50 protein-coding genes and 1 rRNA gene (1 of these 51 running past the window's edge) are annotated in these 57,671 nt (G+C 34.0%); 36 read left to right on the top strand and 15 right to left on the bottom strand.

Features of this window, described 5'->3' with window-relative positions:
- On the top strand, positions 1 to 93 hold the 3' portion of the coding sequence (locus tag QLS97_RS07820; RefSeq protein WP_345956939.1) for a cation-translocating P-type ATPase. The gene continues 2,430 nt to the left of window position 1, outside the view; only the last 93 of its 2,523 coding nucleotides appear in the window; its start codon lies beyond the left edge, outside the window; its stop codon occupies positions 91 to 93.
- 9 nt (positions 94 to 102) lie between these two features.
- Here QLS97_RS07820 and QLS97_RS07815 read toward each other — a convergent pair whose 3' ends face one another.
- The 3 genes from QLS97_RS07815 to QLS97_RS07805 form a co-directional block, all read right to left on the bottom strand.
- Positions 103 to 1,497 carry a DUF5723 family protein gene (locus tag QLS97_RS07815; protein ID WP_282715671.1) on the bottom strand — a complete coding sequence of 465 codons (1,395 nt, stop codon included), beginning with the start codon at positions 1,495 to 1,497 and terminating at the stop codon, positions 103 to 105.
- Positions 1,494 to 2,048, bottom strand: a complete 555-nt coding sequence (locus QLS97_RS07810) for a hypothetical protein (protein WP_282715669.1) — start codon at positions 2,046 to 2,048, stop codon at positions 1,494 to 1,496. Before QLS97_RS07810 ends, QLS97_RS07815 begins: the two co-directional genes overlap by 4 nt.
- Before the next feature lie 101 nt (positions 2,049 to 2,149).
- Positions 2,150 to 3,013, bottom strand: a complete 864-nt coding sequence (locus tag QLS97_RS07805; protein ID WP_282715666.1) for a hydroxymethylglutaryl-CoA lyase — start codon at positions 3,011 to 3,013, stop codon at positions 2,150 to 2,152.
- Positions 3,014 to 3,211: 198 nt separating this feature from the next.
- On the opposite strand from QLS97_RS07805, the gene QLS97_RS07800 reads away from it, so the two are divergent.
- Both QLS97_RS07800 and QLS97_RS07795 read left to right on the top strand, forming a co-directional pair.
- Positions 3,212 to 3,823: a hypothetical protein gene (locus QLS97_RS07800; RefSeq protein ID WP_282715664.1), complete on the top strand. Its 612-nt coding sequence runs from the start codon at positions 3,212 to 3,214 to the stop codon at positions 3,821 to 3,823.
- A complete protein-coding gene (locus QLS97_RS07795) occupies positions 3,820 to 4,530 on the top strand; it encodes a DUF3307 domain-containing protein (RefSeq protein ID WP_282715662.1) in 711 nt (236 codons plus the stop codon). The genes QLS97_RS07800 and QLS97_RS07795 overlap by 4 nt, the downstream gene beginning before the upstream one ends.
- Here QLS97_RS07795 and QLS97_RS07790 read toward each other — a convergent pair.
- A complete protein-coding gene (locus QLS97_RS07790) occupies positions 4,516 to 5,535 on the bottom strand; it encodes a quinone-dependent dihydroorotate dehydrogenase (RefSeq protein ID WP_282715660.1) in 1,020 nt (339 codons plus the stop codon). The genes QLS97_RS07795 and QLS97_RS07790 overlap by 15 nt on opposite strands.
- Before the next feature lie 315 nt (positions 5,536 to 5,850).
- On the opposite strand from QLS97_RS07790, the gene QLS97_RS07785 reads away from it, so the two are divergent.
- The 4 genes from QLS97_RS07785 to QLS97_RS07770 all read left to right on the top strand — a co-directional run bounded on the left by QLS97_RS07785 (position 5,851) and on the right by QLS97_RS07770 (position 9,169).
- Entirely contained in the window at positions 5,851 to 6,408 is a 558-nt protein-coding gene (locus QLS97_RS07785) for a hypothetical protein (RefSeq protein WP_282715659.1), read from the top strand.
- Between the two features lie 177 nt (positions 6,409 to 6,585).
- Positions 6,586 to 7,839, top strand: a complete 1,254-nt coding sequence (gene pepT / locus QLS97_RS07780) for a peptidase T (protein WP_282715657.1) — start codon at positions 6,586 to 6,588, stop codon at positions 7,837 to 7,839.
- 4 nt (positions 7,840 to 7,843) lie between these two features.
- A complete protein-coding gene (locus tag QLS97_RS07775) occupies positions 7,844 to 8,428 on the top strand; it encodes a YdeI/OmpD-associated family protein (protein WP_282715655.1) in 585 nt (194 codons plus the stop codon).
- A 291-nt stretch (positions 8,429 to 8,719) separates the two neighbouring features.
- The gene (locus QLS97_RS07770; protein ID WP_282715653.1) at positions 8,720 to 9,169 is read left to right on the top strand and encodes a hypothetical protein; all 450 of its coding nucleotides are present in this window, start codon (positions 8,720 to 8,722) and stop codon (positions 9,167 to 9,169) included.
- Positions 9,170 to 9,245: 76 nt separating this feature from the next.
- On the opposite strand, the gene yajC is transcribed toward QLS97_RS07770, so the two are convergent.
- From yajC to QLS97_RS07755, 3 genes are all read right to left on the bottom strand, one after another.
- A complete protein-coding gene (yajC, locus tag QLS97_RS07765; RefSeq protein ID WP_099715973.1) occupies positions 9,246 to 9,518 on the bottom strand; it encodes a preprotein translocase subunit YajC in 273 nt (90 codons plus the stop codon).
- A 27-nt stretch (positions 9,519 to 9,545) separates the two neighbouring features.
- Complete coding sequence (gene nusB / locus QLS97_RS07760) at positions 9,546 to 10,457, bottom strand: transcription antitermination factor NusB (protein ID WP_282716474.1); 912 nt, start codon at positions 10,455 to 10,457, stop codon at positions 9,546 to 9,548.
- A 186-nt stretch (positions 10,458 to 10,643) separates the two neighbouring features.
- Positions 10,644 to 11,750, bottom strand: coding sequence for a Glu/Leu/Phe/Val family dehydrogenase (locus QLS97_RS07755; RefSeq protein ID WP_282715651.1), 1,107 nt, complete (start codon positions 11,748 to 11,750; stop codon positions 10,644 to 10,646).
- 201 nt (positions 11,751 to 11,951) lie between these two features.
- Between QLS97_RS07755 and QLS97_RS07750 the strand changes: the two genes are divergently transcribed.
- The 5 genes from QLS97_RS07750 (at position 11,952) to QLS97_RS07730 (ending at position 16,467) form a co-directional block, all read left to right on the top strand.
- A complete protein-coding gene (locus QLS97_RS07750) occupies positions 11,952 to 13,712 on the top strand; it encodes an ABC transporter ATP-binding protein (RefSeq protein ID WP_282715649.1) in 1,761 nt (586 codons plus the stop codon).
- Between the two features lie 71 nt (positions 13,713 to 13,783).
- On the top strand, positions 13,784 to 14,164 hold the full coding sequence (locus tag QLS97_RS07745; protein ID WP_099715976.1) for a PUR family DNA/RNA-binding protein: 381 nt from the start codon (positions 13,784 to 13,786) through the stop codon (positions 14,162 to 14,164).
- Between the two features lie 90 nt (positions 14,165 to 14,254).
- Positions 14,255 to 15,079, top strand: a complete 825-nt coding sequence (locus QLS97_RS07740; protein WP_282715647.1) for an alpha/beta hydrolase — start codon at positions 14,255 to 14,257, stop codon at positions 15,077 to 15,079.
- A gap of 4 nt (positions 15,080 to 15,083) precedes the next feature.
- Entirely contained in the window at positions 15,084 to 15,908 is an 825-nt protein-coding gene (locus tag QLS97_RS07735; protein ID WP_282715645.1) for a sulfurtransferase, read from the top strand.
- Between the two features lie 10 nt (positions 15,909 to 15,918).
- Entirely contained in the window at positions 15,919 to 16,467 is a 549-nt protein-coding gene (locus QLS97_RS07730; RefSeq protein ID WP_282715644.1) for an RBBP9/YdeN family alpha/beta hydrolase, read from the top strand.
- A gap of 4 nt (positions 16,468 to 16,471) precedes the next feature.
- Here QLS97_RS07730 and QLS97_RS07725 read toward each other — a convergent pair whose 3' ends face one another.
- A complete protein-coding gene (locus QLS97_RS07725; protein WP_282715642.1) occupies positions 16,472 to 16,807 on the bottom strand; it encodes a tRNA-binding protein in 336 nt (111 codons plus the stop codon).
- Positions 16,808 to 17,205: 398 nt separating this feature from the next.
- Here QLS97_RS07725 and QLS97_RS07720 point away from each other — a divergent pair, with 398 nt between their 5' ends.
- From QLS97_RS07720 to QLS97_RS07710, 3 genes are all read left to right on the top strand, one after another.
- A complete protein-coding gene (locus tag QLS97_RS07720) occupies positions 17,206 to 18,759 on the top strand; it encodes an FMN-binding glutamate synthase family protein (protein WP_282715640.1) in 1,554 nt (517 codons plus the stop codon).
- Between the two features lie 6 nt (positions 18,760 to 18,765).
- The gene (locus QLS97_RS07715) at positions 18,766 to 19,155 is read left to right on the top strand and encodes a GreA/GreB family elongation factor (RefSeq protein WP_282715638.1); all 390 of its coding nucleotides are present in this window, start codon (positions 18,766 to 18,768) and stop codon (positions 19,153 to 19,155) included.
- A 189-nt stretch (positions 19,156 to 19,344) separates the two neighbouring features.
- A complete protein-coding gene (locus tag QLS97_RS07710) occupies positions 19,345 to 20,223 on the top strand; it encodes an alpha/beta fold hydrolase (protein WP_282715636.1) in 879 nt (292 codons plus the stop codon).
- 93 nt (positions 20,224 to 20,316) lie between these two features.
- Here the strand turns inward: QLS97_RS07710 and QLS97_RS07705 are convergent, their stop codons facing one another.
- On the bottom strand, positions 20,317 to 21,249 hold the full coding sequence (locus QLS97_RS07705) for a peptidylprolyl isomerase (RefSeq protein WP_282715634.1): 933 nt from the start codon (positions 21,247 to 21,249) through the stop codon (positions 20,317 to 20,319).
- A 376-nt stretch (positions 21,250 to 21,625) separates the two neighbouring features.
- On the opposite strand from QLS97_RS07705, the gene trmD reads away from it, so the two are divergent.
- The 6 genes from trmD to QLS97_RS07675 all read left to right on the top strand — a co-directional run bounded on the left by trmD (position 21,626) and on the right by QLS97_RS07675 (position 29,415).
- Positions 21,626 to 22,303, top strand: coding sequence for a tRNA (guanosine(37)-N1)-methyltransferase TrmD (gene trmD, locus QLS97_RS07700; RefSeq protein WP_282715632.1), 678 nt, complete (start codon positions 21,626 to 21,628; stop codon positions 22,301 to 22,303).
- Between the two features lie 176 nt (positions 22,304 to 22,479).
- On the top strand, positions 22,480 to 22,830 hold the full coding sequence (gene rplS, locus QLS97_RS07695) for a 50S ribosomal protein L19 (protein ID WP_131916212.1): 351 nt from the start codon (positions 22,480 to 22,482) through the stop codon (positions 22,828 to 22,830).
- 266 nt (positions 22,831 to 23,096) lie between these two features.
- The gene (locus tag QLS97_RS07690; RefSeq protein WP_282715629.1) at positions 23,097 to 25,319 is read left to right on the top strand and encodes an NADP-dependent isocitrate dehydrogenase; all 2,223 of its coding nucleotides are present in this window, start codon (positions 23,097 to 23,099) and stop codon (positions 25,317 to 25,319) included.
- Positions 25,320 to 25,472: 153 nt separating this feature from the next.
- Positions 25,473 to 27,854, top strand: a complete 2,382-nt coding sequence (locus QLS97_RS07685) for a TonB-dependent receptor (RefSeq protein ID WP_282715628.1) — start codon at positions 25,473 to 25,475, stop codon at positions 27,852 to 27,854.
- 40 nt (positions 27,855 to 27,894) lie between these two features.
- A complete protein-coding gene (locus QLS97_RS07680; protein ID WP_282715626.1) occupies positions 27,895 to 28,716 on the top strand; it encodes a DUF4249 domain-containing protein in 822 nt (273 codons plus the stop codon).
- Between the two features lie 36 nt (positions 28,717 to 28,752).
- Positions 28,753 to 29,415: a thiamine diphosphokinase gene (locus QLS97_RS07675; RefSeq protein WP_282715624.1), complete on the top strand. Its 663-nt coding sequence runs from the start codon at positions 28,753 to 28,755 to the stop codon at positions 29,413 to 29,415.
- A 3-nt stretch (positions 29,416 to 29,418) separates the two neighbouring features.
- Here QLS97_RS07675 and QLS97_RS07670 read toward each other — a convergent pair whose 3' ends face one another.
- Positions 29,419 to 30,285, bottom strand: a complete 867-nt coding sequence (locus tag QLS97_RS07670; protein WP_282715622.1) for an alpha/beta fold hydrolase — start codon at positions 30,283 to 30,285, stop codon at positions 29,419 to 29,421.
- A 157-nt stretch (positions 30,286 to 30,442) separates the two neighbouring features.
- Here QLS97_RS07670 and rlmF point away from each other — a divergent pair, with 157 nt between their 5' ends.
- From rlmF to uvrB, 5 genes are all read left to right on the top strand, one after another.
- Complete coding sequence (gene rlmF / locus QLS97_RS07665) at positions 30,443 to 31,420, top strand: 23S rRNA (adenine(1618)-N(6))-methyltransferase RlmF (RefSeq protein WP_282715620.1); 978 nt, start codon at positions 30,443 to 30,445, stop codon at positions 31,418 to 31,420.
- A gap of 461 nt (positions 31,421 to 31,881) precedes the next feature.
- Entirely contained in the window at positions 31,882 to 32,490 is a 609-nt protein-coding gene (locus QLS97_RS07660; RefSeq protein WP_282715618.1) for an RNA polymerase sigma factor, read from the top strand.
- A gap of 89 nt (positions 32,491 to 32,579) precedes the next feature.
- Positions 32,580 to 33,695: a FecR family protein gene (locus QLS97_RS07655; protein ID WP_282715616.1), complete on the top strand. Its 1,116-nt coding sequence runs from the start codon at positions 32,580 to 32,582 to the stop codon at positions 33,693 to 33,695.
- A gap of 204 nt (positions 33,696 to 33,899) precedes the next feature.
- Positions 33,900 to 37,265, top strand: coding sequence for a TonB-dependent receptor (locus tag QLS97_RS07650; RefSeq protein WP_282715614.1), 3,366 nt, complete (start codon positions 33,900 to 33,902; stop codon positions 37,263 to 37,265).
- 125 nt (positions 37,266 to 37,390) lie between these two features.
- Positions 37,391 to 39,382: an excinuclease ABC subunit UvrB gene (uvrB, locus tag QLS97_RS07645; RefSeq protein WP_282715612.1), complete on the top strand. Its 1,992-nt coding sequence runs from the start codon at positions 37,391 to 37,393 to the stop codon at positions 39,380 to 39,382.
- On the opposite strand, the gene QLS97_RS07640 is transcribed toward uvrB, so the two are convergent.
- A complete protein-coding gene (locus QLS97_RS07640; RefSeq protein WP_282715610.1) occupies positions 39,379 to 39,780 on the bottom strand; it encodes an excinuclease ABC subunit B in 402 nt (133 codons plus the stop codon). The two genes, uvrB and QLS97_RS07640, sit on opposite strands and share 4 nt — an antisense overlap.
- A 56-nt stretch (positions 39,781 to 39,836) precedes the next feature.
- Between QLS97_RS07640 and QLS97_RS07635 the strand changes: the two genes are divergently transcribed.
- From QLS97_RS07635 to QLS97_RS07615, 5 genes are all read left to right on the top strand, one after another.
- Positions 39,837 to 40,658 carry an alpha/beta hydrolase gene (locus QLS97_RS07635; protein ID WP_282715608.1) on the top strand — a complete coding sequence of 274 codons (822 nt, stop codon included), beginning with the start codon at positions 39,837 to 39,839 and terminating at the stop codon, positions 40,656 to 40,658.
- A gap of 50 nt (positions 40,659 to 40,708) precedes the next feature.
- Positions 40,709 to 41,719, top strand: a complete 1,011-nt coding sequence (locus QLS97_RS07630; RefSeq protein WP_282715606.1) for a dipeptide epimerase — start codon at positions 40,709 to 40,711, stop codon at positions 41,717 to 41,719.
- A 6-nt stretch (positions 41,720 to 41,725) separates the two neighbouring features.
- A complete protein-coding gene (locus tag QLS97_RS07625) occupies positions 41,726 to 42,757 on the top strand; it encodes an aminotransferase class I/II-fold pyridoxal phosphate-dependent enzyme (protein ID WP_282715604.1) in 1,032 nt (343 codons plus the stop codon).
- A 58-nt stretch (positions 42,758 to 42,815) separates the two neighbouring features.
- The gene (locus tag QLS97_RS07620; protein ID WP_282716472.1) at positions 42,816 to 43,280 is read left to right on the top strand and encodes a DUF1456 family protein; all 465 of its coding nucleotides are present in this window, start codon (positions 42,816 to 42,818) and stop codon (positions 43,278 to 43,280) included.
- A 120-nt stretch (positions 43,281 to 43,400) separates the two neighbouring features.
- Complete coding sequence (locus QLS97_RS07615) at positions 43,401 to 43,922, top strand: hypothetical protein (protein WP_282715603.1); 522 nt, start codon at positions 43,401 to 43,403, stop codon at positions 43,920 to 43,922.
- Positions 43,923 to 43,950: 28 nt separating this feature from the next.
- On the opposite strand, the gene QLS97_RS07610 is transcribed toward QLS97_RS07615, so the two are convergent.
- Positions 43,951 to 45,519 (bottom strand): protein adenylyltransferase SelO, encoded by a 1,569-nt coding sequence (locus QLS97_RS07610; protein WP_282716471.1) that lies wholly within the window; start codon positions 45,517 to 45,519, stop codon positions 43,951 to 43,953.
- A gap of 220 nt (positions 45,520 to 45,739) precedes the next feature.
- Positions 45,740 to 46,933, bottom strand: coding sequence for an ADP-forming succinate--CoA ligase subunit beta (gene sucC, locus QLS97_RS07605; RefSeq protein ID WP_099716000.1), 1,194 nt, complete (start codon positions 46,931 to 46,933; stop codon positions 45,740 to 45,742).
- 409 nt (positions 46,934 to 47,342) lie between these two features.
- Between sucC and gltB the strand changes: the two genes are divergently transcribed.
- The 3 genes from gltB (at position 47,343) to lysA (ending at position 54,710) form a co-directional block, all read left to right on the top strand.
- Positions 47,343 to 51,860, top strand: coding sequence for a glutamate synthase large subunit (gltB, locus tag QLS97_RS07600; RefSeq protein ID WP_282715600.1), 4,518 nt, complete (start codon positions 47,343 to 47,345; stop codon positions 51,858 to 51,860).
- Positions 51,861 to 51,862: 2 nt separating this feature from the next.
- The gene (locus QLS97_RS07595) at positions 51,863 to 53,317 is read left to right on the top strand and encodes a glutamate synthase subunit beta (RefSeq protein WP_282715598.1); all 1,455 of its coding nucleotides are present in this window, start codon (positions 51,863 to 51,865) and stop codon (positions 53,315 to 53,317) included.
- Positions 53,318 to 53,489: 172 nt separating this feature from the next.
- The gene (gene lysA / locus QLS97_RS07590; RefSeq protein WP_282715596.1) at positions 53,490 to 54,710 is read left to right on the top strand and encodes a diaminopimelate decarboxylase; all 1,221 of its coding nucleotides are present in this window, start codon (positions 53,490 to 53,492) and stop codon (positions 54,708 to 54,710) included.
- Between the two features lie 57 nt (positions 54,711 to 54,767).
- Here the strand turns inward: lysA and pafA are convergent, their stop codons facing one another.
- Positions 54,768 to 56,384, bottom strand: coding sequence for an alkaline phosphatase PafA (gene pafA, locus QLS97_RS07585; protein ID WP_282715595.1), 1,617 nt, complete (start codon positions 56,382 to 56,384; stop codon positions 54,768 to 54,770).
- 201 nt (positions 56,385 to 56,585) lie between these two features.
- On the opposite strand from pafA, the gene QLS97_RS07580 reads away from it, so the two are divergent.
- Positions 56,586 to 56,801 (top strand): hypothetical protein, encoded by a 216-nt coding sequence (locus tag QLS97_RS07580; protein ID WP_282715593.1) that lies wholly within the window; start codon positions 56,586 to 56,588, stop codon positions 56,799 to 56,801.
- A gap of 3 nt (positions 56,802 to 56,804) precedes the next feature.
- A complete protein-coding gene (locus tag QLS97_RS07575; RefSeq protein WP_282715591.1) occupies positions 56,805 to 57,242 on the top strand; it encodes a hypothetical protein in 438 nt (145 codons plus the stop codon).
- Positions 57,243 to 57,560: 318 nt separating this feature from the next.
- Here the strand turns inward: QLS97_RS07575 and rrf are convergent.
- A 5S ribosomal RNA gene (rrf, locus tag QLS97_RS07570) occupies positions 57,561 to 57,670 on the bottom strand.
- Between the last annotated feature and the right edge of the window lies 1 nt (position 57,671).

Here is a 57,671-nt window from a genome sequence, read left to right as displayed (position 1 = left end):
GGATTTCAAATTTGCTTGAGTATTTTAGTGGGATTTGTCTCAGTTCTTTGGATAGAAATTTACAAACGATTTAAACGACAAAAAATCAAATAAAAACCAATATTATTTTTTACTATCCTTAAAAATAACATTAAGACCTAGCTGAAAAGACAGACTATTGGCTTTAGTGACATCCCTATATTCCAAAAGATTATCGGCAAGAACATAGAAATTCACCGGTCCAAACATACTGGACAATCCCAATCCTATATTTTTATAGGAATAGGAATCTATGGTATAGGTTGCTTTCATTTGCAAGGAATTGAAAATTTTTCTTCTGTAGTAGGTCGTAAAAGCAACTAAAGGCGTTCTTGGGGTAGACATCACAAATAATTGAGCTCCTACAGCACTTTTATAAATGGTTTCTGGATCGTAATTAAGACAATTGCAATCTTCTGCCCTTTCTTCTTCGAATGAAAATTGAATGGAAGTATTGAATTTTGTAGGCCGCCAAGTTGTATAATCAGCATACAAAGTATCCAAAGGAACAGCATCCTTAAATTCTTGATATCCATCTTCTGCTGAATTTCCAGAACTGAATTTGGGAATAACTCCTTCGTATTTATAAGTTCCTTTAAAAGTCAAACTTTCTACCTCATTAGTATGTTTTATAAAACCAAAATCAATAACACTTGCTGTTAATTGAATATTTTTCTTTGGATAATAAGTCAGACCGGCATCAAATCCCAAACCTAAATTACCTCCTAAAAAAGCTCTTTTGGTAATATCTTTTACCACATTTGGATCATAATCTTCGTCATCATATTTAGCAATCCCCGATGTGTTGAATTGCAAATTCGAATAAATCATTTGCTCATAAACCCCTTGTGTGGAAGGAATAGTATAAATATATCCTGAATTATTAGTGGAATTGACATTATAAATACTGGAATAGATCTTTCCTCGCGCTCCTAGAATAAATTTTTCATTTATCTTTTTATGAAATCCAAGATGAAAAACAGAAAGCATTTCTGCTTTTACATTCAAATCTCCTAAATTGAAAACTTTACCCAAATAATCTCTATTTCCGTCCAAAGCCAAAATTGCAATATCTTTAGGAACATAGCTCATAAAATCAAATTCTTGGTACACACCAAAAGAAACATAGGAATCCCCTTGTTCTCCAGCTATTTTAAAACCTCCATTAAATAATTCTATTTGTTCGTTTAGGGCTATTCTATCTTTTCGTGTTGTGGAAAACACTACATTTCTCAGTTTCACATTAAAATCGACTCCGTTATCTGCAAATAAATCATACGCTGAGAATCCACTCGAACCAACATTTGTAGAAATACCAGACAATAAAGGAATCCCAAAATACCAATTGTACTTCACATCAGAACCCGGATTTGTCAACAAAGACTGAGGCACCGAAGTGAAATTATATAAAATTTGTTTGTTTTGTGAAAAGCTACCTACTGTTAGAAATAGAACAAAAATCAAAATTTTTTTTCTCATTCTACTACAAAATAAGCGGTTACTCCTGAACGTAATTTTATACTCCCTACACTACTTTCGCTTAATGGTGGTCCAGCAAGCATGGTGAGTGTGAAGGTAATTTTAGTTGTCCTTTTTAATAAGTCCAAGGTAGCATTTTGAAATATTTCAGTTTTAGTAACTATATTTTCTACACCGGAGTAAGCAGGCACAATAAGATTTGTGGAATGAACAGGCTGATTATTTCTATCCAGAAATACTAGATCCATTCTGTAGCTTCTATTTATAGTATTGTTAATTTCAAAAAAAAGGTCGACTCTATTCAACTTTTCCGTGAAAAATTTTTCACTGAACACATCAACAGTTGGCGCATCAAAAATTACGTTTTGTTCAACTCCTTCAGTTACAAACTGATTTGCCTGAACATCAAAATAAGCTAAATTTGATATAAATATAGGTTCTAATTTTATATCATTAACTTGATTATAATCTAAATCACTTGCGCATGAAAATGAAAATAATATCAGAATTAGTATACTTAAGATTCTATGGATGGCCCGTAGTTTCATCATATTAGTCTATTAAAAGTAAATTAGGGAACTGTATAACTAACGTGTCAATCATAAACTTATTATTTTTTCAATATTTAAAGTTCAATTACTATTCTTTCTATTTAATGAAACTCACCAAACAACTTAGAAGCCTCATTGTAAGCACTTTCAAAACTCATAGGACTCATATCCGTTTTTTCTTTTTGAGAAGTAAAATAGGATAATAGTTTCTCTGTAGGCATGTTACCCGTCAAATCATCTGTTGCCATTGGACATCCGCCAAAACCTTGAATAGCACCATCAAAACGACGACAACCCGCTTTATAAGCTGCGTCAATTTTCTCAAACCATTTATCAGGTGTCGTATGAAGATGAGCGCCAAATTCTATTTTTGGGTATTTTGGAATTAAATTCGAAAACAAATACGAAATCACATCTGGTGTCGAACTTCCTACCGTGTCCGAAAGTGATAAGATTTTGACTCCCATTAAAGCTAATTTTTCAGTCCACTCTCCTACTATTTCAACACTCCAAGGATCTCCGTAAGGATTACCAAATCCCATAGAAAGATAGGCTACAACTTCTTTATTCGTGCTATCTGCAATTTCTAGGATTTCTTGTAACGTAATTAATGATTCAGCAATCGTCTTGTGGGTGTTCCGCATTTGGAAATTCTCAGAAATCGAAAATGGAAATCCTAAATACTGTATTTCAGAATGATTTGAAGCTAGAGTTGCTCCTTGCGTATTTGCAATAATTGCCAATAATTTACTTTTGGTTTGTGATAAATCAAGTTGTGCCAAAACTTCAGCGGTATCTTGCATTTGTGGAATCGCTTTAGGCGAAACAAAGCTTCCAAAATCTATAGTATCAAAACCTACACGCAATAAAGACTGAATATAAGTCACTTTTCTTGCCGTAGGAATAAAAGGCTTTATGCCTTGCATGGCATCACGTGGACATTCTATAATTTTTATTGGCTCCATAGAGAGCCAAAGATAGAAAAACAATTATGATTTTTAAATTATGATTTTTAAATTTTCTAAAATTGATTCTATTACATAATTTGGTAATAAATTAAAATATTACATAATTTGGTAATAATAAATATTATTACGTAATTTGGTAATATTTAGATTCTAAACTTTTAAAATTGAACTTGATTTTTTAATTATATTTGAATTATGATAAGTATAATCACAGGAGACATTATTAACTCGAGAAAACTACCTTCTACAATATGGATTGACGGTTTGAAAGAACTGTTGAATACCAAAGGTAAAAATCCGAGTGAATGGGAAATTTATCGTGGAGACGAATTTCAGATCGAAATTATAAATCCTCAAGAAGCGCTATTGACAGCTTTGCAAATTAAGGCCTATCTAAAAACACTAAAGCTCGACGCAAGAATGAGTATAGGTTTTGGCGATAAAACCTATTCAGCAGCAACAATTTCTGAAAGCAACGGAACAGCATTTGTTCGTTCGGGAGAGCTTTTTGAAACTTTAAAAAAACAAAAAACGACCTTAGCCATCAATTCCGGCAATAATGATTTAGATACCGAAATGAATTTAATGCTTCGTTTAGGATTGACCTTTATGGATAATTGGCTGGCGCAATCAGCAGAATTTGTTTTAGTATCCATAGAACACAAATCGCTTTCTCAAGAAGAAATAGGTGTAAAAATTGGTATAAATCAAGCCGCAGTAAGTCGCAGACGAAAACGAGCACAGTTTGATTTGGTGCTGGAACTAGATAATCATTTCAGAAAAAAAATTAAAACCCTCAGTGTATGATTATTTTTGTAAAACTATTATTGGCACATTTACTTGGTGATTTTTTGTTACAGCCTACATCTTGGGTTTTAGACAAAGAAAACAGAAAACACAAAAGCATTTGTCTGTATATTCATACACTTCTTCATTTTATTCTCGCTTGGATTTTAGTTGGCGGAACCGATTTTGTTTGGTTTGCAGTTGTGCTGGCGGTAACGCATGGAGGAATTGATTTTTTGAAATTACATTTTCAAAAAAATAAAACAAAACGCAATTGGTTTGTAATTGACCAACTGTTGCATCTTATTGTAATCATGGGAATTACACTACTTTACAATAACGAACGCATTGATTTTGCAGCATTTGACAACCAATTTTGGATTTTTGCAACCGGAATCCTTTTACTGACAAAACCTACATCGATACTTATAAAGAATATCATTTCAATTTGGACTCCTGAAAACAAAACAAGTAACGATTCCTTATCGAATGCTGGAAATTACATCGGAATATTAGAACGCTTATTTGTTTTTTACTTTGTCATAACTACTAATTTTGAAGCTATTGGTTTTTTATTGGCTGCAAAATCTATTTTCCGATTTGGAGATTTAAAAGAAGCCAAAGACCGAAAACTTACTGAATATGTTCTTATTGGAACATTATTAAGTTTTGGCATTGCTCTATTGACAGGACTTTTAGTAAAATATGGGATATTACAATCTTTCTAAAATCTTTTTGTTTATGGCTTTGACCAAAGCTGGACCTTCATAAATAAAACCAGTATACAACTGAATTAAACTTGCTCCTGCATCTAATTTTTCTAGTGCATCTTCCGCAGAATGAATTCCTCCTACTCCAATAATAGGGAAGGCTTTATTGCTTTTTTCAGATAAAAAACGGATTACTTCAGTAGAACGTTTTGTCAATGGTTTTCCAGATAATCCACCCATTTCTGTTTTATTTTCAGATTGTAATCCTTCGCGAGAAATCGTGGTATTAGTAGCAATAACCCCCGCAATTTTAGTTTCCTTGATAATATCAATAATATCAAGTAACTGTTCATCTGTCAAATCTGGAGCAATTTTCAGGAGAATTGGCTTTTGCTTTGGCCTTGCCAAATTCTTATTTTGCAGCGTTTGCAACAATTGAGTCAATGGCTCTTTATCTTGCAATGCTCGAAGATTTGGCGTGTTTGGGGAACTTACATTCACTACAAAATAATCAACATAATCATACAATGCATCAAAACAAATTTCATAATCCGAAGTCGCTTCTTCGTTTGGCGTCAATTTATTTTTACCAATGTTACCGCCTATTAAAACGCCTTTATTTTGTTTCAAACGTTCCACCGCTTCCTGAACTCCACCGTTATTGAAACCCATTCTATTGATAATTGCGCTGTCTTCTTTCAGACGAAACAATCGTTTTTTAGGATTTCCTTCCTGACCTTTTGGAGTTAGCGTTCCTATTTCGATAAAACCAAAACCAAAATTAGACAATTCTTTATACAACTTAGCGTCCTTATCAAACCCGGCAGCTAAACCTACAGGATTTTTAAATTTTAAACCAAAAACTTCAGTCTCTAATCTTGAATCTTTTACTTCGTAAAGCAATCTAAAAAGACTAGTAAAACCTGGTATTTTAGACAAAAATCGAATCAATGAAAAAGTAAAATAATGAACTTTTTCTGGATCAAACAAAAATAGAAATGGACGAATGAGTACTTTATACATGGTTGTAGTGTTGTTGATGCAAAAATAGAACTATCTAATCGATAATTAAATATTTCGAAAAAAAAATATATAGCAACATTTGATTTGGCTATAGCCAAAGAAGAAATAATATAAATAAACAGTAGTTAAATAAAGCACAAAACCTCCTGAACAACAAAATTCAATTCTTTAATTATCAATGATTTAAAATCAAAAGTTGCCGTTTTAAATTCTTCAACAAAAAATAAGAAATGATTTTTTAAATGGTTTTTCTTATCTTGTAATAAAATAAATTAGGGTAAAATATAAATTTTTATCAACTTAAAACACATAGCCATGAATATAAAACTATTTTTCACTGTAGTATTGCTTTCTAGTTTTCAACTTTTCTTTGCCCAAGACATTAAATCTGACACCATAAAGTTAGCCACAAAAATGACTATAACTACGGTAACAACAATTAAAGACACCCTAAAAGTGGCTCCAGTAGTTGCTGCGAAATTAGCGACCAAAGTAGAGAAAGAAGCATTAAAAAAAGAAGCTAAAGCTCTTAAGGATAAAATAAAATCAGAAAAAAAAGCACTAAGAGAAGCTAATAAAATTGAAAAAGAGCAAAAAGCTTTTCAAAAAAAACAAAAAGCTTTTGACAAACGACAAGACAAAATTCTTTCGAGTGAAAAATCAATTAGTAAGATAAAAACAAAAATTTCAAATGAAGAAAGAAATTTAATCAAACTCAAAGAAAAATTTGAACAGAAAAAATCAAAAGGAAAGCTTAGTTCTACTGAAATTGAAAAAGAAAATATCAAAATCAGTAAGCTACAAATAAAAGTAAATAAGCTGGAAGGAGATCTAGATAAAGCAGAAGAAAAGTTGCATAAAATGAGAGATTAAATTTAACCACCTTCGGGTGGTTTTTTTATATAAAAAGGTTTATTTTACCCCAAAAAAAGTATTGTTTATTGAGGTTCAAACAATGCAATTATTATTTTTAATTTGCAAGATTTAGTTGCTGCTTAACTTCAAAATGCTCCTGAAAAAATGTTTATATTTGCATCAAAACAAATTAAAATGCAACATATAATTGACCGTTTCATCAGTTACGTAACTATTGATACTGAATCTGACCACAAATCAGAAAGTACGCCAAGTACAGCAAAACAATGGAATTTAGCCAATAAACTGGTTGAAGAACTTAAAACAATTGGATTGCAGGACGTGACAATTGATGAGAAAGCATATATCATGGCTACTCTACCAAGTAATGTAACTCATGAAGTTCCTGTAATTGGATTTATTTCTCACTTTGACACTTCCCCTGATTTTACCGGAGCCAATGTAAAGCCTCAAATTGTATCGAACTATGATGGTAAAGACATTGTATTAAATGCAGATAAAAATATTGTGTTATCACCAAGTTATTTCAAAGATTTATTGCTTTACAAAGGGCAAACTTTAATAACTACTGACGGAACTACACTGTTAGGCGCCGATGACAAAGCCGGAATTACCGAGATTGTTACTGCAATGGAATTCCTTGTTAACAATCCTGAAATCAAACATGGAAAAATCAGAATTGGTTTTACACCTGATGAAGAAATTGGCCGTGGCGCACATCATTTTGATGTAGAGAAATTTGGAGCGGATTGGGCGTATACAATGGATGGTAGCCAAATAGGCGAATTAGAATATGAAAATTTCAATGCAGCTGGCGCCAAAATCACTTTCAAAGGTAAAAGCGTGCATCCTGGCTATGCCAAAGGAAAAATGATCAATTCTATGTTGATTGCCAATGCTTTTATTAACGAACTGCCCGCTGGAGAAACTCCTGAGGAAACTAAAGGATATGAAGGTTTTTTTCACGTACATCATCTGAATGGAAGTATTGAAGAAACCGTTTTGGAATTAATCATTCGCGATCATAACAAGAAAAAGTTCGAAAAACGTAAAGAACTAATCGAAAAAATTGCTCGAAAAATCAATAAGAAATTTGCTAAAAAATTTGGTGAAGATATCGTTATCACTGAGATAAAGGATCAATATTACAATATGAAAGAAAAGGTTCTGCCAGTGAAACATATTGTGGATATTGCCGAAAAAGCGATGAAAGAAATAGGAATTAAACCGCTTATAAAACCTATTCGTGGTGGAACTGACGGTTCTCAATTATCATATAAAGGATTGCCTTGCCCAAATATTTTTGCTGGCGGACACAATTTTCATGGGAAATATGAATATGTTCCTGTAGAAAGTATGCAAAAAGCAGTTGAAGTAATTGTAAAAATAGCGGAATTGACAGCTACAGAAGATTCATCTAAAAAATAAGCTATTGGAATCCTCAAAAACGACTCATTCTTGGGAGAAAAACAACAGTTGGTCAGAAGAATTAGAACTTCTAAAATCAATTATTGTCAAAACGGAACTCGTGGAAACAACAAAATGGGGCGGTATTGTTTATGTCTTGAATAGTAAAAACGTACTCGGAATTGGAGGATTCAAAAATTACTTTACAATTTGGTTTTTCAATGGCGTTTTATTGCAAGATAAAAAAAAGGCGTTAGTCAATGCGCAAGAAGGCGTTACCAAATCGTTGCGACAATGGCGTTTTTCATCGAAAGAGGAAGTCAACGAAGCGGCAGTTTTAGAGTATATTAATGAAGCAATTGCCAATGAAAAACAAGGAAAGAATAGCAAACCACAGAAAAAAGAACCTATTGTTTCTGAACTTCTTCAAAAGGAATTAAATGCTGATGCCAATTTAGCAGAAGCTTTTCTAAAATTCTCTCCTTACAAACAATATGAATTCTTAGAATATATTGAAACTGCAAAGCGAGAGGAAACCAAGCGTTCCCGGATCGAAAAAATTAAACCAATGATAAAAGAAAGCATTGGTTTAAATGATAAATACCGATAAAATTAAGTCCCAATTCTGAAGCTCAGAGTTGGGGCTTTTTTATTCAAAACTACATTAGAAAAACATAGTGTTATTCCCTAAATCAACTATGCAATCTCTTTCTTTAAAAAAAGAAAATACTTCTTCCCATGGTTGCAATTTTCTGTAAATCAGAATAAATTATCAAAATCATTCTGAAAAACTTAACATTGACCAGTGCATTAAATCACTATATTTACTTACAAGCACTTAATAATTTAGTAACACTGAACAACTATTCGTTAAATTGAATAAAAGCTAATTCTATAAATTATGATACAAAAGAAAGAAGCGGAGACAGATCCAGTATCTCCAGCAAAACCTGAAATTGATAAGCCAATTAGAGCTCCTAGAACAAAAGTTATTAAACCTGTAACAGAACCCGTTGAAATTATAGCTCCTGTAATTGAAGAAATCATAACAGAAACTATAGAAATTTCGACTATTGGTCTAGAAGACAATGATGATAGTGACGTTTCAAATCAGAAAAAAAGTAAAAATAAGATTAAAACCAAAGTAAAGATGAAAGATAAAGACAAGAAAAAGGCTAAGAAAGCCGACGCAAAAGAGAAAGCGAAACAAAAAGCGAAAGCAAAAGCCAAAAAGGCAAAAAAAGCCAAAAAGGATAAAGCTAAGAAAGCAAAAGTTAAAGCCAAGATAAAAGCTAAAAAAGCCAAAGCAAAATCAAAAAAAGCGAAGAAGAATAAAAAGAATAAAAAATAAGACTGTTATTTTTTATCAAAAAAAAGTCCCAATCCGAATAATCGGTTGGGACTTTTTTAATTCATTAAAATGAGAATTATTTTTTGTTCAATACTGCACTCATTTCCATAGAAATAGCAGAACGCTCCATTTTCAATTTTCCTGACATCGTTTCAACAACAACAGTTGTATCCGCTAACTCAGAAACTTTTCCGTGAAGACCACTTTTTGTGATGATTTTATCACCTACTTTCAAGCTGCTTTCAAATTCTTTTTCATTTTTCGCTCTTTTCTGTTGTGGTCTGATCATGAAGAAATAGATCACCACAAACATTAATAAAAACGGTGCAAATTGAGTTAATTGTTCCATAATTTAAATTCTTTTTTTATTGATTAATTACATTAAACCACGACCAGCTTTAATGATTCTTTTGCTGGCTTCCAGTTCTTTTACTAAATTGTCTAAAATTCCGTTGATAAAAATACTACTTTTTGGCGTAGAATATTCTTTGGCAACTTCTAAATATTCGTTAAGAGTTACTTTTACGGGAATGGATGGGAATTTCAAAAATTCACAGATTGCCATTTTCAGGATAATCGTATCAATTTCGGCAATTCTTTCAGTATCCCAGTTTGGTGTTTTATCAAGGTATTCTTTGGCTAATTCCGTTTCGTTTAAAACTGTTTTTCTGAACAAATCTTTAACAAAATCCTTGTCTTCATTGTCTTTATACAATTTTGGAACTCTGAAATTATCATCTTCGCCAGATTTAATCGCTTTCAATTGCTTGATAATATGCGTATTTACTAATGGAATATCGTCAACCCAAGTTAACTTATCATCCTCTAAATATTCATATAATTTCTCGTTTGGAACAATTACATCCATGAATAAATCAACGATAAACTGTCTGTCTTCTTCAAATGTACTTACTGAGTTACTCATGTAATCCGCATACAATTTACTTGCTTTTACATCATTCAGAAGCAATAAAATATAATCGTCGTTTAAAGACCAATTATTAATTTTACGGTTTTCCAGCGCAATACTTAGTGAATTGTTTTCGGCAAGAATTTGAAAAATTTTGTTTTTGATGAACTTTTCGTTGGGTTTACGTTCTTCAGGAGTTGCAAGATGTTTCAAACTTGATTTATGTAAAAAGATAGTTTCTGTTTTACAAATTTCAATCAGGGAAGAAAGCATTATAAGGTATAAATCTTGAATATTGTCGATGCTGTAAAAAAGGAATTTTTCTTCTTTTTCCAGATTATCTGAGCCGCTTTGATGCATCGCATAAATGGATTGCATTACTTTAACGCGAATGTGTCTTCTATTTACCACCTTGTAAGAACTTTTATTAATTAGTCTGCAAAAATAAGTATTTCATTTTTTAAAATAAAATATATAATCGCTTATTTTAAAGTTTTCAATCAGCAACATTCAGTGAACGGAAATAAATTGTTCACTGAATACTGATAACTGAGCACTTTTTTTTTACTTTTTACTGTTTTCTATTTTTCTTTGATTGATGCGATTTTGAGCAATAGTCAAAGCAGCATGATGCGTTGTCATCTTGTTCGCAATAGCAAAATCAAATATTTCTAATGTTGTGTTATAAATGTTTTCTGTTTTACGCATAATTTCCGCTTTATCATAATGCGCTAATTCAGCATACACATTGATGATTCCACCTGCATTAATCAAGAAATCCGGAGCATAAAGAATCCCTCTTTCCTGTAGAATTGCACCGTGAACATTCTCATCAGCCAATTGATTATTGGCAGCACCAGCAATTACTTTTGCTTTAATTTTATAAACTGTATTGTCATTTAACGTTGCTCCCATGGCGCAAGGCGCATAAATATCAACATCTGCACTATATAAATCTTCTCCTCTGAAAATTTCTGCATGGTACTTCGCTCCCACTTCATACAATCTATCTTCATTGATATCCGAAATTGTTACTATTGCTCCTTCTTTTGTCAAATAATCAACTAAAGTTTCACCTACGTGACCAATTCCTTGAACCAATACTTTCTTGCCACTCAAAACATCAGAACCAAATTGTTGTTTTGCAGCCGCTTTCATTCCTAAATATACTCCGTAAGCCGTAACAGGTGATGGATTTCCAGAACCTCCTCTTGATTCAGAAATTCCGGTAACATAAGGTGTTACATCCCTAACGATATCCATATCTGCGGTTTCCATTCCTACATCTTCAGCAGTAATATATCTTCCGCTTAAAGAATGTACAAATTCACCAAACTTGCGCATCAACTCAGGCGTTTTTTGCGTTTTAGCATCTCCAATAATAACTGCTTTTCCTCCACCAATATTCAATCCTGTAATAGCTGCTTTATAAGTCATACCGCGAGAAAGGCGCAATACATCGTTTAATGCTTCCCATTCGTTTGCATAATTATACATTCGGGTACCACCCAAAGCAGGCCCCATAACCGAATTATGAATACCAATAATTGCTTTTAAACCTGTATCTTTGTCGTTGCAAAATACAATTTGTTCGTGATCATCAAATGATAATTGACCAAAAACGGGATCCATTTTTTGAAGTTCCTTTCCAGTTGCGAAAGCTGCATTCATAGTGTAAGTTTTTATAGTGATAAATTACGAATTCGTCAAAAAGACAGTCCAAATTTAAACAAAAAACAAATATGTATTTATTTTTTGTTTGAAAATTGTCAAATCAATAATTTAACTCACTAAATAATTTATCGCTAAAATTATCCAAAAGTAAAATTATTTTAAAAAATAAAATCATTTCAACATAGAATATCATAAAAAATGAAAGAATTACGTTATTTAAATAAATATTTCGTCAAATACAAATACAGTTTCTTACTAGGAATTATTTTTACCATTATTGCACAAATATTCATGCTTTTCACACCCAAGTTGATTAGCAAATCATTCAAGGTCATTGAGGCTTTCGCCAAAGATAAAACCGTGGCTAAATCACTTATTCACGAAGAATTAATTTCGAATATCCTATTGATTATTGCCACTACAATTATCGCTGGGTTCCTTACTTTCTTGATGAGACAAACTTTAATTGTCATGTCGCGCCACATAGAATTTGATTTAAAAAACGAAGTATTCCGTCAGTATGAGAATCTTTCTCAGAACTTCTACAAGCAAAATCGTACTGGGGATTTAATGAACCGAATCAGCGAAGACGTTTCAAAAGTAAGAATGTATGTGGGTCCGGCGGTGATGTACACCATAAATACCGTCATTCGTTTTGCAATAGTAATTGTCTATATGTATAATGTATCGCCAATATTGACTTTATACACATTACTTCCTTTACCAATTTTATCGTACGCCATTTTCAAACTGAGCTCCGAAATCAATGTAAGAAGTACTATTTTCCAACAATATTTATCTAAAGTTTCCAGTTTTTCACAAGAAATATTTTCAGGAATCCGAGTGATAAAAGCCTATTCATTGGAAAACCAACATCAAAACAATATGATTGATTTAGCCAATGAAAGCAAAAGTAAAAGCTTGAATTTAGCCAAAGTGCAATCCTTATTTGGACCTTTAATGTTGGCGCTGATAGGAATCAGTAATTTAGTCGTAATTTATTTTGGTGGTTTAATGTACATCAACGGTTCTATAAAAAGCATTGGAACTATTGCCGAATTTATTTTGTACGTGAATATGCTTACTTGGCCCGTAGCATCTTTAGGTTGGGTTTCGTCTATGGTTCAAGAGGCCGAAGCTTCTCAGAAACGACTCAATGAATTCCTTAAAATTGAACCCGAAATAAAAAATAAAAATCTGAATAAATCAGTGATTGAAGGTTCCATTTCTTTCGAAAATGTAAGCTATACATACGAAGACACTAATATCAAAGCGTTGCAAAACATCTCTTTCACCGTAAAAAAAGGAGAAACTTTAGCCATTTTAGGAAAAACAGGGTCTGGAAAATCTACCATTTTGTCCTTAATTTCCAGAATGTATGACGTAACCAATGGAAAAATAACCATTGACGGAAGCGAAATAAGTACCGTCAATCTTTTTGATTTGCGAAACAGCATCGGAATAGTTCCACAAGATGCTTTCTTGTTTTCAGACAGCATCAAGAATAATATTATGTTTGGTAAAGAGAATGCAACTGCACAAGAAGTGGAATCAGCCGCAAAAAGTGCCGTTGTTCATGATAACATCATGGGCTTTAATAAACAATACGAAACGGTTCTTGGCGAAAGAGGAATTACACTTTCAGGAGGTCAAAAACAAAGAGTTTCTATTGCCCGAGCAATTATTAAGAATCCTCCTATTTTACTTTTTGACGATTGTTTATCTGCAGTAGATACCGAAACCGAAGAAACTATATTGAACAACTTATATGAAATTTGTAAAGACAAAACAACTATAATTGTAAGTCATCGTGTGTCTTCTGCTAAAAATGCAGATAGAATTATCATCATAGAAAAGGGTGAAATTATACAACAAGGCTCTCATAATCAATTGATAAATCAAGAAGGCTATTACGCCGCTTTGTATATGAAACAACTTTCAGAAAAAGAAATGCTATAATTGTTGGATAATACATATATTTTTTAGATTTTTGGATACTACTTAACAACCATAAATTGATAGAAAGGATTATGAGAGAACATGACATGTTAGAAAAAGAAGAGATATTTTCTAAAGTTTTAAGAGCTGGGAGAAGAACCTATTTCTTTGATGTGAGAGCGACAAAAGCAGATGATTATTACATTACCATTACCGAAAGCAAAAAATTTACTGAAGAAGATGGATCATTCCATTTCAAAAAACATAAAATCTATTTATACAAAGAAGATTTTGCTGCTTTCGCAGAGATTCTTGGCGAAATGACTTCTTATGTTTTGAACCACAAAGGCGAAGAAGTAATTTCAGAAAGACACCAAAAAGATTTCAAAAAAGAATATGCATCTGAGAAATCAGATGATGAAATTATACCACAAACATCAACTTTTACTGATATTGAATTTGATGATATTTAATTTTTAGTTCCCTACTTACAAAAGCAAAAAGTCCAAAAGTCATTTGATTTTTGGACTTTTTTTGTACATTTAAAAAATAAATAATTTCAAATGAAAAACGTTTCCCTTTTCGTATTGCTATTCTTTTTTGGTGTTAGTATTTCAGCTCAAAAATTAGAATATGCAACACAAACCAATCTTCCTTATTACACAGAAGCCATATATAAATCAGATGCATATATAAAAGAACGATGCGTGCTTGATGTCTATTATCCAAAAAACAGTGCCGGATTTGCAACCGTGATTTGGTTTCATGGTGGTGGATTAACCGGCGGAAATAAAGAACTTCCTGAAGAGCTAAAAAACCAAGGGATTGCAGTTATTTCAGTCAATTATCGTTTAGGTCCAAAAGTTAGTGCCCCAAAATATATTGAGGATGCTGCAGCTGCTGTAGCTTGGGTTTTTAAAAACATCCCTGCATTTGGTGGAGATGAATCTTTGCTATTTGTATCGGGTCATTCTGCAGGTGGATATCTGGCAAGCATGATAGGTTTAGATAAAAAATGGCTGAACACTCAAGGAATCGATGCCAATAAAATAGCTGGTCTTATTCCTCTTAGCGGACAGGCAATTACTCATTTTTTAGTTCGAAAAGAACGCGGAATTGCAGACACACAGCCGGTAATAGATGAATTAGCTCCACTTTTTCATGTTCGTGCAGATGCTCCGCCTTTATTACTGATAACCGGAGACCGTGAATTAGAAATGCTAGGCCGTTATGAAGAAAACGCATATTTAATGCGCATGATGAAAATTGCGGGACACAAAAACACGAAACTATATGAATTAGACGGATTTGGTCACAACATGACAGCACCTGCTTTCCCTTTATTACTTAATGAAGTTCGCAGAATTATTAAGGAAAAGAAACACTAAAACAATGACAGAACCAATAGTAAGTGCCGCATGGCTTCAAGCTAATCTTAAAGATCCAAGCTTAATAATCCTCGATGCCAGTTTAAAAGAGAATCAATCCAATTTAAAAGCTGGCTTAGAAAATATCCAAATTAAAGGTGCTCGATATTTTGATATAAAGCACACCTTCAGCGATACTGTTAATCCTCTACCTAACACACTTCCGAGTCCCAAACAATTCGAAATCGAAGCTAGAAAACTAGGAATTAACAAGAGCAGTGTAATTGTAGTCTACGACAAATTGGGTATTTATTCGAGTCCAAGAGCTTGGTGGCTGTTTAAAATAATGGGACATCAAAATGTTGCTGTTTTAGATGGCGGATTACCTGAATGGATTAATAATGACTATCCTGTTGAAAAAATACCAGAAAATCCAATCTATGCCGTTGGTAATTTTGAAGCAAAATTTATCCCGGAATTCGTAAAAAGTAAAGAACAAATTTTAGAGAATATACAAACCAAAAATGCCGTTCTGATTGACGCCCGTGCAGAAAACCGATTCAAAGGAATTGGCGATGAGCCTAGACCAGGATTACGAAGCGGTCATATTCCCGGTTCTATAAATATTCCGTATACACAACTCTTGCAAAATGGAAAATTTTTACCAAAAGAAGAATTACTTACAATCTTAAAAACTGATGACAAACCTCTAATATTCACTTGCGGTTCCGGAGTTACAGCTTGTATTGATTTAATTGCATATGAATTGATAGGTAAAAATCCTAAATCCGTCTACGATGGTTCTTGGACAGAATGGGGACAACTGGAAAATCTCCCAATAGAAAAATAGACTGTAAAATATGGAACCAAAATTATTAATATTAACAGGACTTGGAGATTCGGGAGAGAAACATTGGCAAAGTTATTGGCTGCGAAAATTTGAAAATTCAATTAAGCTTATTCAAGACAATTGGGAGGAACCTCAACTTAAAAACTGGCTTACTAATCTCAATGAAACAATCCAAAAATTAGACACTCCAACTGTTTTAGTAGCGCATAGTTTATCGGTTTCAATGGTTATGCATTGGGCTTCCGCCAATAGTAATCAGAATATCGTAGGCGCTTTACTCGTCGCTCCTGCCGATGTTGACTCGCCTAAGCATACGCCTGAAGTAACTTGGAACTTTGCCCCTATTCCAAAATTGAAACTCAACTTCCCTTCAATAGTTATAAGCAGTGAAAATGACCCGTATATATCAATTGAAAGAGCCGAATATCTTGCGAAAAAATGGGGAAGTGATTTTTTCAATGTCGGTCAAAAAGGGCACATTAATTCGGAGTCCAATTTAGAGTATTGGGAAGAAGGGCTGTTAATTTTGCAACAATTAATAAATAAAAGGAATCCCTAATTATTTATCCAATTCGCAATCCGTTTTCTATTTTAAAATCGGGAGCCAGTAAAATCACATCACCTTCATCTCCTACTGCGCCCAATACCAAGCACTCGCTCATGAATTTTCCGATTTGTTTTTTAGGAAAATTGACTACGGCAACAATCTGTCGGTTGAGTAAATCTTCTTTCGCGTAACGTTTCGTTATTTGTGCGGATGTTTTTCGGATTCCAATTTCAGAACCAAAATCAATCGTCAATTGATACGCTGGTTTTCGAGCTTCAGGAAAATCATTTACTTCCAAAATAGTTCCTACACGCATTTCTACTCTTTCAAATTCAGTCCAGGTTAATTCCATTTAAATTCAGTTTTAATTTCGAAGTATAAAGTTACATTTTACAAAATAAAAACCTACTTATTAGAAACAGATATTTCATAATTAAAAGCTCTGTCAAGCCAATTTAACATGTTAAATACAAGTTAAACGTATTAGAACTAAAAGAAATGAATGTACTTTTGTATTGCGAAATTTAATTTTTTTATGAAAATATTTCCAAATACAAGACTAATCTCAGCCACTCTTTTTAAAGAGATTTTTGTGTTTAGTGCAAAATTTTCGCATTCAAAAGCCTTTGTTGATTAGACCTTCGTCTATATAAAATCAAACTACTTCGAGACGAAGGTTTTACTTTACATCATTTATTTAACCTGAAATTTTAAAAGTTCTCTTTTTAAAATTAAATCTAATTTAAAAACATGTTTTTAAAAAAATTAGCAGCGCACCAAATTATTTGGGCGTCTACCCTTTCGTTTTTAGTAATCAGCAGCGTATTAATTTATTTCGATTATCTTGATTATTTATTTTTGGTTATTCCTCTTTTATTAGTCTATTTACTGATTTCGGATACTTTTCAATCCAAACACACGGTTAAAAAAAACTACCCAATTGTGGGTCGATTCAGGTATTTCCTAGAATCTTTTCGTCCGGAAATGCGTCAATATTTCTTTGAAGGCGAATTAGACGGAAAACCATTTAATCGCAGACAACGAACTATCGTTTATCAAAGAGCCAAAAATGTAAAGCAAACTATTTCTTTCGGAATGCAGGATGATCCCAACAGAATTGGGTACGAATGGGCAGCACATTCCATTTATCCAAAAAGAGCCGACAAACAATTTTTCAGAACTACCGTTGGGAACAGCCAGTGTTTGCAACCGTATAGCGCCAGTATTTATAATATTAGCGCTATGAGTTATGGCGCATTGAGCAAAACTGCTATTTCTTCTTTGAATAAAGGAGCTCAAAAAGGCGGATTTGCGCATAATACGGGCGAAGGAGGAATCAGCGATTTTCATTTAGAAGGCGGTGATTTAATTTGGCAAATTGGGACTGGATATTTTGGATGCAGAAAAGACGATGGTACCTTTTCGGAAGAATTATTTACAGAAAAAGCCAACTTCCCACAAGTTAAAATGATTGAGTTAAAACTCTCTCAAGGAGCAAAACCAGGACATGGAGGATTATTACCAGGCGAAAAAAACACGCCTGAAATTGCTAAAATTAGAAATATCCAGCCTCACATTGCAGTACATTCTCCTGCGGGACACACTGCTTTTTCAAACAGTACGGAATTATTGCTTTTTCTAAAGAAATTAAGACACTTATCAAATGGAAAGCCAGTGGGATTCAAAATTTGTATTGGGCGTCAAGATGAATTTATTAACATCATTAAAGCCATGAAAAAAACAGGAATTGTACCTGATTTTATTACCATCGACGGAGCAGAAGGAGGAACTGGAGCAGCGCCTTTAGAATTTATTGATTATATGGGAATGGCACTTTCTGATGCTTTGATATTTGTTACCAAAACCTTACAGCAATATGAACTCAGGGATCAAATTAAAATTATGGCTTCAGGAAAAATCATTACTGGTTTTGATATCGCCAAAGCAATATCACTTGGTGCCGATGCATGTTACAGCGCACGAGGAATGATGTTTGCGCTGGGTTGTATTCAAGCGTTGCAATGCGACAGTGGTAAATGTCCTGTAGGTATTGCAACCCAAGATAAAGCTTTATACAAAGGATTGGATATTACTGAAAAAAGTGTGCGCGTTGCTCATTTTCACAACAACACGTTAAAAGCTTTTGCAGAATTCATTGGAGCTTGTGGATTTGATTCTCCAAAAGCGATTACTCCAGATGTTTTTTACCGCAGAATTGACCATAAAACGAATGAAAGTTTTACATCACTATTCTTTAACGATTTTGAAAACAAAGCTAAAACCGAAAAAATAAACTTAAACTAAATCCATATGAAACCAACTCCAGTTTTAACAATTACCGATTATAACATTCTTCGGGAATTGGTGAAAAACGCAAAAGACAGTACGAATATTAGAGAAATCGCTTTGCTTATACAAGAATTAGACCGAGCAATTGTCAACAAAGAAGGTATTCTCGACGAATCTATTATTCGAATGAATTCTCATGCAACAGTCGAAGACACCAAGACAAAACAGCAAATGAAAATTCAAATTGTCATGCCTTCACAATCCAACATTAAAGAAGGCAAAGTTTCAATTTTAGCTCCTTTATGCGTCGCTATAATAGGCTTTAAAGAAAATGACGAAGTGGAATGGCAATTGCCTGCCGGCATTAAAAATTTAAAAATAATTGCCGTAACGAATACTGCAAACAACTAATTACCAACTCTTTTAAACACCTCATTTATGAAGGTGTTTTTTTTATCTATAAGCGGAAATTCTTTCTTTTTATCTTCGAAAACAAAAAAATTACAACTATTTACACAAATTCTATAATACTCTTTTTCTCAAATCCATCTAATTTTACAAAAGACGAATATTAAATTCATCTTGTAAATAGTAACTATTATGGAAATTAGTCAAAGAAACAGCAGCGAATCGAGAAAGAAAAATAATACTGGATTAGACATGTACATTGAAACAGCACCAAATGTAAAATTATATGTTAAAGATTATGGCGAAGGAAAACCAGTAATTCTTATTCACGGATGGCCACTATCAAATGAAATGTGGGAATACCAAATTGATACTTTAGTTCAAAATAATTTTAGAGTTATTGCTTATGACCGTCGTGGTTTTGGTAAATCGTCACAACCTTGGGATGGCTATGATTATGATACTTTAGCCGACGACTTAAAGGCTATTATTGACCAATTGGATTTAAAGGAAGCCACACTTGTTGGATTTTCAATGGGTGGCGGAGAAGTTGTGCGCTATTTCAGTCGTCATGGTGGAAAAGGGGTTTCTAAAGCGGTTCTTATTGCTTCAATTACACCATTTCAATTGCAAACGGATTCGAATCCAAACGGTATTCCACAAGAAAAGTATGATGGTATGGCAGCACAAATCAAGGAAGACCGAATTAGTTTTCTGGATAATTTTGGAAAAACATTTTTTGGAGTGAGCTTTATCAGCAAACCTATTAGTACACCTTTATTAGACTATTACAGAATGCTGTGTTCTTTTGCTTCACCACGCGCTACTTTAGAATGTGCCAAATCATTTTCGGCAACCGATTTTCGTCATGAAATGACATCTGTAAATGTTCCTACATTAATTATTCATGGGGACGAAGACAAAACAGTTCCTATTGAAATCACTTCAGAAATAGCGACAAAATTAATACCCGACAATAAATTTATTATTTATGAAGGAGCGCCACACGGTTTATTTTATATCGAAAAAGACAAATTAAACAAGGATTTGATTGAATTTTTAAACTCCTAAATTTAATAGAATTGATAAACCTCAATTATTTATTGCAAAAAAAATCCCAAACTTTCGTTTTGGGATTTTTTAATTTTATATGAATCTTTTAAACTATTTAACATCCATTAATTCTACGTCAAAAATCAAAGTAGCATTTGGTGGAATTGCTCCTCCAGCACCACGAGATCCATACCCTAAATCCGATGGTATAACGAAACGTGCTTTGTCACCTACACGCAACAACGCAATTCCTTCGTCCCAGCCTTCAATAACCTGACCTTGACCTAATTTAAATTCGATTGGTTTTTTTCTTGGATACGAAGAATCAAAAACTTTCCCATTCTCTAATGAACCTTCATAATGAACAGCAACCGTTTTTCCGCTTTCCGCTTTTTTACCTTCACCTCTTTGGATGAATTGGTAGCGTAAACCGCTTTCTGTTTTTTCAAAACCAGCCGCTAATTTTTCCATGGCTGCCTCAACCTCTGCTTTTAAAGCCGCATCACGCTTATTGCGAGATCCTTTGAATGTGATAAAAGCTTCAATTGCATTCCAATTTTTAGCTTCTTCACCTTCTCTGATAATTTCTAAAGACTCTAAAACATCCCCTTGCTCAACAGCATTAACAATATCCTGACCCTCTACAACATGACCAAAAACGGTATGTTTGTTATCCAACCAATCTGTAGGAATATGCGTAATGTAGAATTGCGAACCGTTTGTTCCAGGTCCTGAATTAGCCATTGCCAAAACTCCTGGACGATCATGTTTCAAACTTGGATGAAATTCATCATCAAATTTATACCCTGGATCTCCAGTTCCTGTTCCTTGTGGACAACCACCTTGAATCATAAAATCAGGAATTACTCTGTGAAATTTTAATCCGTCATAAAATTTAACCCCTTGTGGTTTCACTTTATTTTCTAAGTTTCCTTCAGCCAATCCTACGAAATTCCCCACTGTACCTGGAGTCAAATCGTGTGTTAGTTTTACTAAAATAGCACCTTTAGTGGTGTTGAATTTAGCATATATTCCGTTTTCCATGTTTTTTAATTTTTATTGAAGCGCAAATTTACGAAATTAATTTTAAAAAGGGAATTGGGGGATTCATTGATTTGGTTATTTGAAAGTTTGAAAATTACCCAGATTTTTTTTAGCAAATTATACTCTTTCCCTCTTCGCTAATTCGGGACTTAAAAATCGCTTAATTCCACAAAATTCTAGCCCAGATAGCAGTGAAAATCCTTTCTAGTGCTGAACTTGTTTCAGGATCCTGAAACAAGTTCAGCACTAGAAAGATTGCAACGAATAGCTGGAAATAGCTCCTAAAGAAAAGTTTAATCGTTGAATTGGTTATTTGGTTATTTGAAAACCTCAGCATCTTTGTACCTTTGCAACTTTCAAACTAAGATTCAAAATTATGCGCATCGATATTGTTACCGTTCTCCCAGAATTATTGCGAAGTCCGTTTGAGGCTTCGATTATGAAACGTGCCATCGATAAAGGATTGGTAGAAGTTCATTTTCATAATTTACGGGATTATACCACCAACAGACAGAAAAGTGTAGATGATTATCCTTATGGCGGTGGTGCTGGAATGGTAATGACGGTTCAACCAATTGACGCCTGTATTACACATTTGAAAAGTGAAAGAACCTACGACGAGATCATTTATATGTCGCCAGACGGGGAAACCTTGAATCAGAAAATGGCGAACACGATGTCTATGTACGAAAACATTATTATCCTTTGCGGACATTATAAAGGTGTAGATCAACGCGTGCGCGATCATTTTATTACCAAAGAAATATCAATTGGTGATTATGTATTGAGCGGAGGTGAATTAGGAGCTTTGGTATTATCTGATGCATTAATCCGATTGATTCCTGGAGTTTTGAGCGATGAAACCTCGGCATTAACAGATAGTTTTCAAGATGGATTATTATCAGGACCTATATATACACGCCCGGCTGATTACAATGGATGGAAAGTTCCGGAGGTTTTGACCAGCGGGAATTTTGCCAAAATTGACAAATGGCGCGAAGATATGGCATACAAACACACGAAGAATAGAAGACCCGATTTGCTGGAGGAGTAAAATTATTTTAAATGTTGAATTTTAAATTCTAAATGACTCAGAATAAGCAATCAAATAATTCACAATTTATAATTTATAATTCAAAATAATTATATACTTTTGCGCCCACATTAGTTCAACCTCTGGCGAGATCCGTGAATGTTGATTTAATACAAACCATAATTAAAAAAATTATCATGGCAGATTTAATGAAATTCGTTCAAGACGAATTCGTAACAAGAAAAGATTTCCCCGTTTTTGCAGCTGGAGACACTATTACCGTTTACTACGAAATTAGAGAGGGTGAAAAAACTAGAACTCAGTTTTTCAAAGGAGTTGTAATCCAAAGAAGAGGTTCTGCTAACACAGAAACTTTTACTATTCGTAAAATGTCAGGAGCTGTTGGAGTTGAGCGTATCTTCCCAGTAAATCTTCCTGCATTACAAAAAATTGAAATCAATAAGAAAGGTGCTGTACGTAGAGCTAGAATTTTCTACTTCAGAGAACTTACTGGTAAAAAAGCTAAAATTAAAGATAAAAGAAGATAGTATACTGTCTCTTTATTATAAAAGTCCCAACAGTGTTGGGACTTTTTTTTGTCTACTATTTTCCTTATAAATTCCTAATTTAGGATTAATGAACCCATAAAACTAACAATATAAGAATAACAAGTTAGTAATCTTAAAATTCGTATTTTTCTACATAAAATCCACCTTCTATTACATCTGATTTTCATATATTTGTTCGCCTTATTTTAAGTGAAATACCTTATATAAGTTACATTTAACCGTGATTCGATTATAAAAATAAAAAAATGACACAGAAATCAAAAATTTTTTACACCCTTACTGATGAAGCGCCTTTATTGGCAACTTATTCATTTTTACCTATTGTACAAGCATTTACATCAACTTCTGACATTGAAATTGAAACTAGAGACATTTCTTTAGCCGGAAGAATTTTAGCAAACTTCCCCGAGTTTTTGACAGAAGATCAAAAAACAGGAGATGCTTTATTAGAACTTGGGCAATTAGCGACAGCCCCAGAAGCTAACATTATAAAATTACCAAATGTTTCGGCATCTGTTCCACAATTAAAATCGGCTATCGCTGAATTACAATCTCATGGTTATAATTTACCAAACTTCCCTGAAGAACCGCAAAACGAAGCAGAGACAACCATCAAAGCTAAATATTCTAAAATATTAGGTTCAGCAGTGAATCCTGTTTTACGCGAAGGAAACTCTGACCGTAGAGCGCCAAAAGCAGTAAAAAATTACGCTAAAGCAAACCCACACTCTATGGGTGCTTGGTCTGCTGACTCAAAAACACAAGTGGCTTCTATGGAAAGTGGTGATTTTTACGGAAGTGAAAAATCAATCACTCTTGCTGATGCTACTGATGTAAAAATCGAATTCGTTGCTAAAGATGGTTCAACTACTGTCTTGAAAGCGAGTACTCCACTAAAAGTGGGTGAAATAATCGACAGTTCTGTAATGAACTTGAACGCTTTAAAAACTTTTGTTGCCAAAACAATTGTAGAGGCAAAAAAATTAAACGTTTTACTTTCAGTTCACCTGAAAGCTACAATGATGAAAGTTTCTGATCCAATTATTTTTGGAGCTATCGTAGAGGTATATTTCGCAGCTGTTTTCGAAAAATACGCTGCCTTATTTGATGAATTGAACATTGACACTAGAAACGGTTTAGGTGATGTATATGCAAAAATTGCAGGAAAACCGATTCAGGCTGAAGTTGAAGCGGCATTAAATCAAGCGATAGAAAACGGACCAGCATTAGCCATGGTAAATTCTGAAAAAGGAATTACCAATCTTCATGTTCCTTCGGATGTGATTGTGGATGCTTCTATGCCAGCCATGATCCGTACTTCAGGACAGATGTTCAATAAAGACGGTAAACAACAAGATACTCTAGCTATTATACCTGACAGATGTTATGCCGGTGTTTATACAGCGACTATTGATTTCTGTAAAAAACATGGCGCTTTTGACCCAACTACAATGGGAAGTGTACCAAACGTAGGTTTGATGGCACAAAAAGCAGAAGAGTACGGCTCACATGACAAAACATTCCAATTGACTGCTGACGGAGTGGTACGTGTGGTAGATACCAATGGAACCGTTTTGATGGAACAAGCCGTTGAAGCTAAAGATATTTTCAGAATGTGTCAGGCAAAAGATGCCCCGATTCAAGACTGGGTTAAATTAGCTGTAAACAGAGCACGTTTATCTCACACTCCTGCTATTTTCTGGTTGGACAATAACAGAGCGCACGATAGAGAACTAATCGTAAAAGTTACAAAATATTTAAAAGATCACGATACTACAGGTTTAGATATTCAAATCCTGAATCCTATAGATGCAACAAACTTCACATTAGAAAGAATCATCAAAGGATTAGATACTATTTCTGTAACAGGAAACGTATTACGTGATTATTTGACGGATTTATTCCCAATTTTAGAAGTAGGAACATCAGCAAAAATGCTATCTATTGTTCCATTAATGAATGGTGGTGGTTTATTTGAAACTGGTGCAGGTGGATCTGCTCCAAAACACGTAGAACAATTTATAGCAGAAGGATATTTGCGTTGGGATTCTCTTGGTGAGTTCCTGGCTTTAGGTGCTTCATTAGAGCATTTAGGACAAACTTTAAACAATTCTAAAGCAATTGTTTTAGCGGAAACTCTTGATGTCGCTACGGAGAAATTCTTAGCAACTGATAAATCACCAGCACGTAAACTAGGCGGAATTGACAACCGCGGTTCTCATTTTTATTTGGCTATGTATTGGGCAGAAGCCCTGGCTGCACAAGACAAAGAACCTGCTTTGAAAGCTATCTTTACTCCTATTGCAGCAGAATTTGCAGCAAACGAAGCCAAAATCAATACGGAGTTAATTGCAGCACAAGGAAAACCACAAGATATTGGTGGCCATTACCAACCAAATCCTGAATTAACAAGTAAAGCAATGCGTCCAAGCGAAACTTTCAATACTATATTGGCAAAAATCGCTTAATTAACTGCTTTATAATTTTAGCAATACTATTGAAAAGACAACTGGAAACAGTTGTCTTTTTTTTATATTAGCAATACCTTAACATCTTTTATACACTAATTGAAATTCTATTTAATGTAATTTGCAATTCTTCATTTCGATAAAATTTAAACAATGACTCCAAAGAAAATTATTACCTTTTTAGTTGTATTATTATCCTCATTCTCAGGTTTCGCTCAAGAAAAATTCACACTTAGCGGAACTATTATTGATGCCAATAGCAATGAAACTTTAATAGGAGTCAATATTGTAATTCCAGCATTAAAAACCGGCGTAACCACTAATGAATATGGGTTTTATTCCATCACTGTACCACAAGGAATATACAGTGTCCAAATCAGTTATTTGGGATATCAAACCATTGAAGAATCAATAAATCTGAACCAAAATATAAAAAATAATTTCAATTTATACAGCAATGAAACGGCGTTGAAAGAAGTTATCATTACGGATAATAAAACCAAAATAGACATCAAGAAGCCTGAAATGAGCGTCAACAAACTCTCTATTTCAGCTATAAAAAAAATGCCCGTTGTTCTGGGAGAAGTCGATGTTTTAAAATCTATTTTATTACTTCCCGGTGTTACTAATGCTGGCGAAGGCGCCTCTGGCTTTAATGTTCGTGGTGGCGGAGCCGACCAGAATTTGATTTTACTGGACGAAGCAACCATATTTAACTCATCACACGTTTTTGGTTTTTTCTCTGTTTTTAATCCGGATGCCATCAAAGATTTAAAGTTGTACAAAGGTGGAATTCCAGCTCGTTTTGGAGGAAGAGCTTCTTCTGTTTTGGATATTTATCAAAAAGACGGTAACAGCAAAGGATTTCATGTGAATGGAGGAATCGGATTGATTTCCAGCCGCATTTTGGCCGAAGGACCATTGGTAAAAGACAAAGGTTCCTTCCTTATTGGCGGCAGAAGTTCCTATGCACATTTATTCCTGAAACTGTCCGAAGAACAAAAAAACAACTCGGCTTATTTTTATGATTTGAATACCAAATTGAGTTATAAATTGGATTCAAACAACAGCCTGTATTTATCGGGTTATTTTGGACGCGATGTGTTCAGCCTGAACAAAAGCTTCACCAACATTTATGGAAATGCGACTTTAAACCTTCGTTGGAATCACTTGTTTTCTGAAAAATTATTTTCGAATTTATCGCTCATTTACAGTGATTATTATTACGGTTTGGATTTGGATTTTGTAGGTTTCAAATGGGATTCCGGCATTAAAAACTACAATATCAAATACGATTTCAAGAATTATATTTCGGATAAATTTAAATTGAATTACGGTGTAAACGGAATTTATTACGAGTTCAACCCAGGAACTATAAAGCCTTCTGATGCTGACTCTGGAATAAATTTTGACCAATTGGATAAAAAATATGCTTTCGAACCTGCTATATACATCAATGCTGATCACGAAATCTCAAATAAAATGGCACTTTCCTACGGACTTCGTTATAGTATGTTTTACCGTTTAGGACAATCTACCGTGAATATTTATGAAAATGACAATCCTGTAACGTTCAATTCGGCATTACAGATTTATGAAAAAGCAACTCCAATTGGCACCAAGTTTTACGACAGAAACAAAGTGATTGAAAGTTATAATTATCTGGAACCGCGTTTTTCACTGGCGTATCAAATCAACGATGACCAATCTGTAAAAGCAAGCTACAACAGAATGGTTCAGTATTTACAATTGATTTCGAACACCTCATCGCCTACTCCGCTTGATGTCTGGACGCCAAGCGATAGTTTTATCAAACCACAAATTGCCGATCAAGTGGCTTTGGGTTATTTTAAAAACTTCGAAAACAACATGTATTCTCTTGAAGTAGAAACGTATTATAAAGAAGTTCAAAATCGATTGGATTATATTGACGGCGCTGATTTGATTGCCAATAAAGCCATTGAACAAATAATTCTGAACGGTCAATTAAGATCCTATGGTTTAGAAATTATGTTCCGAAAAAACGAAGGGAAATTTAACGGCTGGATATCGTATACATTATCAAAATCAGAGCAACAAACTCCGGGAAGAACACCCATAGAAACCGGAATCAACAACGGCCAATGGTACAATTCAGTATATGACAAATTGCATAATATTGCGATAACCACTTCCTATAATTTGAATGAAAAATGGTCTTTTGGAGCTAATTTTGCATCGCAAACCGGGCAACCGGTAACGTATCCAATTGGACAATATGAATACTTAGGAATCAATGTACCGAGTTATGGACTGAGAAATGAAAATCGTCTTCCGGCATACCATCACTTGGATATTGCCGCAACATTGACTCCAAAAAGCAACAAAGACCGTCAATGGAAAGGGGAATGGGTTTTTAGCATTTACAATTTGTACAATCGAAAAAATGCCGCCTCTATCAATTTTAGACAAAACTCAGATACCGGAACCAATGAAGCTATAAAAACTTCGATTTTTGGTGTAGTTCCTGCAGTGAGTTATAATTTCAAATTTTAATGGTAGTATCCAATAAGAGCACAAAATAAAAAATAAAATCATGAAAAAAATAATAGTATATCTGATATTCATCATCGCTGTTTTTTCAGCAAGTTGCGAAGATGTTGTCGAAGTAGATTTAGACAATGCGCCTCCAAAACTGGTTATCGAAGCTGCAATCAATTGGAAAAAAGGAACTTCGGGAAGTCAACAAAAAATAAAGCTAACCACTACAACCGGATTTTACAGCACTGAAATTCCAAAAGTTTCCGGAGCAACGATTTCTATAAAAAACAGCTCTAATATAGTTTTCAATTTTTCAGAAATTGCGAATACCGGTGAATATACTTGCGCTACTTTTATTCCGGTACTCAACGAAACCTATACGCTGACTGTTATCAGCAACGGCAATACCTACACTGCTACTGAAACATTGAAACCCGTTACACCAATAACTAAAATTGTGCAAAATAACGAAGGTGGCTTTACTGGAAAAAACATAGAAATTAAAACATTTTATAAAGATCCAGCAAATGAAACCAATTATTACCTCTACAAATATGTGTATTCGAACCAAGTGAAATCAAATTATTATGTAGACCAAGACGAGTTTTTTAACGGAAACGAATTCTTCAGCATCTCGCAAAATGACGATCTTAAAAAAGACGATAAAATTGAAGTAAGCCATTTTGGGATTTCTAAAGCATACTACAATTACATGAGTGTTTTGGTGAGTATTGCAGGAAATAATGGCGGTGGACCATTTCAATCTCCGCCTGCGACCGTAAGAGGAAATATCATCAATACCACCGATGAGGCAAATTATCCTTTGGGCTATTTCTCCCTTAGTGAAGTCGATATTAGAAATTACACTATTGAATAAGTATATTTGCATGTAATTTTCAACTCATAATTAACTATGTCTTCACACCATATCGTTCGCGACGACCAAGAACCTGCTTTAATCATTGCCAACGGTGCATCCTGTAATCCGGAACTATTGGGTCAGCTACTGGAATGGTCACCGCTTGTGGTTGTATTAGATTCGGCTATGGTTCGAGTAATGGAATTAGACATCAAAGTCGATGTGCTTTTAGGAGATTTCGACAGAGGATTTGATCCTGAAATTTATAAAACATCTCAATATCCAATTGAAATTATTCATACGCCGGACCAAAATAAAACCGATTTAGAAAAAGCATTTGACTATTTAATCGAAAGAAAAATTCCTGCAGTAAACGTCGTTTGGGCAACCGGACGAAGAGCCGATCATACCATTACCAATCTTACCAACATCACACGATACAGAAATCTATTAAAAATTGTCATTTTGGACGATCATTCAAAAGTGTTTTTATTGCCTAAAAAATTCGAAAAATGGTACACGGCAAACACTCCTATTTCATTAATTCCCATCGGTCATGTGACTGGAATTCATTCGGATAATTTATTTTATCCATTGAAAGATGATAGTCTGACCATTGGTTACAGAACTGGAAGCAGCAATCATGTCATCAAAGACGGCATTGTGACAATAGAACATGACAAAGGCGATTTATTGATGATGGAATGTCTGGATTAGCATTTATTGAATAGTCAACAATGCATTTCTCACAATTTCATAATGACTCCAAGGGATGAAATGATTCGCTTTTTCGATCGTTATTGTATCCATTGATTCTGCATTGACAAACATTTTTTTCATAAAAGCAACATTACTGTACGGTACCAAAGCATCCTTTGTTCCATGAATAATGGTAACATCGCAAGTTATCTTTTTCAGCTCTGGTTCTAAAGCTACCAAATCCTGTTTCAGCCACCACAACTCATCATTAGAAGGTCGTAATGCTCCGGGAATCAAATACCGCAAAGGCTTTGCCTTGATAACCGTTCTCCATTTCTCCGGGTTTTCAGCTTTCGGGTCTAATGATCCTGCCAGTATCACCAATCGTTTGTACCAAGACGGATTATCCACGGCTAACTGAGCCACAACTGGTCCGCCAATGGAATGTCCCACCAAAATTAGCGGCTTTTTATTATCGATTTTTTTTATAAACTCCGATATTCTTTGAGATTGTACACTTAAATTTTGAGCATCGCCAAAATCACTGTATCCAAAACCTGGTCTGTCAATAGCAATCATTCGGTATTTTTTGAGCAATAAAGTATCTTTAAGATATTCTTTGAAAGCATTCCAACTTCCAGGCGAGCCATGAATAAAAAACAATGTCGGGTTTTGCGCATTACCCGTTTCAACATAATGAATTTTATAGCCGTCAAAACCTATTGTTTTATCCTGAAATTCTGTTTTTGATGGAGCAAAAAAAGTAATTGTTTCCTTATTCGAAAATCGCATCGTCATACAAGACTGACACATTACGATATACAAAAACAGTAAACTGTAAACTATGTATCTCTTTTTGAAATGAAATGAAGCCGGCATAAAAGTCATGCTATTTGTATTTTTTTATAAAAGTAATCGTTTTTATGGTTCGAAAAAACGGCAATATTCTAATTTTATGATTTATTTTCCATCTGTTTAATGGGTCAAAGTCGTCTTTGTGCTTTTACAAAATAGTTATGCTTATCTTTGCATCGAAATATAGAAAATGAAACCGAAAACGATTACCGAAAAGACTAATTTACATCCCAGAAATCTGGATAGATTTGGATATAATTTTGAGCAATTAATAGAGAAATCTCCTGAATTGGAAGCTTTTGTTTCTGTCAATGAACATAAAATCGAGACTATTGATTTTAGTAATCCTGATGCCGTAAAGTCCCTTAACAAAGCATTATTGTTATCGCATTATGACATTCAAAACTGGGATATTCCTAAAAATTATCTTTGTCCGCCTATTCCCGGAAGAGCAGATTACATTCATTATATAGCGGATTTATTAGCTTCAAGCAACAACGGAATCATTCCTGAAGGGGAAACTGTTCAAGGTTTAGACATTGGTGTTGGTGCCAATTGCATTTATCCTATAATTGGTAATTCAGCGTACGGATGGAGTTTTGTAGGAACTGATATCGATTTACAAGCAATTGAAAATTGCAGCGCCATCATTGAAGATAATCCAAAACTGATTGATGCCATCAGTTTACAGCAACAAACGGAATCGCGTTTTATTTTTAAAAACATAATCACTCCCGAAGACAAATTTACATTCACTATTTGCAATCCTCCTTTTCATGCCTCACAAGATGAAGCCACAAAAAGCACAGTTCGCAAAATAAATAATTTAGAAAATACCAGAACCACAACCCGAGGCGCAGCCGAAAGGAGCGAAACTAAACCTGTTTTAAATTTTGGTGGTCATAATGCTGAATTGTGGTGTGAAGGCGGTGAATTAGGTTTCGTTACCCAAATGATTTACGAAAGTGCTAAATATCCTATGCAGTGTTTATGGTTCACGACTTTAGTGTCCAAAAAAGAGAATCTTTCCAGTCTTTACAAAACATTGAACAAGGTAAGTGCTGTCGAAATTAAAACGATTGATATGGCTCAAGGCCAAAAAACAAGCCGAATAGTAGCTTGGACTTTCCTGAGTGAAGCCCAACAAAAAGCCTGGAAGTTCGAATAAAAACTCCTTTTACGTTTAAGTATTCAATCCCACCAATCCTTCTTGATAGTCGGGAAAATCAATCTATACCAATACTTTTTCCTATTATGCATTTAGAATGAAGCCCTTAAAAAACTTCCATTATTAAATCAATAATTAAACTTCTATAAATTTATTTTACCGAAAAAAAAATACAACTATTCATAAATAGTTGTATTTCTTCCTATTTTAAAGAGCAAAAATGAATTTTAACATAATTTTGCGTAAATTTGGTAAAGAAATCTTTAAATAATTAAAAAAAAAATTCTTTTACGATTCATTAAAAAGCTAACAGAAAATCGTAATTCTTAAACCAAAAAAGCGATTAAATAAGATAATAACACCCCATTTATTATTCTTTTTACATTATTTTTTGGCATTTAATATCAAAATACATGTATCAAAATTTCGCATAAAACCAATGAACTAATTCAAAACAAATTGTGAAAAAGCAACTCCTACATACCGAAATACTTGAGGACTCCACACTTTGGAACAGCCTGAAAGAAGGGAATGAAAATGCTTTTTCAATACTTTTTAAAAGACATTATGCACATTTAGTGCGTTATGGAAATTCATTTCTTCCTTTTCCCGAAAAAGTACAAGACTGTGTTCAAGATGTTTTTACAGATATTTGGATTTACAGAGACAAACTGAGTGATAAAGTGGTTGTAAAAGCCTATTTACTGGCATGTGTTCGCAAGCGAATTACAAGATCACAAGAACGGGATCGTATTTTTCGCCTCAGCACTTCTATAGATACTGTTGAATTTTTATTTGATTTTTCCATTGAACACAACCTTATCTCAGATGAAACCACAGCTTCTAAAGTTTCGCATCTCAATCATCTGATAAATGATTTACCTTCTCGACAAAAAGAAGCCTTATATCTTCGTTATTCCCAAGAACTTACCGTAGACCAAATTGCCGATACACTTGACATTAATTATCAATCAGCAAACAATCTTTTACACCGTGCTTTGTTGAGCTTACGCAAAGAATGGAAAGGAAATATCTTCCTTATTTTAGTGCTATTTTCATTTGTACTTTAAGCTACAAAAAATAAATTCAAAAAAATTTACCTTTTAGTGAGTATCAATTAAAAAAATGGTCCTCTATATAATTGTAACCCCTTTTTTTGATGCAACACCGTAATAATTATACCGAGATAGAACACTTTTTAGCTGATGAATCATTCCGATTATGGGTGTGTTTCAAAGACGACCAACAAGAATGGGAAGAATGGACTTTAGAGAATTCCAGTCGTGCTAAATTGGTTGAAGAAGCCCGATTATGGTTGTTAGCAATGAAAGTTCCTAATGATGATTTAGCTGCGGATGACGTTCAATATGCTTTGGAAGCTACTTGGGAAAAAATTGAAAGAGCAGAAGAAAATAAAAAAGATACCGAAAAACCAGTTCTTAAACTTTTGAGAAAAAAATGGTTTAACGGAGTTGCCGCTGTTTTGGTTTTAAGTCTTTTATCCGGCTGGTTGTACAATCAAAGCAGCAGTTCTGAAAACTCCGCGTTAAGTTATAGTGAATTGATCAATGAAAATGAAGAAGGTTTGGTTGAGCAAACTAATAATTCAGACAAACCACAAATTATAACCCTATCCGATGGTAGTTCTGTTTTATTACAACCCAACAGTAAATTAAGTTATCCAAAAATATTTGTGGACAATGAAAGAAAAGTGTACCTCTCCGGTGAAGGCTTTTTCGAAATCAGTAAAGATCCTAAAAAACCGTTTTTTGTCTTTGCAAATGAAATTGTTACAAAAGTAGTAGGAACCAGTTTTAAAATAAAAGCATACGCTAATCAGCCAAATGTGGAAGTGGTAGTTCGAACTGGAAAAGTAAAAGTAAGATCTAATGAATTAATCTCAAATCCAAAAGACCAACTGATTGTTTTATTACCAAATCAAGCTTTGCGATTCGTTCGAAAAAACTTAAGTTTTAATAAGATTACCGACATAACTCAGGATGAATCATTGAGTCGTTCGACCAGCAATATAGAGCAATTGGGATTTGAATTCACAGATATTCCTGTGGCTCAAATTTTTAAAACTATTGAACAGGCGTATTTAGTGAAAATTGATTTTCCTCAAACAAAATTAAAAGATTGCTATCTCACAACATCTTTAACGGATCAGCCTTTACCGGAAAAATTAAAAATTATTTGCAAAAGCCTTGGAAACAATACGAGTTATGAAATGAATGGAAACCAAATTATTATTATATCAGATGGATGTAACTAACATTATCTTGCCTATGAATTAAAGCATACAATAAAAAAAGCGCCGGAAATGCTGTAACATTCTCGACGCCGTGAATAAAATCAATTAACTCTCTGTAAAGAGTAATTGCTGTATTCTACCAATACCCTAACTAACGAATATTAATAAAAACAGACCAAAACTATGAAAAAAACCGTCTTTAAACAACGACTACTAATTCGAATTATGAAAATAACCTTATTTCAATTTGTTTTAGCCCTTGTCTTTTCAAGTGTAACAATAGCGAACAATATCAGAGGTCAAAAAAAGCTGGACACTAAGGTAACTATTACCGTGACCGATTTGAACTTAGATACTGCGTTGACGAAACTTGAAAAATTGGCACATGTGAAATTTTCGTATAATTCGAGAATGTCACAATTGAATCAAAAAGTGAGTGTATATGCTAATAATGAAGCATTATCAAGCGTACTGACACGCATTTTAAAACCACTAAAAATTAATTACACTGAAGTAAGCAATCAAATTATTTTACAAAAAGAAGGAATTGCCAAAACAGGAATTAATGGAGAATTTTTCTCGACTTTAAATCAAAACGCAACGGCTGAAATTATTAAAGGCCGCGTAGTTGATGAAAAAGGGGAATCTTTACCTGGTGTAACGATTCTTGTAAAAGGAACTACAAAAGGTACAACAACAGATATCGATGGAAATTATACCATCAGTGCTGAAATTGGAGACGTTTTGCAATTTTCTTATGTGGGACTTGAAACTAAATCGGTAACTGTAACAGGCACAACATTAAACGTTACTTTAACGGGAAGTGGAGAAACACTTCAAGATGTTGTTGTGATAGGTTCCCGTAATCCTACCAGAACGGTAACAGAATCTGCAGTACCTATTGATGTGATTTCTATGAAAGAAATTGCTTCACAAGGAGCTCAAGTAAACTTAAACCAAATTTTGAACATGGTTGCCCCATCGTTTACATCAAACACTCAAACAGTTGCTGATGGAACGGATCACATTGACCCGGCACAATTAAGAGGTTTAGGACCGGATCAAGTATTGGTTTTAATAAATGGAAAAAGAAGACACACTTCTTCTTTAGTAAATATTAACGGATCTCCAGGTAGAGGATCTGTAGGAACAGATTTAAATGCTATTCCTGCTTTTGCCATCGAAAAAATTGAAGTATTAAGAGACGGAGCTTCTGCTCAATATGGATCTGATGCTATTGCTGGTGTAATCAACATTAATGTTAAGAAAAACACGAACAAATTAGAAGTAAACCTTTTTGGAGGTGGAAATCTTTCTAAAGGTGCTAACGATCATGATGGTGGTTTCGATGGTGGTAACTACCAATTAGACTTAAACTACGGAACAAGTCTTGGTAAAGAAAAAAGTTTTATTAATGCTACTGGTAGTTTCCAATTACGTGATGCTACAAGCAGAGCAAAAGATGTAACCGGAACTTTATTCAATGGGTACAATGCCGTTGAACAAAGAGCTGCAGAAGCTGGAACAAATATTAATACATTGTTTGGAAACATAACAAATACTCCAAATACAGCTCAAATACTTACCACAATAAAACAGTATGCTCCGGGTGTATCTTATTTTACAGGTGCTCAGCAAACAGCAATACTTGGTGCCACTACTATTTCTCAAATGCAAACTGCATTAAATTTTGATGCTACAGCAGGCGAATTAGCATATAGAGGTCTTGAAAGAAAAGATTTTAATATGAGAGTGGGACAATCTTCCTTGCAAAGTGCTCAGTTCTTTTTGAATGCTGCTTATCCAATCAATGATAAATTAGAAGCCTATGCTTTTGGTGGAACTAGTTACAGAAATGGTGAAGCAGCCGGTTTTTACAGAAGACCGAATCAAGCAAGATCATATACAGGATTATATTTAAACGGTTTTTTACCGGAAATTCATTCTACAATCAATGATGTTTCAGTTGCAGCTGGACTTAGAGGTATGCTATTCGAAAATTGGAATTTTGATTTAAGCAATACTTTTGGAAAAAATGCTTTTGATTACAACATCGAAAATACAGTAAATGCCTCTTTAAGAGAAAATTCTGCAACTGAATTTGATGCAGGTGGATTGGCTTTCGCCCAAAATACTACTAATTTTGACATGAACAGAAAATTTGATGTTTTAGAAGGATTAAACGTGGCTTTTGGTGCAGAGTACCGTCATGAAAACTTCCAAATCAATGCTGGCGAGCCTGATTCTTATAATCAATATGACATTAATGGGGGTGTCGTAACAGGAACTACAGCTGCAAACATCAGAGTTACTGACTTTTTTGGAGCAGCAAGACCAGGAGGAGCTCAAGTATTTCCAGGCTTCAGACCAGCAAATGCAATTGATAAAGACCGTAACAGTGTAGCTCTTTATACTGATTTAGAATTAGACGTTACGGACAAATGGTTATTAAACGGAGCAGTTCGTTTTGAAAACTATTCTGATTTCGGAAATACAACTAATTTCAAGTTAGCGACTCGTTATAAACTAACAGACAATATCAATTTACGTGGTGCTGTTTCAACTGGATTTAGAGCACCATCATTACACCAAATCTATTTCAATTCAACCGCTACACAATTCGTTGGTGGTGTACCATTTGAGGTAGGAACTTTCAGTAATGATTCACAAGCGGCACAATTATTAGGAATTCCTAAATTGAAACAAGAAGAATCTCAAAGTGCTAGCGTTGGTTTTACAGCTAAAATACCAGAAGCCAATTTAACTTTGACTGCTGATGCTTATATTGTAAAAATTGATGACAGGGTTGTTCTTACCGATCAATTTTCAAGACCGGGCGGAACTCCTGCAGCAGGATCTCCAAATGCAATTTTGAATGCATTATTCGATACAGCCGGAGCAACTGCAGCAACTTTCTTTGCTAATGCTATTGACACGGAATCAAAAGGAATTGACATTGTAATAAGTCATAAAACAAGTTTTGGAAATAACGTTTCTCTAAAAACTGATTTATCAGGAACTTTTTCTAAAACCTACAGAGTGGGAGAAATTCATGCTTCACCAGTATTAGAAGCTGCCGGTCAGATAAACAGATACTATTCTGAAGCAAGTAGAGTATATTTACAAGAAGCAATTCCTAGAGTAAAAGCTAATTTAACTAACTCTATTACTTACAAAAAATTCGATTTCTTCTTGAGAAATGTTTATTTTGGTAAAGTTACTGATCCAAATACTGCGGATGTAAATGGTGATGGAAGAGTTGAAGGTATTATAGTAAACGGTCAAGCGGTAGAAATTGAGCACCCAATCTGGGGAGCTAAAATTATTACTGATTTATCTGTTGGTTTCAAAATTACTAATGCTGCAAAAATTGTTATTGGAGCTAATAATATTTTTGATATTTATCCAGATATGAATCTTGGTACGCAAACTGCAATCAGACCTAGATTAGTATCAGGAGCTATTGATTATACAGCTGCTCCTGCAACAATCGATTTGTCAAATGCAAACCAATTTGTATATTCAAGAAACGTTTCTCAATTTGGTCAAAACGGTCGTTTTGTTTTTGCCAGATTAAACTTCAGTTTCTAAGAACTTTTTTTAATAATGAAAAACCATCCTGTAAAGCGGGATGGTTTTTTTTTGACTAAAACTTTGGTGAAAAAAGAATCCAAACTTTGTACATTTGCAACTCTAAAACTTTGCCCCTTAATTAAATGAATTTCCAAGTAGTATCTGATTACCAGCCCAAAGGCGACCAACCGCAAGCCATTGAAAAATTAGCTCAAGGGATTATTGATGGTGATAAATTCCAAACACTTTTAGGAGTTACCGGATCCGGAAAAACATTTACCGTGGCCAATGTGATTCAGGAAGTGCAAAGACCCACTTTGGTTTTGGCACACAACAAAACTTTGGCGGCACAATTATACTCAGAGTTCAAGCAATTTTTTCCGAATAATGCCGTCGAATATTTCGTTTCGTACTACGATTATTACCAACCCGAAGCTTTTATGCCTGTAACCGGCGTTTTCATTGAAAAGGATTTATCCATCAATGAAGAACTTGAAAAAATGCGAATGTCAACAACCGCTTCGTTGCTTTCCGGACGAAGAGATATTTTGGTCGTGGCATCGGTTTCGTGTTTATACGGTATTGGAAATCCGATAGAATTTCAGAAAAACTTGATTCCAATTGAGAAAGGACAAATTATTTCTCGTACCAAATTATTACATCAGCTTGTGCAAAGTTTATACTCCAGAACTGAAGCCGATTTTAATCCCGGAAGTTTCAGAATAAAAGGTGATACAGTAGATGTTTATCCAAGTTATGCGGATGAAGCGTACCGAATCCATTTCTTTGGAGATGAAATCGAGGAAATTGAAAGTTTCGACACAAAGAATTCTCAGGTCATCGAAAAATTTGACAGACTGACTATTTATCCTGCTAATATGTTTGTTACTTCGCCAGATGTTTTGCAGGGTGCAATTTGGGAAATCCAACAGGATTTAGTAAAACAAGTTGATTATTTCAAGGAAATAGGAAAACATCTCGAAGCAAAACGATTGGAAGAACGTACCAATTTTGACTTAGAAATGATTCGTGAACTCGGTTATTGTTCTGGAATTGAAAATTATTCCCGTTACCTAGACGGTCGTTTACCCGGAACTAGACCTTTTTGCTTGTTGGATTATTTCCCGAAAGATTACTTAATGGTGGTCGATGAAAGTCACGTAACGCTTTCACAAGTTAGCGCTATGTATGGCGGAGACAGAAGCCGAAAAGAAAATTTAGTGGAATATGGTTTCCGACTTCCTGCAGCAATGGACAATCGTCCTTTGAAATTTGAAGAATTTGAAGCAATGCAAAATCAGGTTATTTATGTTTCGGCAACACCAGCCGATTATGAATTGCAAAAAACAGAAGGCGTTGTTGTAGAGCAAGTGATTCGTCCAACCGGATTACTAGATCCAATCATTGAAATTCGACCAAGTTTAAATCAAATTGATGATTTAATCGAGGAAATTCAAGTTCGAGCAGAAATTGATGAACGTGTTTTGGTGACAACTTTAACCAAAAGAATGGCGGAAGAATTAGCTAAATATTTAACCAAAGTTAATATTCGTTGTCGCTATATTCACTCTGAAGTAGATACTTTGGAACGAATAGAAATCATGCAAGATTTACGAAAAGGAATTTTTGATGTACTAATTGGTGTGAATTTACTTCGTGAAGGTTTAGATTTACCCGAAGTTTCTTTGGTTGCTATTTTAGATGCAGACAAAGAAGGTTTTCTACGAAGTCACCGTTCGCTTACGCAAACAATTGGTCGTGCAGCAAGAAACCTTAATGGAAAAGCGATTATGTATGCGGATAAGATTACGGCAAGCATGCAAAAAACCATTGATGAAACTAATTATCGCAGAACCAAGCAAATTAATCACAATACTGCCAATAATTTGGTACCACAAGCCTTGAATAAAAAAATAGAAAGCGCCTTTACCAAAAACCCTTTAGCAGATTATGAATTAGGCTACACTCTTTCAACTGCCGCCGAACCTATTACTGAATATTTATCAAAACCTGATATTGAGAAACGCATTCGAGAAAAACGAAAAAATATGGAAAAAGCTGCTAAAGAATTGGACTTTATGCAGGCCGCAAAATTACGTGATGAAATAAAAGCACTACAAGGACAATTGTCTTAATTGTGTTGTTCCTGAAAAACATTCAATAAAATCTCGCCATCAATAATAGCATTTGGTGCTTCATTCATCAACTTAAGAATTCGTTTTGTTGCTATGGGATTTAAGCCCATATCAATTGCCATTTGTTGAATCGCTACCGCTTCTTTATTATGCAAAACACCATCACTGTGCATTAATAATGCTAATCTGTAAAATTGCTGAATACGAAAAAACTCCGTTTTAATGGGAAGTTGCGGTAGTTCCTGGTGAAATAAATCTTTAAAAACATCAATTTCGAAACCCAACTCATTAGCTACAATAGCTAAAAATTCATATTCTCTTTTATGCAAATGCCCATCAACAGTGGAAAAAGCAATCATCTCTAAAAGTAAACTCCTCTTTTCTTCGAATGTATTCATCAAATTATTATTTTTAGCTAAAATATTGTTTTTAAATCAAAACACAAAAACTAATAATGATTCGACCAAAGTTCCTATTGCTTCTCTTCTTTTTTACAACAGCAAAAATTGCTGCTCAGGACTCTGAACAGTTGAAACAAAGCACTGCTTCAAAACAAGTTTCTACTTTTACTATTGAAGCGCCACAACTTCAAACGGCAAAGAAAATTTGGGTGTATTTGCCAGAAAATTATGTAACGTCAAAAAAGAAATTCTCCGTAATTTACATGCATGATGCTCAAAATTTATTTGATGCTAAAACCTCCTATTCGGGTGAATGGAATGTAGATGAAAAACTGGACAGCCTAAAAGCACAGGTTATTGTTATAGGAATCGAACATGGAAATGACAAACGAATCGATGAATTAACGCCTTTTAAAAACGAGAAATATGGTGGTGAAAAAGCGGATAGTTATTTAGAATTTATCGTAAAAACATTAAAACCACACATTGACAAAACGTATAGAACAAAAACTAAAAAGAAAAATACTATTATCATGGGAAGTTCCCTTGGTGGACTTACTTCTTATTATGCCGTTTTAAAATACCCAGAAATATTTGGAAAAGCAGGTGTTTTCTCACCTTCGTTTTGGTACAGTAAAGACATTTATACTCTGACTGAAAAATCCAAAAAGATAAAGTCGAAAATCTATTTTCTATGTGGCGATAATGAAAGTGATGACATGGTTTCGGATTTGAACAAAATGGAATATTTATTAAATTCAAATAGATGTTACTGTCTTAATTTGAATGAAAAGAAAATTGTAAAAGGCGGACAACATAATGAAAAATTATGGCGGGATGGTTTTGTAAAAGCCGTTTTATGGCTTGGTTATTAAATCTCCTGTTTAAAGAAACTTATTAATTTTAAGTACAAAATCAGATTCAAATGGAACTAATCTTAAGAGAATACAACCTCAAATTAAAACACACGTTTACCATTTCGAGAGAATCGATCGACTTCCAACCTTCTTTGATTGTGGAATTAAAAAGTGGCGGTTTCTCCGGTTTTGGCGAAGCAACTTCTAATCCGTATTACAAAACAACCGTTCCAGTGATGATGCAGGATTTAGAAAAAATTCGTTCTGTAATTGAAGCTGCGACAAATGAAACACCTGGAGAGTTTTGGGAAAAAATTCATCCTTATTTAAAAGACGATATGTTTGCATTGTGCGCTTTAGATATGGCATACAATGATTTATATGCGCGCAAAAAAGGAAAGAAATTGTACGAATTGTGGAATTACACCATTCACAAAAATCCATTAACAGATTATACAATTGGAATAGCTTCCATCGAAAAAATGGTTGCAAAAATGAAGGAATTGCCTTGGCCGATTTATAAAATCAAATTGGGAACCAAAGAAGATATTGCCATTGTTACTGAACTTCGAAAACATACAGATGCTATTTTTAGAATTGATGCTAATTGTGGTTGGAGCGTGGAAGAAACCATAAATAATGCTGTCGAGTTAAAAAAACTAGGGGTGGAATTTTTGGAACAACCCATGAAAGCGGACAATTGGGAAGGACATAAGGAAGTTTTCAAACATTCGGTTTTACCAATAATAGCAGACGAAAGTTGTATTATAGAAGAAGATGTATCCAAATGTCATAATCATTTTCATGGTGTGAATGTCAAACTAGTAAAATGTGGCGGATTAACTCCCGGAAGACGAATGATTCAGGAAGCCAAGAAATTAGGATTGAAAACCATGGTGGGTTGCATGACCGAATCAACTGTTGGAATATCAGCGATTGCACATTTATTACCACAACTGGATTATGTAGATATGGACGGTGCATTACTTTTGGCTGAAGATATTGCTACAGGTGTAACCATAGATTTTGGAAAAATAAACTATTCTGATTTAAACGGAACCGGTGTAACTTTAATATAGTTTTAAATGAAAGTCAACCAATTTCCAGATCGAATAATTGAAATCGACAACGAAGAATATCTCTATTTTGGAGGAACAGCTTATTTAGGTTTACCAACTCATCCCGAATTTAAAAACTTGATTATCAAAAATATTTTGCAATGGGGAACGGCTTATGGAAGTTCCAGAAGTGCCAATATTCAACTGAACGCCTACGAAAACGGAGAACGATTTTTAGCCAATTACATCAAAGCGGATGCTGTACTTACGGTTTCTTCAGGAATGTTGGCGGGGAAATTAGTTGTTGAAACATTAACACCTCAAACCGATTGCTTTTTTTATTTTCCGGATACGCATACTGCCATCAAAGCACAAAACAGTCTTCCTTTTTTTATTGGAGAAAAATTAAATCCTCGTTTGCTGGATAAAGCGACTGAAAAAATTACAATTCTAACGGATTCGGTTCCTTCTTTTCATGTAAAACCAATCGATGTTTCTATTCTAAATTTGATTCCATCCAATAAAGAAATCACTTTGGTTATTGATGAATCGCATTCTCTTGGAATTTTAGGACCGAATGGTTGCGGAATTTATTCGACAATCAATCTTCCCAATATTAAAAGAAAAATCATGTTGTCGTCTTTGGGCAAAGCTTTCGGATTGACAGGAGGCGTAATTGCCAGTGATTCCGAATTTATCAATCAAATGGCAGCTCACGATACATTTGTGTCTAGTGCCGGAATGAATGCCGCATTTGTACAAACCATGGCTGATGCTGGAGCAATCTATTTGCAACAGCATCAAAAATTAAAAGACAATTTAAAGTATATAGATACTCATTTAATTAAAAATAGAGCAATTCATTTTGACAGCAATTATCCGTTAATTTATCCTGAAATCGAAGGCGTAAATGAAATTTTTACTTTGAATAAAATTATTGTAACCAATTTTAAATACCCGACAGACAGTAAGAATTTGAATAGAATTGTAATAACTGCCAATCACAAAAAAGAAGATTTGGATAAAATAATTCACATTCTAAACCAAAACCAATTCTAAATCTAAAATTGTGGTCCAATTGCTTTTAAACCGTACCTTTGTAAAAAATTAGAATATGATGACAAACAACGATATCTTTAAAAAACTTCGCGTGGCTTTAATGTTGCGTGACGATCAAATAGTTGAAATATTAGAATTGGTAGATTTTAGAATCACTAAATCAGAATTGGGTGCTTTTTTCCGTGATGAAAAACATGAAAATTATATGGAATGTGGTGACCAAGTGTTGCGCAATTTCCTAAATGCATTGGTAATTCACTTGCGTGGAACTAAAGAAAATCCAAAAAATCCAAATGATGTCTTAGCTAAACACAAAGCTCAGATTCCTGTAAAAGAAGGAGCTCCAGAAAGAGCTGAATTCAAAGCAAAGCCAAGAGACGAAGAAAGATCAAGAGGCGATGAAAGTCCTTCAAAATCGAAACCTGCTGCTAAGAAACCGTTCAAAAAACAATTCTCAAAAGGGAATCCAAAAGTTCAAGTTGTAGAGAAAGTGAAATTTAATTTCGGCAAGAATAAAAAATAGTAAATAGTAGCGAATCACTGCAGTGCCTTGCTAATAATAAGTCAAAAAAACCTGTTCGCCGCGGCGAACAGGTTTTTTTTGTATATTTAAATTCATCATTACTACTTTATACCTTAAAAAATGAAATATATTTTAACCTTCGCTCTAATATTTTTTACTTCGCTCTTTTTTGGGCAGGGCAATAAAACTGAAGAGCCAGCCATGTTTTTTGATTCAAACTTAGTTTCGACAAATTCAATGGAATATATTGACCCAAATGAAATTGAATCTGTAAATGTCATCAAAAAAGACACCACAATAAATGGTGTTTTGCATCGTGGCCAAATTAACATTACTTCCAAAAACCCTAAGAAATATGATTTTATAAGTTTGGAACAAATTAAATCTGAATTTACCAAAATCAAAAGTAACGATGTTATTTATATGGTAAATAGAGCATTTATAACAGACAATATTGAAACTTTCAAATTAGATCGAAACTATATTTTAGAAGTTGAAGTCACTAATTCAGAAGAATTTTATAATTTAAGAAAGAGTGATGCCAAATTTGACATCATTAACATTTTGGGGAAAACCAAAGAAAATTTAGAAAATAAAAACAAGATTTTATTAAGAGGTCATGAAGCAATAGGTGTTAAATAGATTCTATTCTAAAAAATGTTTATCTAATTTAGGAACTACAGCTTAACATAGAACATCCTACTTTATCTCTGGCCCAATCGGGTCTTTTGGCAAACCATTTTTGAAAATTTGGTTGTTCGTCGTAAGGATTTTTAAGCATTTCAAATAATTCGTTTAGCAAAGAATAATCTCCCTTATCCGAGTCATCAATACACAATTGCGCCATGTAATTGCGCAATACATATTTTGGATTTACGGTGTTCATTTGATTTTTTCTTTCAGAATCAGAAAGTGTTTCTTCATTGATTCGAATGGTGTACTTCTCAAACCAATCGTGCCAATCACTCAAGATTGTTTCATCTAAGTCCTTTTCATTATAAAAGGCGTCTTTTATAGTATTGAAAGCTGTTATTGCGGTGTCAGCTTTGGTAACAGTACTCAGGTTTCTAAAGAAAATAGTCATATCAGTTTCTACTCGTTCCAACAATTGAGTCAAACTCTGAATCAAAACTACATCTTGTTCTTTTTTGATTTGAAAACCAAGTTTATTTTGCATCATATTCAAATACTCTTTTTCGTAATCAGTACTAAAAGCATCTAAAATAGTTTCCAGCGGTTTCGCTTCCTTTATCAAAGGATACAAAGCATTGGCTAATTGATATAAATTCCACAGCGCAATTTCAGGTTGATTGCCAAAACGGTATCTTTTATGTTGGTTATCGGTTGTATTGGGAGTCCAGCCGGAATTATAATCTTCCAACCAACCATAAGGTCCATAATCAATGGTAATACCGTGAATGGACATATTATCGGTATTCATAACGCCATGAACAAAACCAACACGTTGCCAATGCACAATCATTTTGAGTGTAGTTTGAGTAACTTCTTGAAAAAAGGCCAGATATTTTTCGACATCTTCTTTTTGAATATGAGGAAAATGATGTTTGATGGTAAAATCAGCCAATAATTTGAGATTGACATGATCTTCTCGAGAAGCGAATAATTCAAAACTTCCAAAACGAATAAAAGAGGGTGCCACTCTACAAACAATGGCGCCTTTTTCATAGGCAGGATTTCCATTATATAACACATCCCGTAATACTTGATCACCAGAAAGCATTAGCGAAAGCGAACGTGTCGTAGGAACTCCCAAATAATGCATCGCTTCGGCACATAAATGCTCTCGAATGGAAGAGCGCAAAACGGCAAAACCATCTGCAGTTCTAGAATATGGTGTTGGCCCTGCTCCTTTTAGTTGTAAAGTGTATGTCTTATTTTCATGAACTACTTCGGTAAGATTAATGGCACGACCATCTCCTAATTGTCCTGCCCAATTCCCAAATTGATGTCCGGCATAACACAAGGCAAAAGGTTTCGTTTCCGGAAAAACAGTACTTCCTGAAAAAGTATTTAAAAAATCATCGGAAAGTATATCTTCCTGAGAAAGACCAATAGCATTAGCCACTTCAATCGAAGCGTGAATCAGCGAAGGATTTGAAGGTTTTTTTGGCAAAACAAACGAATAACAAGCTTGTTTCACTTGCCTTGGCATATTGATATCACTCGTATCAGCAGGTAACTCGGCTATAAAATTATTTTGTAAATGAAGTTTCATAATATTTAAAAAAGATTTTTTTACAATAGTAAAGGTAACGGTTGTAAGTCAGTATTATTTATACTTTTATTTATTTTTATGATTTTTAGGTTCTAAAAATTCTAGCTATAAAAAAACATGTCTCTTAAAAATAGATTTCAAAAAATAAATAATCTACTGGTAAAAACAAAAAAATCCTGAGCTTTCACTCAGGATTTTTTTAAAATATATAACAATTTTCTAATTAAGAAAGCGCTGCTTTTACTTGATCCGCTGCTTCTTGAAATTCAACAGCAGATAAAATTGGCATTCCTGAATTATCAATTAATTCTTTTGCGATAGCTGCATTTGTACCTTGTAAACGAACAATGATTGGTACTTTAATTGCATCACCCATATTTTTGTAAGCATCAACAACTCCTTGCGCCACACGGTCACAACGAACAATTCCACCAAAAATATTAATCAAAATTGCTTTTACGTTTTGATCTTTTAAGATAATACGGAAAGCAGTTTCAACACGTTTTGCATCAGCAGTTCCACCTACATCAAGGAAGTTAGCAGGCTCAAAACCAGCATACTTGATTAAATCCATAGTTGCCATCGCTAAACCAGCTCCGTTCACCATACATCCTACAGTACCGTCAAGATCTACATAGTTTAAACCAACTTCTTTTGCTTCAACTTCGATTGGGTTTTCCTCACGAACGTCGCGCATGTCAGCATATTTCTTTTGTCTGTATAAAGCATTATCATCGATATTTACTTTAGCATCTACAGCCATAATTTTATTATCAGATGTTTTTAAAACCGGGTTGATTTCAAACATCGAAGCATCAGATCCAATATAAGCATTATATAAAGAATCGATAAATTTTACCATTTCTTTGAAAGCATTTCCAGAAAGACCTAAGTTAAAAGCAATTCTTCTTGCTTGAAAACCTTGTAATCCAACAGAAGGATCAACTTCTTCAGTAAAAATTAAATGTGGAGTGTGTTCTGCAACTTCTTCAATATCCATTCCACCTTCAGTAGAATACATAATCATGTTACGACCTGTAGCTCTATTCAATAAAACAGAAACATAAAACTCAGAAGTTTCACTTTCACCAGGATAATAAACATCTTCAGCAATTAAAACTTTGTGTACTTTTTTACCTTCAGCAGAAGTTTGAGGTGTAATCAATTGCATTCCGATGATTTGCTCTGAAATCTCTTCAACTTGTTGTAAATTTTTGGCAAGTTTAACTCCACCACCTTTTCCACGTCCACCTGCATGAACTTGGGCTTTTACAACATACCAACTTGTACCAGTTTCGGTAGTTAATTGTTTTGCAGCTGCAACCGCTTCTACTGGGCTATTAGCGACGATTCCGCGTTGAATGCGAACTCCGTAGCTAGCTAAAATTTCTTTTCCTTGATATTCGTGTATGTTCATAATATAGAATTTGTCTGGATTCTGAATTTATTTCAGAATAAAAGTGGTACAAAAATAGCAAAATTAAACTTAACTGTTATTTTTTTTTTAAATTTAAATGGTGTCTAAATTTAGATATTTAAAACCCGCCAATAACTGGGATGAAAATATAAAAAATATAAAAATTAATTACTAATTTGTTATAAATATCGAACAAAAACCATCAGTAAAACATTTCTCTCAAAATTTCTGGCTTTACCTCTCAAATTTCATTTTGTTTTTGTCGAAAAATCAAATCAGATGTCCTTAAATCTTATTATTGTGATTTATTTAACCTTTTTCTATTAGAACTGTAAAAACAAGGCGTTTTTAACTTTTAAGCCCGTTATATGTTACTAAATCTTTAATTTTGTAAAAAAAAATATTAAGCATGAAAGTTAAAGAACAAGGCCTTTATTTGCCCGAATTTGAACACGACAATTGCGGAGCAGGATTCATTTGTAATTTGAATGGAATTAAATCGAATGATATTATACACAAAGCACTGGATATTCTAATCAAATTAGAACACCGTGGTGCTGTGAGTTCAGATGGCAGAACTGGAGATGGAGCAGGAATATTATTTGATATCCCACATGATTTTTTTAAGAAAGTTTGTGAATTTGATATCCCGGAAACTAAGGAGTATGCCGTAGGAATGGTTTTTATGCCAAAAAGTAAAAATCAAGTTGTTTTTTGTAAAACTACTTTTGAAACTTCGATACGCGATCAAAATTTAGAAATATTAGGATGGAGAGACGTTCCCGTTGACGCATCAAATTTAGGCAGAATTGCCGGCGAGAAAGAACCAACCGTAAAACAAGTATTTGTTGGTAAAAATGGCTTAGACCTTACGGAACAACAATTTAACGCTAAACTATTTGCAGCGAGAAAAATTGCAGAACATACTATCAGAAATTCAAGAATCTCAGAAAGTCACATGTTTTATTTTTCCAGTTTCTCCACTACTACCATAATATATAAAGGTTTGCTGATGCCGGAAGACATCAGCAGATACTATACTGATTTATTGGATGATGACTTGGTAACCAGATTAGCTTTGGTTCACCAACGTTTCTCTACCAATACATTTCCATCTTGGGAATTAGCACAACCTTTCCGTTACATGTGCCACAATGGTGAAATCAATACACTTCGCGGTAATATTAGCCGTATGCGTGCTCGTGAAGAACTGATGAAAAGTGATGTTTTTGGTGATGATATCAAAAAATTATTTCCAATTATTTTAGAAGGAAAATCAGATTCTGCTTCAATGGATATGGTAATTGAACTGTTATTGATGACAGGTCGTTCTTTACCAGAAGCAATGATGATGGTCGTTCCTGAAGCTTGGGAAAAACACCAAACAATGTCAGCCGATAAAAAAGCATTTTACGAATACAACGCTTGTATCATGGAACCTTGGGATGGCCCAGCTTCTATTCCTTTTACAGATGGTAACGTTATTGGTGCTTTATTGGATAGAAATGGTTTACGTCCATCTCGTTATACATTGACTAAAAGTGGCTTCGTAATTATGTCATCAGAGATTGGTGTTCTTGACATCAAACCTGAAGATGTGATACAACACGGTCGCTTAGAACCAGGAAAAATGTTTTTGGTTGACATGAACGAAGGTCGTATCATTGAAGATGATGAGATCAAAAATGCTATTGTTACCAAACGTCCTTACAAACAATGGTTGGATGAAAATTTAGTACAATTGGCTCAAATACCATACACTGACAATCCAATTCCTGTAGAAAACATAGATTTTGAAACAAGACAAAGACTTTTTGGCTACACGTTGGAGGATTTAAAAACAATCATAAACCCAATGGGAGCTGAAGGTGCAGAAGCATTAAGTTCTATGGGTAATGATACTCCGCTAGCTGTTTTATCAGATCAGCCACAGCTTTTATACAACTATTTCAAACAATTATTTGCTCAGGTTACTAATCCACCTTTGGATGGTATTCGTGAAGAAATTATTACTGATATCAGTTTAGCGATTGGTGGAGATTATAATATTTTTGACATTGTTCCAAAACATTGTAAAAAACTAAAAATTCAAAATCCAGTTATTTCAAACGAAGATTTAGATAAAATAAGAAACATTGATCATGCTGATTTCAAATCAGTTACTATTTCTACTCTATACGATATAGAAAAAGGAGTAAACGGATTAGAACGCGCTTTGGAAAGAGCGGTTCAAGCGACTTTCAAAGCAGTTTCTGAAGGTTGTAACATTGTAATTCTTTCGGATAGAGGAGTTAGTGAAAAAATGGCTCCAATACCAATGTTATTGGCCTGCTCTTACATTCATCATTCACTTAACATTCTAAAAGTTCGTTCTAAATTTGGAATCATAATCGAATCCGCAGAACCTCGCGAACCACATCATTTTGCATTATTATTTGGTTACGGAGCCAGTGCAATTAACCCTTACATGGTGAATGAAATTATTCATGACCAAGTTAACCAAGGTTTTATCACTGGTGTAAAAGCTGATTATGCCATTAAAAATTACAATAAAGCTATTGCAAAAGGGATTCTGAAAATCATGAATAAAATTGGTATCTCTACTTTACATTCGTACAGAGCGGCACAAATTTTTGAAATTTTAGGATTAAATAAAACATTCACTTCTAAATATTTCCCTTATACTCCTTCCAGAATTGAAGGAATTGGTCTAATGGAAGTCGAAAAAGAAATCAAGAAAAGATACCAGAAAGCATTTCCAAATTCAAAAGTCAGCAATTTATTGCCTTTAGAAATTGGAGGTATTTACAGATGGAGAAGATCGGGAGAAAAACACATGTTTAATCCAACGACAATTTCTAAACTACAACAAGCAGTACGTTTAAACAGTCCTGAGAGCTATAAAGAATACTCTAAAATGGTTAATGATCAAAGTGAGAACTTGATGACTATTAGAGGGTTATTTGAATTCAATAACTTAGATCCTATTTCAATTGACGAAGTGGAGCCTTGGACGGAAATTGTAAAAAAATTCAAAACTGGCGCCATGTCTTATGGATCTATCAGCCAAGAAGCTCATGAAAATCTAGCGATTGCCATGAACAGAATTGGAGGGAAAAGTAATTCCGGAGAAGGTGGAGAAGATTCAAAACGTTTCCAAAAAGACTTAAATGGAGATTCTAGAAATAGTGCTATCAAGCAAGTTGCTTCTGGAAGATTTGGGGTTTCTATCAACTATTTAACAAACGCCAAAGAGATTCAAATAAAAATGGCTCAAGGTGCAAAACCTGGAGAAGGTGGTCAATTACCTGGTGAAAAAGTAGTGCCTTGGATTGCTGCAGTGAGAAATTCTACACCTTATGTAGGATTAATTTCACCTCCGCCACACCATGATATTTATTCTATTGAAGATTTATCACAGTTAATTTTTGATTTAAAAAATGCCAATCGTGAAGCTAGAATTAATGTGAAATTAGTTTCTGAAGTGGGTGTTGGAACAATCGCTGCCGGTGTTGCTAAAGCAAAAGCTGATGTGATCTTGATTTCAGGATACGACGGAGGAACTGGAGCTGCACCGTTAACTTCACTACAACATACCGGTATTCCTTGGGAACTTGGGCTTGCCGAAGCACAACAAACCTTAATCTTAAATGATTTAAGAAGTCGCGTAGTTTTAGAATGTGACGGACAATTGAAAACCGGACGTGACGTAGCCATTGCTGCTTTACTTGGTGCTGAAGAATTCGGTTTTGCAACAGCGCCGTTAGTAGCATCTGGTTGTATTATGATGAGAGCGTGCCACTTGAATACATGTCCAGTTGGTATTGCAACGCAAGATCCTGAATTGAGAAAAAATTTCAAAGGAACGCCGGAACACATCATCAACTTCATGTATTTTATTGCTGAGGAGTTGAGAGAAATCATGGCACAATTAGGGTTCAGAACATTAAAAGAAATGGTAGGACAATCTCAAAAATTGAATGTCAATAAAGCCATCAAGCATTATAAAGCAAGTGGATTAGATTTATCTACAATCTTATATAAGCCAGAAAAAGCTAAAGAAGTTCCAAACCATAATACAACTACACAAGACCATGCTTTAGACCATGTACTTGATTTTGAAATTATAAAAGCGGCTATTCCTTCTATTTATAGAAAAGAAAAAACAAGAGTCACTTTTAATATTAAAAATACGGATCGTTCCGTTGGAGCTATATTGAGTAATGAAATTTCAAAAATATATGGTGCACAAGGTTTACCTGAGGACACCATATTAGTTGATTTTGAAGGTTCTGCCGGACAAAGTTTTGGTGCTTTTGCAACTAATGGTCTATCCTTCAAGATACATGGAAATTGTAATGACTATTTAGGAAAAGGACTTTCTGGAGGTAAATTAATTATCAAAGTCCCACCTGCTGCCACTTTCAAACCAGAAGAAAATATCATCATTGGTAACGTTGCACTTTATGGAGCAATCACTGGTGAAGCGTATATAAATGGTATGGCTGGAGAACGTTTTTGTGTGAGAAATTCTGGAGCAACAGCTGTTGTAGAAGGGATTGGAGATCATGGATGCGAATACATGACCGGAGGAACTGTAGTGGTTTTAGGAAAAACAGGAAGAAATTTTGCTGCAGGAATGAGCGGTGGTATTGCTTATGTTTTTGATCCAAATAAAAAATTCGATGCCACATTATGTAATATGGAAATGGTCGCTTTTGAAACATTGGAAGATGATGACTTTACTAAACTGAGACGTTTGATAAAAAATCATTCTATGTATACCAATAGTCCTTTGGCAAAAAGGATTTTAGAAGATTGGGAAAACCAACGCAACCATTTTATCAAAGTAATGCCTACTGATTACAAAAAAGCATTGCAGAGATTAGCAGAAGAAAAAAAAATTGAAGAACTAATAGCACTATAGTCATGGGAAAGATAGGAGGATTTAAAGAATATACTAGAACCGACGAAAGTAATGTTGCTGTTCCAGAAAGAGTATCGAATTATAATGAATTTACAATTCCGTTAACCAAAGATAAAATCAAAGAACAAGGATCCAGATGTATGGATTGTGGGATTCCATTTTGCCATAGTGCCTGTCCATTAGGAAATTTGATTCCAGATTTTAATGACATGGTACATCAGGAAGAATGGGAAAGTGCTTTAAAAATATTGCAATCAACTAATAATTTTCCTGAATTTACAGGTCGTTTATGCCCCGCTCCATGTGAGAAATCATGTGTATTAGGTATTATAAGCGAGCCGGTAGCAATCGAAAATATTGAAAAAAATATTATCGAAAGAGGTTTTGCTGAAGGTTGGATAAAGCCACAACCACCAGAAGTTAGAACAGGAAAAACAGTGGCTGTAATAGGTTCTGGTCCTGCTGGTTTAGCGGCTGCACAACAATTAAATCGTGCTGGACATACCGTTACCGTTTTTGAAAGAGATAATGCCATTGGTGGATTATTACGTTACGGAATTCCAAATTTCAAATTAGAAAAAGGAATTATAGACAGGCGCGTTGCTGTTTTAGAAGCTGAAGGAATTACTTTTAAAACGAATGTAAATGTTGGCGTAAACTATAGTGTTGAAGAATTGAACGCTTTTGATTCTATCGTATTATGCGGTGGCGCAACCGAAAGAAGAAGTTTACCTACTAAAGGAATAGAAAGCAAAGGAGTTGTTCAAGCAATGACTTTCTTGACACAACAAACTAAATCACTATATGGTGAGGTAATTCCTGATCAAATAATGGCTACTGGTAAAGATGTGATCGTTATTGGTGGTGGAGATACTGGTTCTGATTGTGTGGGAACATCAAACAGACATGGAGCCAAATCGGTTACTAATTTTGAAATTTTACCAAAACCACCAGTTGGAAGAAGTGAAACTACTCCTTGGCCATTTTGGCCATTGCAATTAAAAACATCCTCTTCACATGAAGAAGGTTGTAATAGAAACTGGTTAATCAATACCAAAGAATTCATTTCTAATGAAAAAGGAGAACTTGTAGGTTTAAAAACCGTTGAAGTGGCTTGGAAAATGACACCGGGACAAAGACCTGAATTGATAGAAAAAGAAGGTTCAGAAAAAATCTGGCCTTGTGATTTAGCCTTATTGGCACTTGGATTTACAGGACCAGAGAAAACATTAAGTGATCAATTAGGATTAGAAATTGATATGAGAAGCAATTATAAAGCAACCAATTATCAAACGAATGTTCCTAATATATTTACTGCAGGTGACATGCGAAGAGGACAATCTTTAATTGTATGGGCAATATCTGAAGGTCGTGAAGCTGCCAGAGAAGTCGATAAATACTTGATGGGTTATACCAATTTACCAACCAAAGGAAATGGCGACTTACCTAACTTGTAATTCTGAATAACATTTTATAACCCTTGATAGAAAAAATTTGTCAAGGGTTATTTTTTTTATAAAATTTCAAATAAATGTTTAATTTATAACTTTTTGTTAGAATTTGTTAGAATTCGTTTATTAGCTTGTGGGACTAAATAAAGAATAATAAATTTGCTCAAAATTAATAATCATGCAATCAAAAGACTTAGTACAATTAGCAGAACAATTTGGCAGTCCATTATACGTTTATGATGCCGAAAAAATACAATCTCAATACAATAGATTAACGAAAGCTTTTTCAAAGGTAGATAAGTTGCGCATCAATTATGCAATGAAGGCTTTGTCGAATGTTGCTATACTTCAGTTATTAAAAGAAATGGGGTCAGGATTAGATACTGTTTCCATTCAAGAAGTATTATTAGGACTTCATGCCGGCTACGACCCAGACAAAATATTTTATACTCCAAATGGTGTTTCTCTTGAAGAAATTGAAGAAGTTTCAGCCATGGGAGTTCAAATAAATATTGACAACTTATCCATATTAGAGCAATTTGGCACAAAATACCCAAATGTTCCTGTATGCATCAGAATAAATCCGCATGTAATGGCCGGAGGAAATGCAAATATATCTGTTGGTCATATCGATAGTAAATTTGGTATTTCGGTACACCAATTGCCTCATTTGGTACGTATTGTAGAAAATACAAAAATGAACATTGTAGGTATTCACATGCATACCGGTTCTGATATTTTGGACATCGAAGTATTTTTATATGCTGCTGAAATATTATTTGATGCCGCCAGAAACTTCAAAAACCTTGAATTCCTAGACTTCGGTAGTGGATTTAAAGTGCCTTATAAAAAAGACGATATCGAAACTGACATTGAAGAATTAGGTAAAAAATTATCAAAAAGATTCAATGCCTTTTGTACCGAATATGGAAAAGAATTAACCTTGATATTTGAACCAGGAAAATTTTTAGTAAGTGAAGCAGGTTTCTTTTTGGCTAAAGTTAATGTAGTTAAACAAACTACTTCAACAGTTTTTGCAGGTATAGACAGTGGTTTTAATCATTTGATTAGACCAATGTTTTATGGTTCACAACATCATATCGAAAATATATCTCATCCAAAAGGGAAAGAGCGTTTCTACTCCGTGGTAGGATATATTTGCGAAACCGATACTTTTGCCAATAACAGAAAAATTGCGGAAATAAAAGAAGGTGATATTTTATCTTTTAGAAATGCAGGGGCTTATTGTTTCTCTATGGCTTCAAACTACAACTCCAGATACAAGCCAGCCGAAGTATTATGGATGAACGGTGAAGGGCATTTAATCAGAGCACATGAGACCTTTGAGGATTTACTTAAAAATCAAATTCCGTTACCAGTTGCAGTAACATCAGTATAAAATAAAAAAATCCCATTCGCTAATGCAAATGGGATTTTTTAATAATACGCAATACTATTATTTTTTATCAAGCAACGTGTCTAAAACTTCAGATTCAGTTCCATTAGGAAATGGAATTTTCAACATTTGTGAAAGTGTAGGTGCAATTTGAGTTATGTACTTTTTAGTATGCAATTCTCCTTTTGGAACTTGCCATCCATAAAAAAGTAAAGGTACGTGTGTATCATAACTATTAGGCGAACCATGTGTAGTTCCTGTAGCTTGATATTGCATATAACCAGTTTTATCAAGTATAACAATATCGCCATTTTGTTTAGGATCATAACCCTTAGAAATAAAACTCAAAAAATAATCATCTCCTGACGAAGCTAAAATTTCTTCTTCAGTGTACACTCTCTTAACTTGCTCTTGAGTCATTAAAAAGTCTTTGAAACTTTGTTTCACTTTAGCCAATTCTAAACCTTTTTGTTTAATAATTTCTTTATTGAAAAAAAGATTAAAATTAGAATAATCCAATATCAAATCTGAACCAAAGGTTTCGTTTGAATGTTTTTTTAATGCCTCAACAATGTCTTTCGAAGGAATATTTTTTACATTGTATTTGTTATCTTTTAAATAATTAGGATTCTCAGCTCCAGCGTGATCAGCAGTCAGAAAAAGTAAATAATTATCCTTTCCAACCGTTTTGTCTAAATAGCTTAAAAACTGAGCCAAAGTTTGATCTAAACGCAAATAAGTATCCTGTAACTCCATAGAACGCGGTCCAAAAGTGTGTCCTACATAGTCCGTTGAAGAAAAACTAACAGTAAGAAAATCAGTAATATCATCTTTCCCTAAATCTTCTTTTTCTATAGCTTTTATCGCTAATTCAGCCAAAATATCATTCCCGAAAGGTGTTGTACGCAAAACATCAGCGCCTTTTTCTTTGTAGATCTTACTTAAATCATAAGGAAAAACCGGTGGATTTGCTTTATCTAATTTTCCTTCATATGGATTATCATCAGAAAGGCTTTCGTTATAAGTACCAACAGGCTTCAGTAAATCCCAACCTGTATTGATATAATTCATGTATCGTTTTTCTTGGTTGAATTCTGTTACCCAAACTGGTAATGTTGAACCATAAAAAGTACTAGAAATGAATGCTCCCGTTTTACTATACCAAAATGCCCAATTAGCAAAATGACCCGCTGGCAAAATAGCGCCACGATCTTTCAAACTCATGCCGATTACTTTTCCATTAAAATTTGTCGCCATTCGCAACTCATCAGTAATGGTGGTACTTAGCAAGTTTTTTGGAGACATTGCTCCCTCGTTTTCTGTACCATTACCTATTGTTTTTACAGAAGCATCATCTGTACAATACACATCTTTTCCTATAGCTTTATTAAACCATTCATTCCCTACAATACCATGTGTGGACGGGGTTGCTCCAGTATAGATACTCGCATGACCCGGTGCAGTATAAGTGGGCACATAATTGTAATGCATGTTATGAAATGTATACCCATTATTCATTAATCTTTTAAAACCATTTGCAGAAAAATCATCTGAAAAACGATATAGATATTCCATTTTCATTTGGTCTACCACTATACCCACCACTAATTTAGGGCGTTGCTGAGATTGTGAGTTCAAAGACATAATAAATGCCAAAAACAAAATAATTTTTTTCATATTATATTTTTATATTTAAAACAAAAATACAACATAAAGTTTAATCAAACTCTGAACAAATACTTCATGATACTTAATTAATCTATTCTTAACCCATCAAAAAAACATGCGCAAAAGTTAATTAAAAATTGCAAGTGTATATTTTACTTGCTATTGCAAAATGAAAGACTAAATTTTAGTAGATTTCTAAATAAAGTGATTATGGAAATGTATGACAATAAAAATACTGCTCAAAAATCATTCGATGAAAATTATTTATCAGAAGAATTATTACAAGCACAATGGGCGGAATTTATAGAACTAAAGAAAGTAATTGCGGAAATATACCTTAAAAAAGGAAGTCCAATAACCATCTTAGACATCGGAATTAGTAATGCTCGAATAGTAAAACATTTAAGTGCAATTCCCGAAATGTGAAATATGGTTAAATTCTATGACGGTACTGATAATGCCGAAACATGTGTTAATTTATCACGTAACACAGCAAATGAATTAAATATTGAAGATAAAGTGACCGTTTATTTTTTAGATGCTGTAAAATTAAATCAATTACAAAAGCATTATGATTTGATTATTACAACTTGGTTTACGGCAGGCAACTTTTATCCTGAAAACTTCCCTTTTGAAAATTATAATTTATTTTTCAAAAAAATTGATTTATCAAAAAATGAAAAATTTGATACTGTTTTCACCTTTGCCTATAAAATGCTGAATGCTAATGGAGAAGTTTTAATTGGAGCCTGCTATATTGACAATGAGAATACGAGAAAAAAACAAGAACTATCGTATCAGAAAATGGGAATGACTGTAATAACTGGTGCCAAAGATAGTTTTACAGCTACAAAAGAAAGATTTTAGCCACAAATATTTACAGAAGAAAAAATATATCAATATTTTAAATTTGTAAAGCCTGAAAAAATATCATTTACCCAACTCGATCCTTATGATTATGCCATGCAAGTACGAATAAAAAAGTAAAAATATTAATAGTACTAAATAATTTACAACAAACCATATAAAACGTAAAAAAAACCCTGATCAAATTCATGATGAAGATTTTAATAGCATCTGAACAATTCCAGATTAAAGAAAGGGGATCAGCCGAGGCGTTAGCCGCACAGGTAGTACGTATAAACAAAAAAATCCTCATCAAATTCATGATGAGGATTTTTCAAAGAAAGGCGACGACATACTCTCCCACATAACTGCAGTACCATCTGCGCAGGCGGGCTTAACTACTCTGTTCGGGATGGGAAGAGGTGAGCCCCGCCGCAATAACCACCTTAA

This window comes from Flavobacterium yafengii (genome assembly GCF_030010375.1).
GTDB lineage: Bacteria > Bacteroidota > Bacteroidia > Flavobacteriales > Flavobacteriaceae > Flavobacterium > Flavobacterium yafengii.
This window is presented reverse-complemented; position numbering and strand designations above follow the sequence as displayed.

Coding starts and splice junctions, on each gene's coding strand:
- QLS97_RS07730 (WP_282715644.1), top strand. CDS start 15,919: ATGGAACCAAAATTATTAATATTAACAGGACTTGGAGATTCGGGAGAG.
- sucC (WP_099716000.1), bottom strand. CDS start 46,933: ATGAACATACACGAATATCAAGGAAAAGAAATTTTAGCTAGCTACGGA.
- QLS97_RS07635 (WP_282715608.1), top strand. CDS start 39,837: ATGATTCGACCAAAGTTCCTATTGCTTCTCTTCTTTTTTACAACAGCA.
- QLS97_RS07710 (WP_282715636.1), top strand. CDS start 19,345: ATGGAAATTAGTCAAAGAAACAGCAGCGAATCGAGAAAGAAAAATAAT.
- QLS97_RS07680 (WP_282715626.1), top strand. CDS start 27,895: ATGAAAAAAATAATAGTATATCTGATATTCATCATCGCTGTTTTTTCA.
- lysA (WP_282715596.1), top strand. CDS start 53,490: ATGCAATCAAAAGACTTAGTACAATTAGCAGAACAATTTGGCAGTCCA.
- gltB (WP_282715600.1), top strand. CDS start 47,343: ATGAAAGTTAAAGAACAAGGCCTTTATTTGCCCGAATTTGAACACGAC.
- rlmF (WP_282715620.1), top strand. CDS start 30,443: ATGAAACCGAAAACGATTACCGAAAAGACTAATTTACATCCCAGAAAT.
- QLS97_RS07770 (WP_282715653.1), top strand. CDS start 8,720: ATGATACAAAAGAAAGAAGCGGAGACAGATCCAGTATCTCCAGCAAAA.
- QLS97_RS07705 (WP_282715634.1), bottom strand. CDS start 21,249: ATGGAAAACGGAATATATGCTAAATTCAACACCACTAAAGGTGCTATT.
- pafA (WP_282715595.1), bottom strand. CDS start 56,384: ATGAAAAAAATTATTTTGTTTTTGGCATTTATTATGTCTTTGAACTCA.
- QLS97_RS07670 (WP_282715622.1), bottom strand. CDS start 30,285: ATGACTTTTATGCCGGCTTCATTTCATTTCAAAAAGAGATACATAGTT.
- QLS97_RS07745 (WP_099715976.1), top strand. CDS start 13,784: ATGAGAGAACATGACATGTTAGAAAAAGAAGAGATATTTTCTAAAGTT.
- QLS97_RS07750 (WP_282715649.1), top strand. CDS start 11,952: ATGAAAGAATTACGTTATTTAAATAAATATTTCGTCAAATACAAATAC.
- QLS97_RS07815 (WP_282715671.1), bottom strand. CDS start 1,497: ATGAGAAAAAAAATTTTGATTTTTGTTCTATTTCTAACAGTAGGTAGC.
- QLS97_RS07690 (WP_282715629.1), top strand. CDS start 23,097: ATGACACAGAAATCAAAAATTTTTTACACCCTTACTGATGAAGCGCCT.
- QLS97_RS07740 (WP_282715647.1), top strand. CDS start 14,255: ATGAAAAACGTTTCCCTTTTCGTATTGCTATTCTTTTTTGGTGTTAGT.
- QLS97_RS07575 (WP_282715591.1), top strand. CDS start 56,805: ATGGTTAAATTCTATGACGGTACTGATAATGCCGAAACATGTGTTAAT.
- QLS97_RS07790 (WP_282715660.1), bottom strand. CDS start 5,535: ATGTATAAAGTACTCATTCGTCCATTTCTATTTTTGTTTGATCCAGAA.
- rplS (WP_131916212.1), top strand. CDS start 22,480: ATGGCAGATTTAATGAAATTCGTTCAAGACGAATTCGTAACAAGAAAA.
- QLS97_RS07615 (WP_282715603.1), top strand. CDS start 43,401: ATGAAATATATTTTAACCTTCGCTCTAATATTTTTTACTTCGCTCTTT.
- QLS97_RS07795 (WP_282715662.1), top strand. CDS start 3,820: ATGATTATTTTTGTAAAACTATTATTGGCACATTTACTTGGTGATTTT.
- uvrB (WP_282715612.1), top strand. CDS start 37,391: ATGAATTTCCAAGTAGTATCTGATTACCAGCCCAAAGGCGACCAACCG.
- QLS97_RS07810 (WP_282715669.1), bottom strand. CDS start 2,048: ATGATGAAACTACGGGCCATCCATAGAATCTTAAGTATACTAATTCTG.
- pepT (WP_282715657.1), top strand. CDS start 6,586: ATGCAACATATAATTGACCGTTTCATCAGTTACGTAACTATTGATACT.
- QLS97_RS07580 (WP_282715593.1), top strand. CDS start 56,586: ATGGAAATGTATGACAATAAAAATACTGCTCAAAAATCATTCGATGAA.
- QLS97_RS07630 (WP_282715606.1), top strand. CDS start 40,709: ATGGAACTAATCTTAAGAGAATACAACCTCAAATTAAAACACACGTTT.
- QLS97_RS07800 (WP_282715664.1), top strand. CDS start 3,212: ATGATAAGTATAATCACAGGAGACATTATTAACTCGAGAAAACTACCT.
- QLS97_RS07735 (WP_282715645.1), top strand. CDS start 15,084: ATGACAGAACCAATAGTAAGTGCCGCATGGCTTCAAGCTAATCTTAAA.
- yajC (WP_099715973.1), bottom strand. CDS start 9,518: ATGGAACAATTAACTCAATTTGCACCGTTTTTATTAATGTTTGTGGTG.
- QLS97_RS07675 (WP_282715624.1), top strand. CDS start 28,753: ATGTCTTCACACCATATCGTTCGCGACGACCAAGAACCTGCTTTAATC.
- QLS97_RS07720 (WP_282715640.1), top strand. CDS start 17,206: ATGTTTTTAAAAAAATTAGCAGCGCACCAAATTATTTGGGCGTCTACC.
- QLS97_RS07805 (WP_282715666.1), bottom strand. CDS start 3,013: ATGGAGCCAATAAAAATTATAGAATGTCCACGTGATGCCATGCAAGGC.
- QLS97_RS07755 (WP_282715651.1), bottom strand. CDS start 11,750: ATGAATGCAGCTTTCGCAACTGGAAAGGAACTTCAAAAAATGGATCCC.
- QLS97_RS07685 (WP_282715628.1), top strand. CDS start 25,473: ATGACTCCAAAGAAAATTATTACCTTTTTAGTTGTATTATTATCCTCA.
- QLS97_RS07650 (WP_282715614.1), top strand. CDS start 33,900: ATGAAAATAACCTTATTTCAATTTGTTTTAGCCCTTGTCTTTTCAAGT.
- QLS97_RS07640 (WP_282715610.1), bottom strand. CDS start 39,780: ATGAATACATTCGAAGAAAAGAGGAGTTTACTTTTAGAGATGATTGCT.
- QLS97_RS07725 (WP_282715642.1), bottom strand. CDS start 16,807: ATGGAATTAACCTGGACTGAATTTGAAAGAGTAGAAATGCGTGTAGGA.
- QLS97_RS07655 (WP_282715616.1), top strand. CDS start 32,580: ATGCAACACCGTAATAATTATACCGAGATAGAACACTTTTTAGCTGAT.
- QLS97_RS07625 (WP_282715604.1), top strand. CDS start 41,726: ATGAAAGTCAACCAATTTCCAGATCGAATAATTGAAATCGACAACGAA.
- trmD (WP_282715632.1), top strand. CDS start 21,626: ATGCGCATCGATATTGTTACCGTTCTCCCAGAATTATTGCGAAGTCCG.
- QLS97_RS07595 (WP_282715598.1), top strand. CDS start 51,863: ATGGGAAAGATAGGAGGATTTAAAGAATATACTAGAACCGACGAAAGT.
- QLS97_RS07620 (WP_282716472.1), top strand. CDS start 42,816: ATGACAAACAACGATATCTTTAAAAAACTTCGCGTGGCTTTAATGTTG.
- QLS97_RS07715 (WP_282715638.1), top strand. CDS start 18,766: ATGAAACCAACTCCAGTTTTAACAATTACCGATTATAACATTCTTCGG.
- nusB (WP_282716474.1), bottom strand. CDS start 10,457: ATGCAATCCATTTATGCGATGCATCAAAGCGGCTCAGATAATCTGGAA.
- QLS97_RS07785 (WP_282715659.1), top strand. CDS start 5,851: ATGAATATAAAACTATTTTTCACTGTAGTATTGCTTTCTAGTTTTCAA.